The 43,954-nt window shown below is 43.1% G+C and carries 49 protein-coding genes, 1 tRNA gene, 1 rRNA gene and 1 pseudogene; 27 read left to right on the top strand and 25 right to left on the bottom strand.

Annotated features, from left to right (window positions below; all coding sequences use genetic code 11):
* Positions 1-385: 385 nt before the first annotated feature.
* Positions 386-1,135, top strand: a complete 750-nt coding sequence (locus Q0C29_RS03205) for a TrmB family transcriptional regulator (RefSeq protein WP_291999219.1) — start codon at positions 386-388, stop codon at positions 1,133-1,135.
* A 22-nt stretch (positions 1,136-1,157) separates the two neighbouring features.
* Here Q0C29_RS03205 and Q0C29_RS03200 read toward each other — a convergent pair whose 3' ends face one another.
* The 3 genes from Q0C29_RS03200 to Q0C29_RS03190 all read right to left on the bottom strand — a co-directional run bounded on the left by Q0C29_RS03200 (position 1,158) and on the right by Q0C29_RS03190 (position 3,642).
* Complete coding sequence (locus tag Q0C29_RS03200) at positions 1,158-2,030, bottom strand: RimK family alpha-L-glutamate ligase (protein WP_291999218.1); 873 nt, start codon at positions 2,028-2,030, stop codon at positions 1,158-1,160.
* A 159-nt stretch (positions 2,031-2,189) separates the two neighbouring features.
* Positions 2,190-3,155, bottom strand: a complete 966-nt coding sequence (locus Q0C29_RS03195) for an Lrp/AsnC family transcriptional regulator (RefSeq protein ID WP_291999217.1) — start codon at positions 3,153-3,155, stop codon at positions 2,190-2,192.
* A 136-nt stretch (positions 3,156-3,291) separates the two neighbouring features.
* The gene (locus Q0C29_RS03190) at positions 3,292-3,642 is read right to left on the bottom strand and encodes a hypothetical protein (protein ID WP_291999216.1); all 351 of its coding nucleotides are present in this window, start codon (positions 3,640-3,642) and stop codon (positions 3,292-3,294) included.
* A 234-nt stretch (positions 3,643-3,876) separates the two neighbouring features.
* Here Q0C29_RS03190 and Q0C29_RS03185 point away from each other — a divergent pair, with 234 nt between their 5' ends.
* Positions 3,877-5,052, top strand: a complete 1,176-nt coding sequence (locus tag Q0C29_RS03185) for an MFS transporter (protein ID WP_291999215.1) — start codon at positions 3,877-3,879, stop codon at positions 5,050-5,052.
* On the opposite strand, the gene Q0C29_RS03180 is transcribed toward Q0C29_RS03185, so the two are convergent.
* Positions 5,017-5,976 carry a carbohydrate kinase family protein gene (locus tag Q0C29_RS03180; protein WP_291999214.1) on the bottom strand — a complete coding sequence of 320 codons (960 nt, stop codon included), beginning with the start codon at positions 5,974-5,976 and terminating at the stop codon, positions 5,017-5,019. The two genes, Q0C29_RS03185 and Q0C29_RS03180, sit on opposite strands and share 36 nt — an antisense overlap.
* A gap of 185 nt (positions 5,977-6,161) precedes the next feature.
* On the opposite strand from Q0C29_RS03180, the gene Q0C29_RS03175 reads away from it, so the two are divergent.
* Positions 6,162-6,503 (top strand): helix-turn-helix domain-containing protein, encoded by a 342-nt coding sequence (locus Q0C29_RS03175; RefSeq protein ID WP_367173606.1) that lies wholly within the window; start codon positions 6,162-6,164, stop codon positions 6,501-6,503.
* Positions 6,504-6,525: 22 nt separating this feature from the next.
* Here Q0C29_RS03175 and Q0C29_RS03170 read toward each other — a convergent pair whose 3' ends face one another.
* Entirely contained in the window at positions 6,526-7,878 is a 1,353-nt protein-coding gene (locus Q0C29_RS03170; protein WP_291999212.1) for an ABC transporter permease, read from the bottom strand.
* A gap of 162 nt (positions 7,879-8,040) precedes the next feature.
* On the opposite strand from Q0C29_RS03170, the gene Q0C29_RS03165 reads away from it, so the two are divergent.
* Both Q0C29_RS03165 and Q0C29_RS03160 read left to right on the top strand, forming a co-directional pair.
* A complete protein-coding gene (locus Q0C29_RS03165) occupies positions 8,041-10,662 on the top strand; it encodes a DNA-directed DNA polymerase I (protein WP_291999211.1) in 2,622 nt (873 codons plus the stop codon).
* Between the two features lie 42 nt (positions 10,663-10,704).
* Positions 10,705-11,652, top strand: a complete 948-nt coding sequence (locus Q0C29_RS03160) for an aldo/keto reductase (protein ID WP_291999210.1) — start codon at positions 10,705-10,707, stop codon at positions 11,650-11,652.
* Positions 11,653-12,051: 399 nt separating this feature from the next.
* Here the strand turns inward: Q0C29_RS03160 and Q0C29_RS03155 are convergent, their stop codons facing one another.
* On the bottom strand, positions 12,052-12,870 hold the full coding sequence (locus tag Q0C29_RS03155; protein WP_291999209.1) for an aldo/keto reductase: 819 nt from the start codon (positions 12,868-12,870) through the stop codon (positions 12,052-12,054).
* 85 nt (positions 12,871-12,955) lie between these two features.
* On the opposite strand from Q0C29_RS03155, the gene Q0C29_RS03150 reads away from it, so the two are divergent.
* Both Q0C29_RS03150 and Q0C29_RS03145 read left to right on the top strand, forming a co-directional pair.
* Positions 12,956-13,945: a hypothetical protein gene (locus Q0C29_RS03150; protein ID WP_291999208.1), complete on the top strand. Its 990-nt coding sequence runs from the start codon at positions 12,956-12,958 to the stop codon at positions 13,943-13,945.
* Positions 13,932-14,195: a KEOPS complex subunit Pcc1 gene (locus Q0C29_RS03145; protein WP_291999207.1), complete on the top strand. Its 264-nt coding sequence runs from the start codon at positions 13,932-13,934 to the stop codon at positions 14,193-14,195. The genes Q0C29_RS03150 and Q0C29_RS03145 overlap by 14 nt, the downstream gene beginning before the upstream one ends.
* On the opposite strand, the gene hflX is transcribed toward Q0C29_RS03145, so the two are convergent.
* Genes hflX through Q0C29_RS03130 form a run of 3 tightly spaced genes read right to left on the bottom strand, consistent with a single transcriptional unit; the run spans position 14,173 to position 17,554 of the window.
* Positions 14,173-15,423: a GTPase HflX gene (gene hflX, locus Q0C29_RS03140; protein ID WP_291999206.1), complete on the bottom strand. Its 1,251-nt coding sequence runs from the start codon at positions 15,421-15,423 to the stop codon at positions 14,173-14,175. The genes Q0C29_RS03145 and hflX overlap by 23 nt on opposite strands.
* 37 nt (positions 15,424-15,460) lie before the next feature.
* Complete coding sequence (locus Q0C29_RS03135) at positions 15,461-16,087, bottom strand: winged helix-turn-helix domain-containing protein (protein ID WP_291999205.1); 627 nt, start codon at positions 16,085-16,087, stop codon at positions 15,461-15,463.
* 51 nt (positions 16,088-16,138) lie between these two features.
* Positions 16,139-17,554, bottom strand: coding sequence for a PQQ-binding-like beta-propeller repeat protein (locus tag Q0C29_RS03130; RefSeq protein WP_291999204.1), 1,416 nt, complete (start codon positions 17,552-17,554; stop codon positions 16,139-16,141).
* Between the two features lie 130 nt (positions 17,555-17,684).
* Here Q0C29_RS03130 and metG point away from each other — a divergent pair, with 130 nt between their 5' ends.
* The 3 genes from metG to Q0C29_RS03115 all read left to right on the top strand — a co-directional run bounded on the left by metG (position 17,685) and on the right by Q0C29_RS03115 (position 20,585).
* Positions 17,685-19,418: a methionine--tRNA ligase gene (gene metG / locus Q0C29_RS03125; RefSeq protein ID WP_291999220.1), complete on the top strand. Its 1,734-nt coding sequence runs from the start codon at positions 17,685-17,687 to the stop codon at positions 19,416-19,418.
* A 172-nt stretch (positions 19,419-19,590) separates the two neighbouring features.
* A complete protein-coding gene (locus Q0C29_RS03120) occupies positions 19,591-20,028 on the top strand; it encodes a MarR family winged helix-turn-helix transcriptional regulator (RefSeq protein WP_291999203.1) in 438 nt (145 codons plus the stop codon).
* Between the two features lie 107 nt (positions 20,029-20,135).
* Positions 20,136-20,585 carry a 30S ribosomal protein S6e gene (locus tag Q0C29_RS03115; protein ID WP_291999202.1) on the top strand — a complete coding sequence of 150 codons (450 nt, stop codon included), beginning with the start codon at positions 20,136-20,138 and terminating at the stop codon, positions 20,583-20,585.
* Positions 20,586-20,701: 116 nt separating this feature from the next.
* Here Q0C29_RS03115 and Q0C29_RS03110 read toward each other — a convergent pair whose 3' ends face one another.
* The 3 genes from Q0C29_RS03110 to Q0C29_RS03100 form a co-directional block, all read right to left on the bottom strand.
* A complete protein-coding gene (locus tag Q0C29_RS03110) occupies positions 20,702-21,394 on the bottom strand; it encodes a hypothetical protein (protein ID WP_291999201.1) in 693 nt (230 codons plus the stop codon).
* Positions 21,395-21,457: 63 nt separating this feature from the next.
* A complete protein-coding gene (locus tag Q0C29_RS03105; protein WP_291999200.1) occupies positions 21,458-21,835 on the bottom strand; it encodes a hypothetical protein in 378 nt (125 codons plus the stop codon).
* 34 nt (positions 21,836-21,869) lie between these two features.
* Positions 21,870-22,649, bottom strand: coding sequence for an indole-3-glycerol-phosphate synthase (locus Q0C29_RS03100; protein ID WP_291999199.1), 780 nt, complete (start codon positions 22,647-22,649; stop codon positions 21,870-21,872).
* A gap of 120 nt (positions 22,650-22,769) precedes the next feature.
* Between Q0C29_RS03100 and Q0C29_RS03095 the strand changes: the two genes are divergently transcribed.
* From Q0C29_RS03095 to Q0C29_RS03085, 3 genes are all read left to right on the top strand, one after another.
* Positions 22,770-22,847, top strand: a tRNA-Glu gene (locus Q0C29_RS03095).
* A gap of 36 nt (positions 22,848-22,883) precedes the next feature.
* Positions 22,884-23,084: a HEPN domain-containing protein gene (locus Q0C29_RS03090; RefSeq protein WP_291999198.1), complete on the top strand. Its 201-nt coding sequence runs from the start codon at positions 22,884-22,886 to the stop codon at positions 23,082-23,084.
* Positions 23,062-23,397, top strand: a complete 336-nt coding sequence (locus Q0C29_RS03085; RefSeq protein ID WP_291999197.1) for a nucleotidyltransferase domain-containing protein — start codon at positions 23,062-23,064, stop codon at positions 23,395-23,397. Before Q0C29_RS03090 ends, Q0C29_RS03085 begins: the two co-directional genes overlap by 23 nt.
* 122 nt (positions 23,398-23,519) lie before the next feature.
* On the opposite strand, the gene Q0C29_RS03080 is transcribed toward Q0C29_RS03085, so the two are convergent.
* The 7 genes from Q0C29_RS03080 to Q0C29_RS03050 form a co-directional block, all read right to left on the bottom strand.
* Positions 23,520-23,780 carry a hypothetical protein gene (locus Q0C29_RS03080; RefSeq protein WP_291999196.1) on the bottom strand — a complete coding sequence of 87 codons (261 nt, stop codon included), beginning with the start codon at positions 23,778-23,780 and terminating at the stop codon, positions 23,520-23,522.
* An 11-nt stretch (positions 23,781-23,791) separates the two neighbouring features.
* A complete protein-coding gene (locus tag Q0C29_RS03075) occupies positions 23,792-24,418 on the bottom strand; it encodes a M48 family metalloprotease (RefSeq protein ID WP_291999195.1) in 627 nt (208 codons plus the stop codon).
* Positions 24,419-24,439: 21 nt separating this feature from the next.
* Positions 24,440-24,958, bottom strand: coding sequence for a hypothetical protein (locus Q0C29_RS03070; protein WP_291999194.1), 519 nt, complete (start codon positions 24,956-24,958; stop codon positions 24,440-24,442).
* 224 nt (positions 24,959-25,182) lie between these two features.
* On the bottom strand, positions 25,183-25,659 hold the full coding sequence (locus Q0C29_RS03065; protein ID WP_367173605.1) for a PaREP1 family protein: 477 nt from the start codon (positions 25,657-25,659) through the stop codon (positions 25,183-25,185).
* A gap of 694 nt (positions 25,660-26,353) precedes the next feature.
* Complete coding sequence (locus Q0C29_RS03060; RefSeq protein ID WP_291999192.1) at positions 26,354-26,527, bottom strand: nucleotidyltransferase domain-containing protein; 174 nt, start codon at positions 26,525-26,527, stop codon at positions 26,354-26,356.
* Entirely contained in the window at positions 26,484-26,606 is a 123-nt protein-coding gene (locus Q0C29_RS03055) for a hypothetical protein (protein ID WP_291999191.1), read from the bottom strand. The genes Q0C29_RS03060 and Q0C29_RS03055 overlap by 44 nt, the downstream gene beginning before the upstream one ends.
* Positions 26,591-26,845 (bottom strand): HEPN domain-containing protein, encoded by a 255-nt coding sequence (locus Q0C29_RS03050; RefSeq protein WP_291999190.1) that lies wholly within the window; start codon positions 26,843-26,845, stop codon positions 26,591-26,593. The genes Q0C29_RS03055 and Q0C29_RS03050 overlap by 16 nt, the downstream gene beginning before the upstream one ends.
* A gap of 432 nt (positions 26,846-27,277) precedes the next feature.
* Here Q0C29_RS03050 and Q0C29_RS03045 point away from each other — a divergent pair, with 432 nt between their 5' ends.
* Positions 27,278-27,634 carry an aspartyl protease gene (locus tag Q0C29_RS03045; protein ID WP_291999189.1) on the top strand — a complete coding sequence of 119 codons (357 nt, stop codon included), beginning with the start codon at positions 27,278-27,280 and terminating at the stop codon, positions 27,632-27,634.
* Positions 27,635-28,155: 521 nt separating this feature from the next.
* Here the strand turns inward: Q0C29_RS03045 and Q0C29_RS03040 are convergent.
* Positions 28,156-28,992 (bottom strand): alpha/beta hydrolase, encoded by an 837-nt coding sequence (locus Q0C29_RS03040; RefSeq protein ID WP_291999188.1) that lies wholly within the window; start codon positions 28,990-28,992, stop codon positions 28,156-28,158.
* Positions 28,993-29,126: 134 nt separating this feature from the next.
* Here Q0C29_RS03040 and Q0C29_RS03035 point away from each other — a divergent pair, with 134 nt between their 5' ends.
* The 3 genes from Q0C29_RS03035 to Q0C29_RS03025 are packed head-to-tail and all read left to right on the top strand — an operon-like array spanning position 29,127 to position 31,899.
* Positions 29,127-30,512 (top strand): glycoside hydrolase family 28 protein, encoded by a 1,386-nt coding sequence (locus Q0C29_RS03035; protein WP_291999187.1) that lies wholly within the window; start codon positions 29,127-29,129, stop codon positions 30,510-30,512.
* Between the two features lie 55 nt (positions 30,513-30,567).
* On the top strand, positions 30,568-31,113 hold the full coding sequence (locus Q0C29_RS03030) for an inosine/xanthosine triphosphatase (RefSeq protein WP_291999186.1): 546 nt from the start codon (positions 30,568-30,570) through the stop codon (positions 31,111-31,113).
* Positions 31,114-31,161: 48 nt separating this feature from the next.
* Positions 31,162-31,899 carry a creatininase family protein gene (locus Q0C29_RS03025; RefSeq protein ID WP_291999185.1) on the top strand — a complete coding sequence of 246 codons (738 nt, stop codon included), beginning with the start codon at positions 31,162-31,164 and terminating at the stop codon, positions 31,897-31,899.
* Positions 31,900-31,906: 7 nt separating this feature from the next.
* On the opposite strand, the gene Q0C29_RS03020 is transcribed toward Q0C29_RS03025, so the two are convergent.
* Positions 31,907-33,148, bottom strand: coding sequence for a M20 family metallo-hydrolase (locus tag Q0C29_RS03020; protein WP_291999184.1), 1,242 nt, complete (start codon positions 33,146-33,148; stop codon positions 31,907-31,909).
* 121 nt (positions 33,149-33,269) lie between these two features.
* On the opposite strand from Q0C29_RS03020, the gene Q0C29_RS03015 reads away from it, so the two are divergent.
* Positions 33,270-33,815, top strand: coding sequence for a multiprotein bridging factor aMBF1 (locus Q0C29_RS03015; protein WP_291999183.1), 546 nt, complete (start codon positions 33,270-33,272; stop codon positions 33,813-33,815).
* A gap of 1 nt (position 33,816) precedes the next feature.
* Here Q0C29_RS03015 and Q0C29_RS03010 read toward each other — a convergent pair whose 3' ends face one another.
* Complete coding sequence (locus Q0C29_RS03010) at positions 33,817-34,518, bottom strand: winged helix-turn-helix domain-containing protein (RefSeq protein WP_291999182.1); 702 nt, start codon at positions 34,516-34,518, stop codon at positions 33,817-33,819.
* Between the two features lie 593 nt (positions 34,519-35,111).
* Here Q0C29_RS03010 and Q0C29_RS03005 point away from each other — a divergent pair.
* The 6 genes and pseudogenes from Q0C29_RS03005 to Q0C29_RS02985 all read left to right on the top strand — a co-directional run bounded on the left by Q0C29_RS03005 (position 35,112) and on the right by Q0C29_RS02985 (position 38,014).
* Entirely contained in the window at positions 35,112-35,273 is a 162-nt protein-coding gene (locus Q0C29_RS03005; RefSeq protein WP_291999181.1) for a hypothetical protein, read from the top strand.
* Complete coding sequence (locus tag Q0C29_RS03000) at positions 35,257-36,384, top strand: zinc ribbon domain-containing protein (protein WP_291999180.1); 1,128 nt, start codon at positions 35,257-35,259, stop codon at positions 36,382-36,384. Before Q0C29_RS03005 ends, Q0C29_RS03000 begins: the two co-directional genes overlap by 17 nt.
* Positions 36,385-36,499: 115 nt before the next feature.
* A pseudogene (locus Q0C29_RS10830) lies at positions 36,500-36,804 on the top strand (acid phosphatase); the annotation flags it as partial.
* A 105-nt stretch (positions 36,805-36,909) separates the two neighbouring features.
* A complete protein-coding gene (locus Q0C29_RS02995; protein ID WP_291999179.1) occupies positions 36,910-37,074 on the top strand; it encodes a hypothetical protein in 165 nt (54 codons plus the stop codon).
* Positions 37,075-37,093: 19 nt separating this feature from the next.
* Complete coding sequence (locus tag Q0C29_RS02990) at positions 37,094-37,483, top strand: hypothetical protein (RefSeq protein ID WP_291999178.1); 390 nt, start codon at positions 37,094-37,096, stop codon at positions 37,481-37,483.
* Between the two features lie 120 nt (positions 37,484-37,603).
* Positions 37,604-38,014 carry a hypothetical protein gene (locus tag Q0C29_RS02985; RefSeq protein WP_291999177.1) on the top strand — a complete coding sequence of 137 codons (411 nt, stop codon included), beginning with the start codon at positions 37,604-37,606 and terminating at the stop codon, positions 38,012-38,014.
* A 121-nt stretch (positions 38,015-38,135) separates the two neighbouring features.
* Here Q0C29_RS02985 and Q0C29_RS02980 read toward each other — a convergent pair whose 3' ends face one another.
* The gene (locus tag Q0C29_RS02980; protein ID WP_291999176.1) at positions 38,136-38,954 is read right to left on the bottom strand and encodes a hypothetical protein; all 819 of its coding nucleotides are present in this window, start codon (positions 38,952-38,954) and stop codon (positions 38,136-38,138) included.
* Between the two features lie 58 nt (positions 38,955-39,012).
* Between Q0C29_RS02980 and Q0C29_RS02975 the strand changes: the two genes are divergently transcribed.
* Positions 39,013-40,845, top strand: coding sequence for a DNA topoisomerase (locus Q0C29_RS02975; RefSeq protein ID WP_291999175.1), 1,833 nt, complete (start codon positions 39,013-39,015; stop codon positions 40,843-40,845).
* Here Q0C29_RS02975 and Q0C29_RS02970 read toward each other — a convergent pair.
* Positions 40,842-41,969 carry a hypothetical protein gene (locus tag Q0C29_RS02970; protein ID WP_291999174.1) on the bottom strand — a complete coding sequence of 376 codons (1,128 nt, stop codon included), beginning with the start codon at positions 41,967-41,969 and terminating at the stop codon, positions 40,842-40,844. The two genes, Q0C29_RS02975 and Q0C29_RS02970, sit on opposite strands and share 4 nt — an antisense overlap.
* Before the next feature lie 107 nt (positions 41,970-42,076).
* Between Q0C29_RS02970 and Q0C29_RS02965 the strand changes: the two genes are divergently transcribed.
* The gene (locus Q0C29_RS02965) at positions 42,077-42,574 is read left to right on the top strand and encodes a hypothetical protein (RefSeq protein WP_291999173.1); all 498 of its coding nucleotides are present in this window, start codon (positions 42,077-42,079) and stop codon (positions 42,572-42,574) included.
* A gap of 2 nt (positions 42,575-42,576) precedes the next feature.
* Here Q0C29_RS02965 and Q0C29_RS02960 read toward each other — a convergent pair whose 3' ends face one another.
* On the bottom strand, positions 42,577-43,569 hold the full coding sequence (locus tag Q0C29_RS02960; protein WP_291999172.1) for a cyclic pyranopterin monophosphate synthase MoaC: 993 nt from the start codon (positions 43,567-43,569) through the stop codon (positions 42,577-42,579).
* Between the two features lie 258 nt (positions 43,570-43,827).
* Between Q0C29_RS02960 and Q0C29_RS02955 the strand changes: the two genes are divergently transcribed.
* Positions 43,828-43,954 (top strand): 16S ribosomal RNA (locus Q0C29_RS02955); the annotation flags it as partial.

The following is a 43,954-nucleotide window of genomic DNA, read 5'->3' as shown; positions in this document are numbered from 1 at the left end:
TCGTGGGTTTTTGGTGGGTGCTTCTTCGAAACCGGGACTGGCCTCATCAACCCCACATTACACCTTCGAAGAAAAAGAATTTAACCAACAATAATAAACAACACCAACAAAAGACAATAAACAATAAGACATGACTTTGAATTAATGATTAGCTAGGAATATATATAATTTAGCATTGATGTATTGCAATAATTAGGAATACTTAAATTAAGGAAAAATATCATAGAAACCTAAATGATTATATTACATAGATTAAAATGTAGTATCATTTGTTATATATCTATGGATAAGTATTGAATGGTGTTTTTATCATGTGTGATATTGTGTTTCAGTCTTAACGTAGATTTAAATAGAAGAACCCTTTCATAGTGTGTGGTGTTTAAGTATGATGGATGACTATGTTAACTCATTGTTAAGAATGATTGGTTTATCTAGGTATCAGCTTAAGGTTTATTTGACTCTGGTTGAGAGGGGTCCGTTAACTGCTAGTTCAATAGTTAAGTATGCCGGTGTACCATCATCTAAGGTTTACAGTGTGTTGAAGGGTATGGTTAAGTTAGGTATAATTGATGTTGATTCAAGTAAGAGGCCTGAGGTTTTTGCGGCTAAGCCGCCTAAGGAGGTTTTCAGTATTACTGTTTCTAGGGTTAATGATATTATTGAGAAGGCTAAGCCCGTAATCAATACTCTTCAAATGATTTATGAAGCTTCAAACCAGAGGACAATTAAGGCTAGAAGTGAAACCCTCTTCACAATTAAGGGGCTTCAAAACGCTAAGAACTTAGCTAGGGTAATCATGATGGGGAATGCGAAGGAGGTTAGTATTGCAATACCCTATGGCCAACTCCTTGACGATGAAATAACCTCAATGATCATTGAGGCGGCAGGGAAGTCTGAAGTTAAACTACTTGTCACAAAGGACCTAGTCAATAATGCCAAGACCCTGCCACCTAGGGTTAGCCTCAGGGTTAGGGATATGATGTTTGGTGCAGGTTTCATTGGGGATGGGGTATTATTAACAATTCAATACGGCGCAGACTATTTATCACTATACTCAACGCAGGAGTACATTATTGAGATAGCTAAGACCTACTTTGAAACATTATGGAGGGAATCAGAACCAGTTAATAGGTAGGGCATCATTGAGGCTATGGCGCTTATTTCTTAATCATGTTCTCCATTACCTCAACAAGCCTAGGTGCTGGGTTATTCATTGTGACTGATGCTAATTCCTGCCAGTCAGGGCTACCGTTGACTTCGAAAATCACGTACCCATTAGGCCCCTCACCAACGTCAACACCAGCGTAGGTTAATCCAAGAACCTCAGTGGATTTGATGGATAATTCCTTAAGCTCCTCGTCAACCCTATCACATGGCTTACCGTAGGCCCCCTGGGCAATGTTGGTTTTCCACTGGCCATCAGTTGCAACCCTAATCATGCATCCGAATACCTCACCATCAATAACCATGACCCTAATGTCCCTATTAGGCTTCTTCACGTACTCCTGAACATATATAGGCTTCCTAACAACAAGCAGTGACTTAGCCACCTGAAAGGCTACATCCGGGTCAGTAATCATGACTGAGCCAAACCCCCTGGAGCCTTGAACAGGCTTAATCACCACCTGGCCCATGCTCTTAGCCGCAGTGTAAGCCGTCAATAGGCTCTCCGTTGAGACCGTTGATGGTACCGGTATCTTATTCTTAGCCAATAGGGTCAGGGTCTCTATCTTATTCCTAGTCCTTAATAGGCCATCAACAGTATTCACTAATACGGTTCCTGAATCCTCAAGAGTCCTTAACACACTGACCCTGTGAAAGAACTGCTCAACATCTATTAGGAAGCCCATGCTCCTAAGGAAGGCCCCATCAATGGTAACCTTATTATCACCAACCACCACACTAACGTCACTACCATTAAGTTTAATTGATAATCGTGAGATTGAAATGTACCTAGCCACATGACCCTTAGCCCTAATACTGTAGTAAAGATCCCTATTACTCCTACTCGGTATAGGTGCATCCGCCACTACGGCTATGGTGAAAGGTATATTAAACCACCATGAGATCGCCTATGAAATGGCTTTTAAACTTTTAACCAATCGTTCAAGGTGAGGAAGCCCCTTCAGTAAATGATACTATTGTAAAACAGATAATTTACGCATGTTGAGACTAACTTACACCTAAGTCTACTGCTCAATCCTCCTAGCCATATTAGGCAGTAGGTTACGAACACTTGGTAAAACCTCGTACTCATTAACCCCCAGTTTACTTAACCTATCCCTCACAACCTCGTTAATTATGCTATAATTAAGCGCATGTATCATAAAGTAGCAGTTATGGTTCCACTTACCTGGAACAGTAATCCTCTTCACCACGTGGGTTGCCTCATCAATATTAGCTACCTCCTCACAGTCGCTTATACTGAAGGTTACCATTGCATTAGCCTTAAAGCCCGCTAAGTCAGGGTCAATCATTGCGTAGAAGTCCCTTATGACGCCCTTATCCCTCAACTCCCCTATTAAGTCAATAAACCTACTCATGGGCATTTTAAACCTAGCCGTAACCTCATTGAAGGGTTCCTTAATCACCTTAATTGACTTAATCATGTCGTAGAAATCCATAGGCAACCCCACATCCGTCAATTTAAGGCTGTTTTCAGGTAATCTACGTATCTTAGCCCTAGAAACCCCAATGTTTAGGTCAAACTTAACATCAATCTTATAGGTCTTTTCCGCGTAAAGTATAACGTAGTCCTCTGAGCTTAGGTTAAACTTATCCACTACCTCCTTTACCTTACGTTCCAGCTCCTCCTTATTAATGGCCTTAGTAACGTACCATACGTTGTACTTGTTGTGAAGCCTGAGGAAATTATGAGTCACATGCTCATCTTTATTAATCTCCATTGCAACCTCATCAATCGCAGTATCATTAACCCGCATAGCAACTAAAGCCGACACCATACCCCTAGCCCTATAGTTAACTAATGCCCCAATCCTCCTCACCAAGCCAATTTCCCTGAACCTCCTCAGGGTCTCAATAACCCAATCCTCTGTGGTTCCAATTCTTCCCGCTAATTCCAGGAATGGCCTGTCCACTATTGGGAAATCATATTGGGCCTCCATTAGTAATTCCCTCGACTTATCATTAAGCATTGGGGGTTTGGGTTACTTGGCTCATATAAATAAATTATGCGACTGCTACATGCGGTTGAATCAATACATCATAGTGAAGAGGGTTTCATCCTCATCATTGTTCATCAGCGCTAGGGCCCATGATCACTTAATCTCCTTAATGCCTAGCGGTCGTGGTTTTTAAGCTTAAGGGAGCTTCAGTCTCAGGCCTAATACTCATCATTCTCTTAATCATTAGTAATTGATATATCCTGCAGATTATGTAGTTTAATGAATCCTCGAATTCATCATCCTTAAAACTTTGGGCAAAAACAGGCGCGGCGCTGATTCCATGATCCCAAATCTCCACGCAAATGTTATTGCCCTCACTTATTACGTGAAGTTCAATGAACATGTTGCTTGGTTTTATAACATACCTAGCACCGCTCTTGAAGGTGTGCTTCTCCACGTAGCCATCTACACAGCCACCTACAATCCCATCAACAATGGCGCTAACGCCGCTTCCCACGCACTTAAGTGCAGTACATCTGTTTATAAACATAAGCCTCACGTTACTTGGTGTATTAAATTGCCTTGACTGAGTAGGGTTCAATAACTATATATTATAACATTATCTATGTAGGTTTAAAGTAAATCTATATAACTGTCCGGGTAAGTTTTATAAAAGGTGCTGGGTTTAGGCCTTTAGAAAATGAAAATGAGTAGATTAGGTTCCTTAAGTAGCTCAGAGGGGGGAGACTTAATGTGGACCGTGATTATCCTACTAGCATTCACATTCATGGCTAGGGCAAGCAACAATATGATACAGACCACTGTACCATTAATAGCCAGGGAGTACTTCAATGCCACGGAGGCTGAAATTGGTTTATTAAGCAGCGTCATCTCCGTTTCATCATTCATAGCCACAATGTGGGTTAACGCAAGATTGGACTCAGTTAAGAGGAGGATACTTTTTGAGGCGTCAACACTCCTCTACTTCCTCATATTCATAATATACCCCTTCGTCAACTACATTGGCCTCTGGTTAACCTCAGTTGCGGTTGGTTTCCTGCTTGGTATAATAATGCCTAATGTTGCAACATCATCAAGCATAATAGGGAAGGATCAGGGGACAAGGGAGAGGGTAATAGCCTTATACACGTTTGCCCTCAGCCTAAGTTTAACAATAGGTCCAATCATTGAGTCAATTATACTACGCTACTTCACGCTTAGGGATGCCTTCCTGTTCTTCTCAGTATTCTCAGCAGTAATGGTAGCGTTATCCCCCAAGCTACCCTTCCCAGCGGAGAAGCCTGGTGGGGTTAGGTTTAAGTTAAGTTCAATATGGGGTAAGGCTAGTTTCAGGATTGCAATATATAATAATGCCATGTATAGCCTACCCTTCGCAATGCTGACAGCCTTCGGTGGTATCTACGCCATAGAGTACTTCCACGCTGATAACTCGCTAGTGTATTTACTTTTCGCGGCGTTCTTTACAACATCCTTCGCTACAAGGCTTTACATTTCAATAAGGCCCATTAGGGATGTTAAGTACGCTTCTATTTCAATGTCAATACTAACCATAGTGGGTATGGTGGTTATGACACTTTCACCGAACATGTATGCGTACGCCGTTGCCTTAGCAATACTTGGCATACCTCATGGTTTAACGTACCCCCTCTCCCTAATAGTAATCTCAAGGGATTCAAGGGATGATGAGAGGAACATTATGAACTCCGCCTTCTCATCAATAATGACGATAATCGGCATACTATCCCCCATAGCCCTAGGCATATCAGCTGAGTTACTGGGCTTAAGGTACATGACCATTATTGTTGAGGCTTCAGTAGTGTTTTTCACGTGGCTTCTCTACAGGTCCTTAAGGGAATTGAACCCCAACGTACTATTGGCTAAGAACACCCCTAATCTCGCCCGCTAAACCACCGTAACCCACAGCCTTAAGGAACTCTAGTACTTCATCAATCCTAGGCCCAGCCCTTGCGCCTCTTCTAGTAACCTTTATTGATGCCGCTGCATTAGCGAAGATTAATCTACTAACCCTCTCCAAGCCTATTAACTTAGCGAAAACATATGAAGCAGCGAAGACATCGCCAGCCCCAGTGGTGTCTATGGGCGCTACCTTAAAGGCCTCAACTAGTTTAGCCCCATCTTCAGTAAATGACACTGCACCCCCTGGGCCAAGGGTGACTACTAGTTCCTCAACATTAATATTCTCGAATATCCTTAACCCAGCTGAAATGGGGTCATTAATGTTAGCTAGTCTCCTTGCCTCAAGACTATTCATGAACCAAGTGTTAACGCCATCCATTAATGGTTTAAGTATGTTTATGTCATATGAGGACAACCCAGCACCTCCATCAATTGAGACTGTTAGGCCTAGTTCCCTAGCCCTTCTAACCCCAGCCTCAATTATGTTTAACCTACTTAATGCTAAATGTAGGTGATTAATTTCACTGAGTGACTCAGTGCTTATGTCACTTGGCGTTAAGCCTAAGTTAGCGCCCCTGTATTCAATCATCCTTTTACCGTTCTCAGGGCCTATTAAAACTACAACAAGACCACTCCTCTCAACATTAATCCTCTTAACCCACCTAACATCAACCCCAGCCTCCTTAAGATCATCCAGAAGCGCATCACTAATCATGTCAGAGCCAACGGCACCAATGAATCTTACGTAGGCTCCAAGCCTTGAGACTTGTACTGCGAAGTTAGCTGCGGATCCGCCTCCCCCTATGTACGCCTCATAGGCTTCGACAGCTCCATCATTCTCGGGTAGTGACTGTACCCTGAAGTACACGTCTAGGTTAAGGTTACCTACTGATGCTATCAGCGGCTTCTTCACACTGAAGATTAAGTATTGAAGTAATTAAGCTTGACTCATATGGTTCCATTAGAGAATGGTTTATAAAGAGTCGCTAGCTAACCCTCTTAGGTGATTAGATGTATCTAAATACATTGAAAGAAGTTGATGTGGAAAATCTAGTTAAGAACATCGATTTGAAATATATACTTAGATGTATCTTGAAATTGTCAATAACAGATGTTACCGTATATCACACGTTACTAAGCAATGGCGGTAATGACCCATTAACAGTATCAGAAATATCAGCAGTAGTCAAGAAATCCAGAAGCACAGTGGAGAAGTCACTCATGAAGCTTATTCAACTTGGATTAGTGGCCAGGAGGGCAGTATTAACTAGGAGGGGAGGATACACCTACGTTTACTACGCATTACCAATTGATCACGTTAAGCAACGGTTACTTCAACTCGTTAACTCATACTATGAAATAGCCAAGGACTTAATAGAGTCAACAACGTCATCAGTAATGGTAAAGTCAATAGAGGAGTCAAGCCTAAGTGGGGAATGAATACAGGCCTACAATAGGCCTCTCAAATAACCCCCCTTATCCTTGGGTCCACTAGCCCATACGTTAAATCAGCTATGAAGTTACCTATTATTACTGATATTATTATGACCATGAAAGCCCCCACAGTAGTCATATAGTCTGAGGTGCCTGCGGTTACATTAATTAAGTAGCCTAATCCAGGTATTGAGAACATTGACTCAATGAATATGCTATTACCGAAGAGTAAGCCATAGGAGTAGGCTAGTAGCGTTAATTGAGGTAGTATTGAGTTCTTACCAATGTATGAATTCAACACTCTCCTTTCACGCAACCCCCTGGCCCTAGCTGTTAAGACATAATCCTCAGTAAGGGTCATGGTTGCTAGGCTCCTCGTTATGAAGACCCAGTTTGGGAATAGTATTATGTAGTATGAGAATATTGGTAGAATCAAGTGTTTAATCACGTCGATGAGGTAGAAAATGTTTAATCCAGGCTTAATACCCATGGAGTTGATGCCGGCTATGGGCAGTATCTTAAGTATTACCCCGAAGACAACTATTAGCGTTAACGCTATTACATAGGATGGGACCGATTGAGCGAAGGCAGCTAACCCATTTATAAATGAGTCAATAATCCCCGTCCTAGATGCACTAATGAGACCAAGCGTGTAGCCTGTTATGAAGGCGAGGGTTAAGGATATGGTTGCTATGGTTATCGTCCAGGGAGCAGCTAGGGCTATTATCTCAGCCACTGGGGCTCCATAAGTCCTTGACCAGCCTAGGTTACCGTGAAGAACCATTAGTAGGAACCTTAGGAAATTATTAACGGGATCAATCAATGGACCTGCACCAGGCACTGCATGTATTATGAAGAAGGCTATGGCTAATGCAAATACTAGTTCAGCGAAGAGCATTAGTACCGTTCTAATGGACCATAGGATTACACCAATGGTTTTCTCAGGTAGTTTCCTCTCGAGCTTCGCCATGGTCAATGCAATGTCAGGTAACTTATACTTAACGTAACCCAACCCACTGACCGCAACCTCATTACTCTTCACTTTCTCCTCCCCAAACGCTCTATTAACAGCCTCGAGAAGCATCTTCCTATAAGCCTCATCCCTCTTAGCCCTACTAATCACCATGATTAAATCATCCTCGGTAGCCATCCTAGGTACGTAACCTATAACGTGGTTTAACTCATCAAGGTCCATGAATCTTAATGCAGCGCAGAGAAGCATATTATTCACCTCAGCATTACCCTTCAGCACTGATTCAATGTATTTCTCCGAGAACCCTAGGTCCTGCGGATCAATACCCTTATCAACTATGTACTGTATAATCCTTCGCCTAGCATTAGAATCCACGAACGCCATGTCTATTAAGTCACATTCAACCATTACTCCTAAAGTAAGTCAGTACCTTGTATTTAAGTCTTAACTCATTCCAGTAACTTTAAAATTCCACAACTAATCATTGCTGAATCAAGTGGGTTTAATTTAAGTTCATTAATGGTTAACCTGAGCTGAAACCCTTATTAACTTTCCAGTAACCGTAGACTTGTGCCTAAGGATAAGGATGAATTAGATAAAGTTGAGGAGCAGGAGGAACAGGAGATTGAGGAGTCCAGTGAGGAGTATATTCAGGAAAGCACTATTACTGCGGAAACCCCTACGAACACTCCCCCCAGTATACTAATTGATGTGACTTACGATGGTAAGGTTGGTAAGGCATTGGTGAAGCTTTACGACTTCATGAATGATAGGATCTACTTCTGGTATGATAACACTGGTCATAAGCCGTATTTAATAACTGATATACCGCCTAGTGAGCTTGCAACCAACTATAAGTCAATATTTAGGGTTAAGGGTTTCGACCACATTGATACTGAAGTTAAGTTTAACCCCCTTGAAATGACTAGTAGAGTCTACACTGTGGTTTACGCTAAGGATCCATTAACAATAGGTGGTGGTAGGGAATCGATTAGGGACATTATTCCTAAGGCTTGGGAGGCTAGGATTAAGTATCATTTATCCTACATATATGATAATGGCCTAGTGCCAGGCATGTTCTATAAGGTTGAGAACGGTAAATTAACCCCAGTTAACGTTGATGTCCCAGGTGAAATTCAGAAGCTGGGGGAGGAACTGTACGCTAGTGATGAGGATTACCTGAGGGCCTTCAGGGAATGGCTACCCCTATTTCAAGCACCTGTACCACCCCTAAAGAGGGTGGCTTTAGATATTGAGGTCTACACCCCACAGGAGAATAAGATACCTAACCCTAAGGAGGCCATGTATGAGATAATTGCAGTTGGATTAGCAGGGAGTGATGGGCTTAAGAGGGTTCTACTCCTTAGGAGACCTGAAATACCAATGAATGTTGATGACCAAGGCATGCTCCTAAGCGATGATGTTGAGATCATGTTTTTCGATAATGAGAGGGACCTCTTAAGGGAATTCTTCAAGACCATTATGGCCTACCCAATACTAGTCACCTTCAACGGTGACTCATTTGACCTAACTTATATTTACAATAGAGCCCTTAAACTAGGCTTCAGAAAGGAGGAATTACCCATAATCCTAACGAGGGATGGTGAAGCAAGGTACGTACTCGGCGTTCACATTGACTTATATAAGTTCTTCAGTATTAGGGCTGTTGAAGTCTACGCCTTTGGCGGCAAGTACTCAGGTGGCGAAAAGACTCTGGATGCAATAGCGGGCGCATTACTCGGTATTTCTAAGGTTGAGAGGGAGAAGCCGATTAGTGAAATGAATTACGTTGAACTGGTTAACTACAACTTCAGGGACGCATTACTGACGCTTTACCTAACTACATTCAATAATGAATTAGTCATGAGGTTAATAGTATTGTTGGCTAGGATATCTAAGACCCCGCTTAATGATGTTTCAAGGTACCAGGTCTCAGCGTGGATAAGGAACATGGTTTACTTTGAACATAGGAAGAGGGGTTGGTTAATACCTAATAAGGAGGATGTAATAAACGCTAAGGGTTCAGTGGCCACTAAGGCTATAATAAAGAATAAGAAGTACGCAGGCGCCATTGTGATAGAGCCTATTGCAGGCATATACCCAAACGTGTACGTGCTTGACTTCGCAAGCCTATACCCATCAATAATAAAGAGGTGGAACCTATCCTATGAAACCGTTAGGTGCCCTGATGAGAAGCAGGCTAATGATCCAAAGAATAGGCCTGTCCCAAACCTACCCCACTGGGTTTGTACAAACACGAGGGGTTTAACATCCCTGTTGGTTGGATTATTGAGGGACATGAGGGTTTACGTGTATAAGAAGTTGGCTAAGGGTGATAAGGATCCAAGGCAGAGGGACTACTACAATGTTGTTCAAGCAGCGTTAAAGGTTTTCATAAACGCATCCTACGGAGTCTTCGGAGCTGAAATATTCCCACTGTATTGTCCCCCATTAGCTGAACTAGTAACCGCCCTAGGTAGGCTGGCAATAACTAGGACTATAATTAAGGCACTTGACCTAGGCTTAACACCAATATACGGTGACACAGATAGTCTATTCCTCTATAATCCTAGTAGGGATAAACTTGAGGAGATGATAAATTGGGTTAAGGATGAAATGGGTATTGATATTGAGTTGGATAAGGCTTACAGGATACTTGCCTTAAGCGGCAGGAAGAAGAATTACGCAGGCATACTACAGGATGGCTCAGTGGACATGAAGGGGCTTGTAGGTAAGAAGAGGAACACACCCGATATAGCTAAGGACGCTGTTAAGGATGTAATACACCTCTTCAGTACTATAAATGGCATTAATGATGTTGAGAAGGTTACTGAGGCAATTAAGGAGCGTGTGAAGGAGTACTACGTCATGATTAGGAACAAGGATGTACCGTTGGATAAGCTTGCCATTAAAATGGCCATAAATAAACCAATAAATGAATACACTAAGAACACGCCACAGCACGTTAAGGCGGCGGAGCTACTGGGTAAGTATGGTGTTAAGCCTGGCCCCGGTGACATAATATTCTTCGTTAAGACTAACACTAGGGAGGGTGTTAAGCCTGTTCAATTAGCTAGAATTGATGAGATTGACTCAGATAAGTACATTGAGTACTTAAGAACATCACTGGAGCAGATACTCGACGCCTTGGGCATACCCTTCGAGAACGTGGTTGGATCAAAACTAATGTAGCATGGACGTAACCTTTAATTAGGCCCCCAGGGAATGCTAGTAATGGAATACGTGTCCTTAGGTAAAACAGGCCTAAAAGTATCCATCATTGGTTTAGGCGCATGGCAATTCGGTGGGGATGCTTGGGGACCATACGAGTATCAGACTGCTAAGGCAGTAATAGGTAAAGCCATTGAGGTCGGCATCAACTTCATAGACACTGCCGCCGTTTACGGTAGAGGTAGAAGTGAGGAATTCGTCGGTAGGGCTATTAAGGAGCTTGGCATTAGGGATCAAGTCATTGTAGCCACTAAGGTGCCTGGTGACTGGCATAGGTACGATGACGTGATTAAGGCTGCTCATAGGAGTAGGGAACGCCTTGGTGTTGATGTAATAGACCTGCTTCAGCTTCATTGGCCAGCAGCATGGTTAAACACGCCTGTTTGCGAAACAATGAAGGCTATGGAGAAGTTGGTTAATGATGGGGTAATAAGATACATAGGTGTCAGTAATTACCTACCACCACTACTTGACCATGCTAGAAAATGCCTATCTAAGGCCGACATAGTGAGCACCCAGAATAGGTATAGTATAGTTGAAAGGGAAGTCGAGAAAGAGATTCTACCATATGTTCAGAAGGAGGGCTTAACCTTAATCGCATGGAGTCCATTAGCTAAAGGTGTCGTCACAGGTAAGTATAGTCCCGATAATAGGCCTAAGGGTGATTTGAGGGCTGGTGATCCATTATTCATGGATGATAATATTAGGGAAATAAGCAGTAAACTTGTACCCATTATTAAGGAGGTGGCTGCCAAGTACGGTAAAACCCCAGCGCAGGTGGCGTTAAACTGGCTAATAATGCACCCCAATGTTGTCCCAATACCTGGAGCTAGAAGCGCAGAGCAGGTTGAGGAGAATGCAGGAGCAGCAGGGTGGAGAATGAGTGAGGAGGACTTCAGTAGATTAACTAAAGCCAGTGACTCACTTAAAATAAGCTACGTAACATTCTAAGTTAAATCAGAGCAGGTCAGTTTCATCAACCTCAGTTATTTCACTTTCCTCACCAAGAACCAAGAAGCCTCTCTTCTAAGGAATGCGAAACTTTATAACGCTTTTGCCTCCTTATGTTTGGGAAGCCTATCTACTGAATGGACTTTTATTCCGGGTCGTTTTATCTTAATGTCGAGTAGGTTATTGGGCTATACCATACTGGTGTTAAAAAGATTCAATCCCTTAAGATTGACGGTTGTGTTGAGTATCGTGTTATCCCCACGAGGTCATAAATTTGTTCATTGTAAGTAATCACCCTCTAATTTACTCTATCTGGCTCTTGGGGTAGTGCCTTGAATTATGTTATTTTGTTCTTAGAATAAGGAAATGTAAATCTGTGTTTAAAGTGGAGTTAGTGAATTAGCCTATTGGGTATGCTTGTTCTAGTTGTTTTTGGTCTTCTTGGTTTATTCTCCATCCTAATGCTCCTAGGTTCTCCCTTAAATGCTCCTCTCTTGTTGCCTTTGGTATTGCTACTGTGTTTGGTTTGCTTATTAGCCAGTTTAATGCTACTTGGGCTGGTGTTTTACCGTACTTGGCTGCAATCCTCCTTAATACTTCATAACCTGGGTTACTTGGGTTTAGTAGTGAGCCAGTGCCAAGTGGACTGTAGGCTATTATGGCTATGTTCTCCTTAATTGCCATTGGCATTAAATCCCTCTCAATGAACCTATCAGCCAAATTATACTTAACCTCATTAGCAACAATCTCATACTTCCTAGCAGCACCCATAGCCTCCATTAAGGCCTTAGCATCAAAATTACTAACACCCATAAACCTAATCAAACCATCATCAATAAGCCTCTCAAAAGCCCTAATAGTCTCAGAAATAGGAACATCACGACTAGGCCAATGAAGAAGATAAAGATCAATAAAAGTACCAAGCCTCCTAACACTAGCCCTAGCACTCCTCAAAACATCATCAAAAGAAGCATGAGTAGGCCAAACCTTACTAACAATAAACAAATCACCACGAGAAAAACCAGAAATAGCATTACCGATAACTTCCTCTGAACAGTTATACGCCTCAGCGGTGTCAAACATTCTATATCCTACCTCAAGCGCCTTCTTGAATACGGCAATGTAATGATCCCTCCTCATGCATTCCGACACTGATAAGTATGAGCCTAGGCCAATGACTGGCATTTTTAACCCTCCCCTAAATTCCCTATACTCCATCAAGTATTAGGTTAGGTTACTTGGATTTAAATTTTTAATTAATTCCTTGGATAAAGCTTATATATTGGGTTGGTAAGGGTTGCTTGTGTCATTGCTTAATGTTGAGGAGCTTGAGAAGAAGATAGAAGAGTTAAGCGCTAAGCTGAATGATATCAACGGTGAGTTAGATAAGGCGTATAAAGAGTTGAATGAACTTAAGGGCAAGTTAAATGAGAAGAGGAGTCAGTTAACCTCAATAATAAACCAGTTAAACAGTAAGAGGAGTGAGTTAAGTGAATTAAAGAATAGGATAAATGAAATCATTAGTAAGAGAAACAGCCTTGTTGAATACCTTAAGAAGAATAAGGCTGAGAAGGATGAGGTAAGCAAGAGGATCACCCAATTGAGGGATAGGGTGAAGAACCTTAGGGAGCTTTTAAAGGAACTTGAGGCATCGGGTGGTAGGGTTCAGGATAAGGATAAGTTAAGGGTTTTAATTGAGAGACTGGAGTTCGAGCATGATACATCCCCTTCAGATTTAAAGAGGGAGATGGAGTTCTACAAGACGATTACTGAGCTTGGGAAGAACCTTGAGAAGGCTGAAACCCTGGATGAGCTTAGGAACCACATAGCCAACACGATTAAGGAGATTAATGAGTTAAGTAAGAGGCGTGAGGAATTAGTTAATAATCTGAAGTCAACCTACGAGGGTAGTTATAAGCCCCTTAAGGATGAGTTAATGGGGCTTAGGAATAAGGTGAATGAGGTTAGGAATAGCATAGGTGAACTTAAGAAGAGGAGGGATGAATTAAAGTCGGAGAGGGATGAAATTAAGAAACAGATGCTGAGCCTTTACGCAAGAATCAAGGAGCTTAAGGAAGTTAAGAGGCAGGTTATTGATGAGATTAATAAGAATAGGCTACTCCTAGTAGCCGCTAGGAAATCCGCAGCCACTGCTGAGAGAAGGAAGAGTGAGGAGTTGGTTAAGGATGAGTTGAGGAAGAAGGCGATGGAGGCCCTTCAGAAGCTTGAGAAGGGTGAAAGGGTTAGCCTTGATGAGTTAATAGGACTGGAGGACACTGATGACCAGCAGTAGCGTAGGTAAGCCTGAATACGTAGAGGTTGAGGTTAGGCTTAGGTTAAGCGTGGACAGTGAGGTAGTTTATAGGGTTTTTAAGGCTATGGAGCCTGAGTTCAAGTTTAAGAGGGGCATGGTGACCACGCGTTTAAGCAATGGTGATGTTGTAATAACTATTAATGCAAGTGACGTTAATAGTGCAAGGAGCCTAGTTAATGGTGTTCTTAAGCACATTTACCTAGTCCTCAGCCTTCAATCCAGTAACTAATCCCCCTCTCGTCAAGGATTGTAAGATCCTCTCTCCTGACGTTAACTAACGCTGAGTCATCATTAATAACCATTATTGAAGCCCTATGTTTAAGCAGGTGATTAACCTCATCAAGATCCTCCACCGCTAATCTTACAGTGGCATAATCCTTCAACTCTGAGGCTATCCTACCTTTCAATGACTCTAGGCCAATACCAGCCTTAGCTGATATGAATAGTGGATTACTTAGCTTAAACTCAAGAGCCATTTTCATTAATGGGCTAGTGTCCTTAACCTGGTCAATCTTGTTGAAGACCGGAATAACCTTACCCATTGGTACTGCTATATCGTTCAGTATGCTTATTGAACTATTAACCTTCCTACGCACCTCCTCTATTGGGTCACTTGAATCAATTATGAGGAGTATAAGGTCAGCGTACGTGATCTCCCTTATTGTTGAGTAGAAGGACTCCACAAGTATTGGCGGTAAATCATCAATGAACCCCACAGTGTCTGTGATAACAGCGTACTTACCATTGAAGTTAACTAACCTGGAGTACGTTGATAAGGTTGCGAACGCCTTACCATCAATGTACTTGCCCTCACCCGTTAATCTATTAAAGAGCGTTGTCTTACCAGCCATAGTGTAGCCTGTCAATGCAACCTCAGGTATACCCTTATCCTTCCTCTTAATTATGTGAGTATCCCTCATGGATTTTATTGTACTTAACCTCCTCTTCACTGAGGCTATCTGCCTTAATGCATGCTTATAGTAGGTCTCAGCACCATACTCACCTAAGCCGTGAAAGCCAATCTGCTCTCCCTTCTTACTTAACCTAATGTACTCCCTGATTAACGGTAATGAGTACTTCAACTCAGCTAATCTTATCTGTAGTTTAGCCTCAGCATCACCAGCCCTCTTATCGAATATTTCTAGGATTAACTTAACCCTATCCATCACGTTTATCCTTAACTCCCTGGATAAGTTGAAGGATTGGTTAGGCTTAAGCTGATGATAGGTTATTAGGTAGTTAACGCCATCTTCAATAAGTTTCTTAACATCCCCAAGCTTACCACTACCCATATAGTACCTGGAGTCCGGAACCCTCCTCTGCACTACGAGTCCTTTAACTTCGTAACCAGCTACTTCAGCAAGCATCCTAAACTCATTAATCTTACTATCCATGGGGTTTGGATCCACGTAAACCAGTAACGCTTCCTTACCCATGCTAACTACTATCACTATCATGCGTGCGTTTTTATTACTTTTCCACAATAGAGTTAAGTCACCTAATGCTTAAATCCAAGTATATTGAGTTAAGTATCTTAGCCAAGTTCTTAGACGTTACCCAGGTTAAAACCTCTATGTAGGCTTCGGCGGGAGTTTTACTTCTTAAGGTTACGTTAAATTCATGAGCCAACAACTTAACATGCTCCGTACACTGCCTAAGCATTGGGCACTTTAGGCAGTTTTGAATAGGCCTAACACCGTTAATTATTATGAAGCCCGTCTTCTCATCTATGAAGGCCCCCTTCCCATTAAGAAGCCTTATGCTTAATGAACCAGGCTTCCCGCTTTCAACCTCGTAGGCTAGGTATATGGGGGCCGAGAACACTAACCCGTAACTGCTTCTTTCAATCCAACCATACCTCATTAACACTGATAGGTGCCTATATAACGTAGACTTAGGCATCTTAAGCTTCACGCCAATTACAGAAGGCTTCGATACGCCGAACGCTATCAACTTAAGTATGCTTAACCTACTTGGATCAATAGCCTTCTCAAAGGCATCAATGCTCATTAACCTAACTTTCCCCTTCTTAAACGTATGAGGCCTTATGGGAAACCTTATCACCATGTCCTCATCAAACTCATTCAACCTGCTTACATCAATTAGGGACATTTCACCCACTTGAAATATTACAATTTATTACGGCTTTTAAACACTACCTAAGTTACCGCACTAAGAATGAAGCAGCGTAAATAACGGTAATGACTCAACAATACCATTCACCCCAACTAGAATTAATGAATCACCAGTAGCTAAGAGATTCCCAGGACCAGGCACCACAGGTGTGTAAACCTCCTTAACTAGGTTACCGTTTAATGTAAGAATGAAAAGTTCACCGCTCCTATTCTGTATAACTATGAACTTCTTAAGTACAATAACCGCATTACTTAATGTTAACCCAGTCTTAAAGGTCCATAAGACCTTACCATTAGTAAAATTAACAACATAAAGCACACCCACTGGGGAATCGTGAATCACTAAGCCGTCATAAATAACGACAGGAGGCGCCTCTAGATTAGGTGTAATTTTAGATAAGCCCTCATTAAGAATCCATAGGACTCGCCCATTACTAGCATTGAACGCTACCAACATGACGCTCATGGTGTCGTTAGGGTTATGTAGAGTAAATGACGTAACCACGATTCCATTGTAGTAGGCTGGTGAGGAATCATCCAAACCACCAATGTTTTGGTAATTACCATACAGGTAATCACTCCAAATAACACTACCTGTAGTGGCGTTAATAGCCCAGAAGGTTGTTGATGTACCGAAGTAAACTATGTTATTAACTAGGAGTAACGATGACATGCTATCATAAGTACCTAACTCATCAACCCAAAGAGGCTTACCCGTGGTTGCGTTTAATGCAAAGGCTTCACCACTACCATCAGCCTCTATTACGAGACCCCTATAGAATACGGGTGTAGGCATGTCTTCACCAAGCGTAGTGTAGTTCCATAATACTTCACCGTTAGTAACATTGACTGCGGCTAGGTAATTAGTCCCAGTACCCCTATATGTTGGTGTTAGCACACTATTGCCTAGGCCAACAATCATTATACCGTTGAACACTATTGGTTGGGTCATTATTTGATTAGGGAAGACCCTGAACCAAACGATAGCGCCATTGGTTAAGTTTATGGCGTAAACACTACCTATGTTGAGTGGGAAGCTTGAGCTTGATGAATTGAACGGACCTGAAGTAGTTACGAGCAGTAGGTCACCGTAAATAGCAGGTGGTACAACCACACCCCAAGTCACGTTAACCATGAAGAACCCTGTTCTAGTAGGTATAACGTAATTGTGTTGTGGATTCTCCTCAAACATTACTGTACTACGCCAGTACCCATTAGACTCCTCAGGTATTGATTGAATCACGTAAGGTAGCATGAATTGGTACTCAAATTGACTACTGTTACTGCTTGAAGTATTAACATACCGTGGAGTATATGTTATGGTCTTAGTAATAACACTTGTAACAGTAATGCTGTTTTTAGATGAGATTGAAGTAATGTTAATTATTAAGATAGCCAATGATACTGCTAACGCTATTGAAACAACCGTTATCGTTAACTGATATCTATTCATGAACAGTGTTGGAGGCTTCGATTTAAAAGCCAGACTCACTATTTCTTTAGGTTCACGTCAATTAAATTATGTTTAACTTTATTTTTGATTATTGTAATGGAAAAGCTTATTAAGGGTACTTGACAAGCGAATCTCCAGTGACCCCAATGGAAATGGAGTAAGGTGGGTTGTGGGCTCCGCATGGCCGTACATTTACGCCGTCCCACACTTAGGTAACCTGATAGGTTCACTGTTATCCGCCGACGTATTCACCAGATACCTTAAGTTGAAGGGTTACGATGTTGTCTTCGTCACCGGTAGTGATGAGCATGGTACACCAATAGAGGTTGAGGCTATTAAGCTGGGTGTTGAACCAAGGCAATTAACTGATAGAATGCATGAGGTCATTGTTAGAATACTTAAACTCTGGGGCATTGAACCCGATAACTACACTAGGACTGAGTCGGATGTTCATAAGTGGTATGTTAGGGATACATTCACTAAAATCTACAATAATGGCTACATATTCACCAAAGATGATGAATTACCCTACTGCCCAAAGGATAAGATATTCCTACCGGACAGGTTCGTGATAGGTACATGCCCCTACTGCGGCTACCCCTACGCCAGGGGTGACCAGTGCGAGAACTGCGGTAAGTTACTTGAACCAAGGATGTTAATTAACCCCAAGTGCGCAATATGTGGTTCAACCCCCGAGTGGAGGTTAACTAGGCACTGGTACCTTGACTTAAGGAGGCTTGAGGATAGGATTAGGAGCTACATTGAGGGGAATAATGCGCTTCCGGATAATGCAAGGCAAATGAGCCTAGGGATGCTTAAGGAGGGTTTAAGGCCCAGGGCAATAACTAGGGATAATAAGTGGGGTATCCCAGCCCCATTCCCAGGCTCTGAGGGTAAGACTATTTACGTTTGGTTTGAGGCAGTTTTAGGCTATGTCTCAGCAACCATAGAGTACTTTAGAAGGCTTGGTAGGGAGGATGAGTGGAGGAGGTTCTGGTTCAATAAGGGGACTAGGGTCGTGTTCTTCATAGGTAAGGATAACATACCGTTCCATACAATAATATTCCCGGCACTACTCATGGCAACTGGGGAAGATTATGTAATGCCATGGACAACCTCATCCACGGAGTACTTGATTTTCGAGGGTAGGAAATTCTCAAAGAGCCAGAGGGTCGGAATCTGGGCTGATGAGGCTATAGCCCTACTCCCAGCAGACTACTGGAGGTTCTACCTCATTTATAATAGGCCTGAGCAGAGGGATAGTAACTTCACGTGGGATTCATTCCTAGACGTAGTTAACTCAGTTATGAATGACACGGTGGGTAACTTCATACACAGGGTATTAACACTGGCGAAAAGGAGATGGGGTACTGTGCCCAGTGACGTTAAGATGACTGAGCAGGACCAGGAGGTTTACGGCAAGGTTCTTGAAATCCTCAACACTGTTGAGGAGAATTATGAGAAAATAATGCTGAAGGATGCTGTATCCCAGTCAATTGAAATGGCAAGGATAGGTAATAGGTACCTGAATGAGAAGCAACCATGGAGGTTAAGTGGCTTTGAGTTCGACAGCGCACTGTACATGCTCATGAGTATTGTTAAGACATTATCAGTAGCACTTGCACCAGTAATACCCTTCAGTGTTAGTGAATTATGGAGAATGATGGGTTACAGTAATGGCTTAAGATGGAGGGATGCTGGGAAGCCTATTGAACAGGGATTACAGTTAAGTGAACCAAAGCCATTATTCAGAAAGATAAGTAGGGAGGAGTTGAATGTAATGCTTAAGAAGCTTGATGAAATAAGGGACATCAAGGATAAGGGTAAGTACCCATGGGAGCAAGCCTACCTACCAACCCCCTAGCGGGGCATAAACCCTAACCTTAGGCAGTAGATCAAGTAGCCACATTAAGAAGGTGATTAACCAATAACTCGCAGTAAATCTTAAGGAGGAAAACCCTCATTTATGAACCATGGCTATAAGGCTAATAGGCTTCTGCGGTAAATATTTATAACCTAGGGGTAGCCCAATGGTTGTGTCTAATCAGCAGAATGATGATGAGATAGGACCTGTTGAGGTTAATATACTATTAACATTGATTAGGCTTAATGGTAAGTGCCTTCAGAAGGATTTATGGAAGATGGCTGGAACGAACAGTAAGGTTGGTATACCCGCGTTAAATAAATTAATTAGAATGGGGCTTGTGACTAGGAGGAAGGTTAATGAGAAGGTTTATGAAATTAAGCTAACAAGGAAGGGGCTTAGGGAGGCTAGGAAACTGGAGGCTAAGGCAAGTATAATACCTGAAGTTGACTTAAACCTCATCGCCACAATACCCTGCTTCTACTGTCCCTACATATCGTCATGCGGGGTCGGCCATGAGAATTCCCCTGAAACCTGCGAATTATTAGGCAACTGGCTGTATAATTTAATCAAATTGAGGAGTGTGCTTGGCCAGGAAAACACAACTTAACCGTTAATTCCCTTCGCATTTAAGCGCTTCATGCGTTAATTAAGGAGGAACTAGGATTATTAATCTTATTGAGTAAAGTTTAAAAAATAAGCATGTAACGTTGCGTAATGCCGACCTTTAAGCTAGTGTTAAGTGACCCAAGGAGCGGTAAGTCTAGGCAACTTGAGGTTAAAGATGAAGTGGCTCAGAGACTAATAGGGTTAAGGATAGGGGAGGTGTTTGATGCTCAACTAATTAAGGAGGTTATTGACCTACCACAGGGCTTCAAGGTTAAGATAACGGGAGGCACTGGTTACGATGGAGCACCAATGCACCCAGGCATAGAGGGGCCTGTGAAGAAGTACATTCTCCTCTCTGGTAGGCCAGGCCTAAGACCAGGGAAGAAGGGGTTAAGGAGGAGGAAGCTCATTAGGGGTAATACTATAAGTGACCAGGTTGTTCAAGTTAACGCAGTTCTCATTTACCCAGAGAATTGGGATAAGGAACCTGTAATACAGGTTAGTGAGGAGAGTAAGGGGGAAAGCAAAGCTGAGGAGAAGGCTGAGGCAGCTCAATAGAATTCAATGCGCAGCATCATTAATTTAATAATTTAAGGCGTAATCTGTATTGTGTAAGGAATTGCTTGAAATCACGCCCTTCCAGGAGAGTTCTAGATTATAAGGGGAACTGAGTGTCAACTGCCTAAGGCCTTATTAACTAGCATTATTATTTTACTATAGTTTAACGCGTTGAAGCCTGTTAAGTAGCCTGCTATTGTGCCATTACCGTAAGCCACTATGACGATCGGTAACACTGCACCTATTGAATTACTTCTTAGGGCATTAAGCACTAGGGATGCATTAATTATGTTGAGAGCCTGTGTTGCGTTAAACAACCCCACCGGTATTTGGGAACCGGTGCTGATCCATGACGCCGTAGCCAAGTAGACGTTGGGTGGGGCAGTGCAGTTCAATACCTGCATACTGTAGTAAACGTTAGTCCACTGGGGTGGAGTTATGAATTGTAGACCTGTTGTTGGTGCGTTCAGAAGGACCAGTATTACGTTTGATGAGTCTGTTAAGTTGCTCAGTAGGCTGTAGGGTATGGTGCATTGAGATGCTGGTGCTATGGTTACAAATATGGTTACTGGTTTAGTGCCGTTGAAAACAAGGGGGTTCATTAATGAGGGGGTGGTGGCGTATGATGATATGTTAACAAGAGACACGCCTATTAGTGAGAATAAGTTAGGCTTAGCGTTAGGTTGCTTATAGAGGAGGGTTGGCCCAATGTAAGCAACTATGAAGCCTACCTCAGCTATTGCGATCGCTATTATTGCAACTATGAATAGCCTCCTCTTCTTCTTACTTCCCCTACTCTTCCTGGACATTAGGCGAACGGTAGACTAGGAATTAATAAGCATTATTCACACAGGGTTAACATAATCCCGGCATTAAAACCTCCAATAGGATGAATAGGATAATTCATGGTTATATAGGCTTCTAAGTTCCTCAGCAAGCGCCTTAAGTTCGCTGCAGTCATTAATGCAACCATAAGCCACCTCACCAGTCCTCCTCAGAACACTAATGACCCTATCAAGGCAGTTAGACGTTAGGCAATTCTCCTCAGCCAGTTGAAGTATAGCTAACGCTAAGTGAAGCACGTACTGGAAGTTGTAAACCTCCTCATTATTAAGCTCAGACTCATCATCAGCAACAGCGTAGGTTAAGTTAAGCAAGCTGCCGATCAGTTCCTTAAGCCTATGGGCATCAACACCATTATTAAGGTTCATTAAGTACCTGGATAAGGTAAGAGTCTTCGCCTTAACCACTACGTGATTTTAATCAACTGAGCTTTTAAGTATTTCAACCAACCCTCACTTCATGGAGCTCCTTAGCTAATGTTGGGTTTCTCATTAGGGCTGTACCAACCAGGATAGCGTTAACCCCCTCCTTAGCCAACACCTCAGCGTCACTCCTACCTCTAACACCACTTTCAGCAATAACCAAGACCCCCTTCCCCCTAATAGCCCTAATTATGTCAATACTCCTTTCAAGAGATATTGATAAGTCCCCTAGATCCCTTGAGTTAACCCCAATCATTAATTCTGGGTAATCCTTAGCAGCATCAGCGGCATCCTTCACATTATCAACCTCTATTAGTGGTTCAAGCCCCCTACGCCTAGCAGCATCAACAAGCCACCCAATGTTACCGTTAAGTAGCCTATATATTATGAGTATTGCACTCGCGCCATTACTATACGCCTCCTCCACTTGGGACTCATGGATTACGAAATCCTTGTAGAGTATTGGCTTATTGAACATTGACGCAATCCTAATGAATAATGGATGCCCAGTGAAGAAGAATGGTTCTGTTAACACGCTGAAACCCGTGGCATAGGGTGATACTTGACTGAAGTAACCATATGCATCTAAATCAAGCCTAATAACACCACTTGGACTAACCCTCTTATACTCGGCAATTAACCCAACATAACCCTCACTATTCCTACCCTCAATGGCCTTAATTAAGCTAGGAGCCCTATTCACTGCCTCATTCATTAATCTAACCCTAAGCTCAGTAAGTCTCTTAACATCATCAAGGAATCCCATGAGTGAGAATGTTGATTCAGGGTTTAAATACATTCGTAGGCATTAGGTTTAATTAATAAAATATTACCGTTAATTAATCGTGATGACTAACCCATTAAATACGCTAAATGCGTGGGAAAAAGCTAAAAAGGCCAAAGCGTAGGCGAGTCATAAGCCCCGGTCGTATAGCCCGGACAAGTATGCGGGCCTCTCGAGCCCGTGACCCGGGTTCAAATCCCGGCCGGGGCACCAATAATAGCCTTAAAATTTACCCAGACGCAGCTTTGCATGATACCCCAGAGAACCCTCGCCCCTCAAAGGCGGGGAGGAGGTCAGAGGCTCCCCACATTATCGCAATACTACGTAACTTCAAGATACCCTAACGCTGGGCTTGAAGTACCATCTGAAGGCATCTCTAGAACCCAGGCGGAGGAGGCCTTAAATGTGGCTGAGGTGATTATTAGTTATGCTTCCAAGCTACTTACCTAAGAATATTAGGGAGACCCTTGGGGAATTCCTCAGAAACCTATGTAGTAGCCTGGGTAATGATTCTGAGGTCTATTTATTCGGTAGTTTTGCCAGAGGGGATTGGCTCATGGACAGCGACGTGGATTTAATAGTCGTTTCAGGAAGACTCAAAGGCATTTCATGGTACGAGCGCTACCCTATGCTTAGGAGAATGGCTCCACCTAACATTGCAATAGACGTATTTGCATATACCCCTGAGGAGTTTGAGGCCATGAAATCCAGGGCTTTTATGATTGACATAGAGAGGTACTGGGTTAAGATAGGGTGCGCTTAATGCTGATAATCACCTATCCGAAAAGCGGCGAAGACTCCATGTTAAATATCAATTAGCAGGGCATGATGTAGGTAAGCTTCTAGGCATGTTAAGGCTGAGTGCAGGCTTATACTGTAGGGCACTTATGCTCTGTTGAATAATTTAAGTGTCTCGTCCTTAGGTGTACTGTACTTCTCAGCGATCTTCAATATCCTCTTCACGGGGGTTGGGTGTGTGAGATATGAGCTTTCCAAACGCCCTAATTCAGGCGGCATCATGTTAGCCCTAGTGATCTTACCCAGAGCCCTTATGAAGTCCCCTGGATCGAAGCCAGCCTTAGCCGCATCTAAATCAGCCTCAAGCCTCCTTTGGATAAATGCACCAACAATCGATAATAGCCCCACTGGTGGAATTACTAGTAGAGTAATAGGGATAGTAGCGAGTTGAGGTGTGTAAACGCGTACGTTATCCATAAGCCCAGTAATGCCATTAATATGGTACCGGCTACTAAGCCCACGCTAACGTGCCTATGCCTAATATGGTTAACTTCATGAGCCAGCAGTGAGTATAATTCCCCAGGCGTTAATATGTTTATTAACTGCCTAGCCGCATATATTCTATCACTTGACACAGCCATGGCATTGTACCTCATGCCAAGTACGTGGTCTGAAACATACACCTTAGGGGGTTCGCCGGGGCGCCCCATTTTAAGCCAAATATCATTCACCATGTTTTGAACCATGGGATCCTCATGCACGTTGCCGTACATGTTGATGAACCTGGAGCCTAGGCGATTCACGTAGGTGTCTAATGCAGACACCATTAGTGCTAATATTGCTGAGGATATAATGCCCCTAACCACCCATGAAGCATTCAGCCTAGTTACGACTAATGTTAAGGCTCCAATGTAGGCACCTATTACGGCTAGTATGGAGAGTCCATATAGGCAGGAATACCTGCCCCTAACCACAGTCCTCTCATCATGCATCCTCCTCCACCTCTCCTCACCAATAATGCCCCTTAAGATCCTATAGTGATGCACATATATAGTGTAGAATAATTGCTAAAGTAATGATAAAGGGTCAAATATTCTTAAAATTACGTTAACCGAATCGCTGCCTATAATGGGTCTTAGGGAGAATCGAATAGGTATAACGTAGATTACCCCATTCTCAATCATACCAATTATAAATCTAACTATTATGGATATAAACCATATGAGGGGTATTGAGTAGTTGAACTTCAATGCATATGAGTATATTTGGGCAACTATCGGCCATATTAAAGGTACTATTGATAATACCGTTAAGGGCCAGTTAAGGCCTAGGTAAACCACCCTTAATACACCTTCACTTAAGGTTACGGTGATTAAGGTTGTTGCAGATGCAAGTAGTTTAATCCTAGGTGAGCTTTGGAGGACATTAAGCACACTGGATATGTTGCATGCGAACTCGCCATTCCACGGCGCCGTGAGCTTAATAGACATTACGCCGTTAGTAACGTTTGTTAAGACTGTAAATGCCGTGCAGTTAAGGCCCTTCAATGCACTTGAAGCATTAACACCAGAGGCAACCTGCCCCATTATGTGAATAGTGAGTTCATATGGGTTAAAGGTATTAACGCTTATTACTGGCTAATTCACTGAGGCATGGCTTACAATCGCAGGTAGTGTTAATGTAAGTAATATGAATAGTAGTAATGCACCAAGTTAGCCACATAAATACGCCCAATGATTCCTTTTTAAATATACCGACTAACTGCATATGGGGTATCCTATTGTGAAGCTAGACGAGATAATCTGCATGTCTATTTTACATTTTTAAGGATCTTTGAAGCCTCCTCCACTAGTTTCCTAACATCCCTAAGCCTAATGTTGACTATGTGTGCATCTACTTTACCTTCATGAAATCCCCACACGTGTAGGTAGTATGCCGAGTCCCAGCCTTCCTTAATCCAGTCACCTAGGCTCTCCGATAACCTAGTAGCCACGCTCGCCAGCCAGTAAACGTACCACCTACCCTCCTTTAGGGCGTTTTGGTACTCGGGCATGTTGTACTTCTCGGCTAGGGCCTTAACAACTTCCTCAGCAGCCTTATACGCCTTCTCACTGGCCTGTGTAATATCGCCCCTTTCTAAATATTCACCAGCCTCCGTTAAATACTTACCCGCAGTCTCAAGCCTTAACCTAATAGCCTCTCCAGGATCAACCCTTGATACTGCCGAAATTAGCAAATCCTCAACATCTATACCAAGCTCCTGTACCCTTTTAATAAGCTCCTCCACAGTTAGCATACCTGTGAGAAGGGAATTTAAACACTATGACGATGCTGCTCATCTATAAGTAGTTAGTCTAATGGTTAGTATTAAATTTAGTAACCATTATCTCTAGGTTACATGGTTGACGGATAGGCACTTGCATTTATTGCTTAAGAGGCAGGCATTGCCCTACGTAGATTTCCGAGGAAGAATAATACCGTCATTATAAGGGTATAGGTAATGGTGATAAAGACAACTAATAATGTAATCAGAAACATGCACTTGAAGATTTTTTAGATTGCCATATACCTTGGATAAATCATGCATGGCTATTAGTAGCCTTATTAAGCCTATCAGTGTTGGCAAAAGTAATACAAGTAATATTGAGCTAAAAAGGCTAGAATGTTCTTATTCCTTCCACGCTTATCAATAAACAAATTTACGAGTGCTTAAAACTATACATGTGAACTTGTATAATGTTAACATAAAAACACACTATACTAGTCTCAGTAATGCCAGCAGTTATATAGAGTATCTGCAACAATATTAAAATGCCCTTAAGCAATGTTAATTAATGTTGATACCATCTAACCTTGCTGATTAATTTTTATATGTTTAAAGGACAATGTATGTATCTATGAATTTACTGTACCATCACCATCCCATATAGCTTCTTCTAGTAGCTACATGGAATTCGAAGACTTCAAGAACATCATCAGCATTATTTAATATTTGATACGGGCTTCACATACCCATGTGGGTTATCTCCATATATGTCTGATATTATTAGGATGTCAATATCACTGTCAGGTCTAAAGTTGCCTCTTATGTAGCTGCCAAATAAGAGAATTTCAGCATTTTGGGTCCAGTGAATGTACAGCAGCCTTAATCTCATTTAAATAGTCTTTAATACTACCTAATATCCTTCTCCTAGTCTCGGCATGCTCCTTAAGTAGGTCTATGAACGTATACATTTAATCACCTTACCGAACTCTTCAGCTAGCTTTAATGCCTTTTCCGCATCATCATTACTGAAGCTTGATGCCATGTATCGGCTAGCCACATACGAATACTCAAGCATCAATGGAGAGTCTCTATTCAATTTATAGAAATCCTCAACGCCACACTTATTATTAATTAATTTAACTAAGTCGGTAAAGAGTTGCGTTAATCTATAGGTTTTGGGATAATCACCTAGTATCTCGTAAAGCACTGCCTTTAGCATTAATTGAGTATATTTGCTTAACTGAACATTACCAAGTCGTAGTATCCACGGCTGTAGGCAAATCTTGCCTGGTCTAGGAATTCCAGTGCCCTGACTTTAAGGAAGCTCACGAGTAGGTATTATGTTTATTTCTTTATTATTCTTAATCTATGCATGAATATAGGGTTTTAAGGTTCCAGGGTTTATGATATTGTTAGGAATCCAGCTGGGATCAAGGGTGTTAACGTTGATGAAATTAATAATGGATGCTACAGCTAACTATTCCCTTCTTAGGGTTAACCTATATTTAAGTTCAAAGGATTACCTCAAATCTGCTAATGAGTTCTATGATAAAGATGACTTGGTTAAGGTTCAATGAGGGGCCTTCCTTATGCTTAACGTTAAGTTAAAAATTTAAATGCAAGGTATTATTAATTCCTAATGGGTTTTGTGAGGGTTAGAGTCGGTGTGTTTAACCCTGCAGTGCCCGATAAGGCTATGGAGATAGATGGCATAGTAGACACTGGCGCCATCTATACCGTAATACGTAGGGATATTTTGGAAGGATTAAGCATAAAGCCAAGCGGTAGAAGGAGGTTCAAGGCTTTTGGCGGTTATGTAGAACGTGACATCGGTGAAGCCGGCTTAATGATAATGGGTGAAAGGAGGATTGTTCCCGTGATCTTCGGTGAGACAGAAGATACGATGGTTATTGGCATAACTGCACTCGAGATTTTTGGCCTTGAGGTAGATCCAGTAAGGGGATCACTTAAGGAGGCTGAACTACTACTCTTATAAACAAATCTTCTAGTATTCATGTAAGTTGTTAGTTTATATGTAAGGACTTAAGCCCTCAAGTGTTTCTCAGAGGTGAAAGGAATAATCATAAAGTCTTCAATGTTAGGTTGCGCTAATGAATGTTACTGGACACATGAGTAAGACTATGATAAATGTAAACCTATAGTAATAAGTAGAGTCTAAAGGGCTGTAATAAGTTACGCTTAAGTAACAAGCTTCTTGAGGTTAAGTAATATATAGGATAAATCTTTTATAATTAAGGATAAAGCTTAGCTTAATAGATTAATATAATTATGGCAAATTATTCAATAAAATTATAATAGCGAAATATAAGATATATTATCATTATCAAATGGTATACAACAATATCATATAGATTATTACTGTACGCTGACTATGCTTAAGTAGCCTTAACTCCTTCGGTTTATCATGAATTATATGTGGTTAAGAATTAATGATAACTTAGTTTGAATGAAGCTTTTTATTCTCAGTAGGTTGCACATCCATGTATTGATTATAATTCACTTAATGTGTGACTGCAGCCAGTTAAGTATATCTTTGTATACTATGTCCTTATCTAACTCATTAAGGATCTCATGGAACATGCCTTCATATATCTTAATCGTCTTATCATTAACCTTCAACCTATTGTAAACCTCCTGTGTCGCCTTCGGGGGAACTACCTTATCTTCCCCACCATGCAGCATCATTAATGGTACCGATATGTTACCTACGTAATTCCACACTTCTTTCGATGCCTTAGTTAATTCATAAAGCATCCTAACCGTAGGTCTCTTGTAAACTAATGGATCATTCACATACTCCTCAACGATTCTCTTATCGTGAGTAAGGTACTCTGGGTTTATTGGGAGATTAAGCCTAATCCTCGGTACTAATGAATTCATTATGGTTAATAAAAGCCATGTACCGTAATTCACGTTAACAATAGTTGCGGCGCCACTAGTGATGGCTGCATGAATCCCTCTACCCACCCTGCCTAGGTAGTGTAGTACTATTAACCCACCCATTGAGTGGCCTAGTAGGAAGGCTGAATCAACGTTAGTTTTCTTAAGCATCAGCTCCACGAAGTCGCCTAGGTCGCTTATGAATGAGTTGAAGCTATCTACGTAGCCGAGGTCCTTAGGATCAGTGGTTAATCCATGTCCCCTTAAGTCATGCATACAGAAGGAGAACCCGTTATTCGCCATGAATGTGCCAAAGGTGGAGTACCTTCCACTATGCTCAGCAAATCCGTGGACACCAATAATGGTGCCTAATTGTTTATCCGCTAGCCAACACCTATAGTAGACACTTACGCCAGTGCTTAGTGGGATTTTGCCCTCAATATTCTGCACCATGCAGTGAAGTTTAGGATTATGCTTATAAAGAATATGCGGCGTTTTTAGAATTGACCCTTAAATGAAATAGCACTGAGGATTAAGCTCATTGAGGTAATAGTAATGTTTTTTACCAACCCTCAAGGGTTCAATTCATGGTTGAATTAGGGGGCAAGGTCTATAACGTGCTGAACTTCGGTGCTGATCCTAAGGGTTTAAACGACAGCACTGATGCAATTAATGCTGCAATAACCTCAGCTAATGAATCAGGTGGAGGGATTGTTTATATTCCACCAGGTAGGTACGTGTCTAGGAACATAATTCTTAAGAGTAATGTTACATTATTCCTTGATCATGACGCCATTTGGAGTTTCTCAACGGACTACAAATCGTACCCTATTATTGAGACTAGGAGGGAGGGTATTCATCATTGTGGTATCATGCCCCTAATATTCGGTAAGGACGTTAAGAACGTTAAAATAATGGGTGAAGGTGTTTTCAATGGACAGGGGCATGCTTGGTGGCCAATAAGGAGATCCCGCGTTAATGAGGATCAGTGGAAGAAACTCATTGAGTCAGGGGGTGTTGTTGATGAGGAGAGAGGGGTTTGGTGGCCTACTCGGAATGCGCTTGAGGGTGAGAGGGTCTTTAGGAGGTTAATTAGTGAAGGTAAGAAGCCGAGTGGTGAAGATTGTGAGAGCTATAGGGAGTTCTTTAGGCCGCAGCTTCTTCAACTCTACAATGCGTATAACGTGACTATAAAGGGGGTTACCTTCAGTGATTCACCCATGTGGACTATTCATGTTCTTTACTCAAGACACGTGGACATAATTAATACCTCAAGCATAGCTCCAGATTACTCACCTAACACTGATGGTATAGTTATTGATTCCTCAAGTGATGTTGAATTAAGGGGATGCCTAGTTGATGTTGGGGATGATTGCCTAGTAATAAAGTCAGGTAGGGATGAGGAAGGTAGGAGAATTGGTATTCCCTCAGAGAATATACATGCATTAAACTGCATTATGAAGAGGGGACACGGTGGATTCGTTATTGGGAGTGAAATGTCTGGTGGCGTTAGGAATGTATTAATGAGGAACAGTGTTTTCGATGGCACCGAAAGGGGTGTTAGGATTAAGACAACTAGGGGTAGAGGTGGGGTTGTGGAGAATATTGAAGTTACTAATATACGCATGATTAATATAAAGTATGAGGCAGTAACAATAGATATGTTCTATGAGAAGCATCCACCTGAACCAGCATCAGAGAGGACGCCTAAGGTAAGGGGAGTGAGCATAAGGAACATTACATGCGATGGAGCTGGACAAGCAATACTAATTAATGGATTACCTGAAATGCCTATTGAGGATCTAGTAATGGAAAACATTAGGGTAAACTCAAGTAAAGGCATATTCATTGAGAATGCGGTAAATGTTAAGTTAAGTAAAGTTAGGGTACTGGCTAAGGAGAAGCCAGTATTATCACTTAATAATGTTAGAAACCTAATCCTGGAGGATGCAGACTACTTAAGTGAACGGTAACCCTATAGCGTGGATTAAACTTAAAGAGGCAAGGTAAAGCACTGGTGTTAAGCTTATGAAGGTGGCCTTGGCTTCAAGGAATCCAAGTAAGGTTAAGGCTGTTGAGGAGGCTTTAAGGATCCTTAATATTAACGGTACCGTTGAGGCAGTGGATCCACCACCTGGCTTACCCCCAGAGCCAATGGGCCTTGAGGCCATTGTTAATGGTGCAGTGATTAGGGCTAGGCATGCCCTTAACTTAATTAAGGACTCAATCTACGGCATCGGTATTGAGGCTGGCGTATTGACATTAAGCGCCTTCAACGTGAATCTTGATGCAACAGTGGCTGTGGTGATTGATAGAAAGAGCTTGATTACAATAGGCCTAAGTCCAGCATTCATGATACCGCCAGCATTCATGAGGGAACTAATGACCGGTAAAGAACTTAATGATGTTGTTGAGAAGTATTATGGGGTTCCCAATGCAGGTAAGGGAATTGGGTTCATTGGCCTACTGAGCAAGGGATTAACCAAGAGGATTAACTTAAATACTGAAGCAGTGTACATGGCTCTCCTACCCAGGATGCCTTGGAATAGGGAACTTTACGAAGCGGATGGTTGAGGTTCATCCTTAACTAATACCTTTAAACCCCACGTGCGTGACTTAATAATGCGTTGGTGGGAATTAACTTGGCCCATCTTCAAGGAGACTGATAAGTCAGTAGCTATACTGCCTACAGGCATTGTTGAAGCCCATGGCCCCCACTTACCCCTCGGTACGGATGCATTAATGGCAACCTACATAGCTGAAAAGGCTGCAGAGAAAACTAATGTACTTCTACTACCCACTGTCTGGTACGGTAATACGTATGTTCTTGATAAGTTCCCCGGAACAATATCTGTAAGCAATGAGACGCTTTATAGGCTGTATAAGGATATTTTCAGGGAGGTGGCCAGAAATGAGGTGAAGTATTTGATTGTCGTTAATGGTCATGGTGGTAATACTGATGCCTTAAGCATGGCTGCTAAGGATGTAGTTAAGGAAACTAACCTAGTAATCATAGTGATTAATTGGTGGATTGACTTAGCTAAGGAGACTAGGAGAAAGGTCCTAGAAACACCTGAAGGACACGCTGCGGAGGATGAAACAAGCGAAGTCTGGGCTGCATACCCTAACCTTGTTAAGTTGATTCCTAGGGATGGTTCAGCGGATGAGTGGGTTGAGGCTAGGTTTAGGATTTATGGTAAGGATGTTTACGCAATGGAGTACACTAAGGCCGTTCAAGGTTACCCATCTAGGGCCAGTAGGGATAAGGGTGAGGCAATACTTAATGCTGCTGTTGAGGAATTGGTTCAATTAATAAATGATTTAAGGAATGGGAAGTTACCCATAATTAAGGTTAAGTAGGAGTTGATTAAGTCATCATTGATGCTAAAACTACCTTAATGTCACTTAATATGTCATTCACGTTAACGTGCTCATCAGGTGAATGACCAGTGCCCTTAGATGTCATCCAGACTGCAACAGGTATATTCATCATCCTAATGTACTTGGCGTATGTACCACCCCCAATACCCATGTACTTAGCATCAATACCCTTAACAACCTTAATCGCCTTAGCCAACCTCTGAACAACCTCACTATTTGGGTCCGTTGGGGGTGCTGGGTCATCCCTATTAACAACCTCAACCACCGACCTGCATCCATGCTCTCTGCAGAAGTCTTCCGCAACCTTATTTACTGTGGTTAACACCTCATCAAGGCTATACTTAGGCAGTACCCTACAGTCCATGTAGAATACGTGCTTGCCCGGTATAGTGTTTACGTTATCTACATTCCTCTCAACCTTAGTTGGCTCAAATGTTGATTCAGGCGGAGCGAATAATGGATCCTCGGCACCATAGCTACCATGCAACGTTTCGTCAAGCCTAAGTGCAAGCATCATGCCTAGCCTATGCGCGTTTAAGGCTGATTTAGGCATGCTTGCGTGACCCTGCTTACCGATAACCGTGACCTTAAGCCATAGTATTGCCTTCTCAGCAACCTCAATCATGGATCCATCATCATTACCTGCATCCGGCACAAGTATAAGATCCCCCTCCTTAAACAACCCCCTCTCGGTACCTATTAGATACCTTATCCCATACTTACTGCCAACCTCCTCATCACTAGCTAGTATTAGGCCATAGTTGAACGGTGGCTTAACCCCCAGGTCCCTTAGAAGCTTACCTATGGCTATGCCCATGACTATGCCTTGACCATTATCCTCAACACCCCTACCATACACTAAGTCACCCTTAACGGTTACCTCATAAGGCTCAACACTCCACATTCCCCTATCACCCTCAGGTACAGTATCCATATGCGCTATCACCCAGAATGTCCTGGACTCATCAATTCCATTAATAGTAGCCACTATGTTAGGTCTTGAACCCTTACTCACCCTGGGGTCAGGCGCCTCAATAACCTTAATATTATCGAAGTACTGCCTAACGACACTAATCAAGTACTGTGCCCTATCCCACTCCCCATCACCCCCATTCTCAGGGGCAAGCGCCCTTATTGGTATGAAGCCCTTGTATAAGTTAATGATGAATTCCCTTAATTCGCTTACCTTATTCATTAGTTTACTTAACTCAGGCTTATTCTGCATCATGGTTAAGAGGATGCGGGTGATGAATTTAAAGTTGAGTGCTGCTCACCATGACTTAATTCAATGAACTAATATCCTACATTTGCGGCAAAAGATTAATATACTGCGTTACGTTATTAAGAATATGGTAGTTACGTGTGACATATGCGGGAGGGAAATAAACGGTGAACCCATAGTTGTTGAAATAGATGGGGCGGTCCTAACACTATGTCAACGCTGCGCCTCCCGCTACGCGAACGTTAAGGGTGTTAGGGTGGTTTCAGGCGTTATTCAGCAAACCCCAAGTGGCCAGGCTACGATTAAACCTAGGCAGAGGTACATAACCCCAGTTAGGCAAGTTAAGAGGCGTAGTGAGGTTAATGTTAATCAGGCGGAGAGGCTTGAAGTAATTGATAATTATGGTGAAGTGATTAAGGACGCGAGGAGTAGGCTAGGGATGAGTAGGGATGTTTTAGCAAGCATGCTTGGTATAAAGGAGAGTACGCTTAGGAATATTGAGGATGGTAAGCTCATCCCAGACATCAACCTAGCTAGGAGAATGGAGAAGGTCCTTGGGGTAAAGCTACTTGTTGAGAGGGAGGAGGCTGAGATGGAGTTTGGTGAATCAGGGGGTAGTGAGGTGACTTTAGGTGATGTTGTTGAGATTAGGAGGAAGGATAAGGAGCAGTAGCTCACTGCCCACCGTTACGGTGATTAATGCTATTAACCTTAATGGGGTTACCTAACCACTGCCTATACATGTTGTCAATCTTCAAGTCAATTATTTTTATTAGAGGTAACTTAGCCTTCGGTGATGTGAACCCCTTAATCAGTATGCCGTGGAATAATTGAACCAAAGCATCATCAACACTACTGCTTGGCGCCTCAATCTGAACCTTAAACTTCCTTGAAACCCTCAACGCCCAGTTAAAGCACTCACTACTGTTCCCACAGGACTTAACACAACCATAGGTGGCCGTGGGGGTTTTAACAATGAGAACACCCTTCCTTGAGTCTATGAAGGCAGCGTACTTACCGTCAATCTTAAGTTGAACCTCGCATCCGTTAACAACAACACTATAGCCGAAGTATATTAGTGAGGATAACATGTAATAAACCCTGTTGGCCTCCTTAGGCAGGTTAAGTATCCTAAGTACCTCGTCACTGACCACAGTAACCCAACCGAGTTTCTCAAGAACCTTCAAGTGCCTATGCACTATACCCTTAGCTAACCTCAACCTACTTGAGACGTCGGTGACCGTTAATGGCCCATTTATCAACGCGTTCACTATACTTAGCCTCACAGGGTAAGTTACTAAGGCATCAAATGCCTTAACGGGTAATAGCAGTAGAGTGTTAATGGGTTCATTATCCTTAAACGAATTATCAGGCACTGTATTCACTATTAAGCCTAATTGAAGAAGGGGGTTATAAACCGATCGCCAGAGCTGACTCCTACTTGCTCAAGGGTAAGGCTCCTCACCTGTGTTGCGGATTAACACGAAGAAGAGTTTTTAGATTTTAAATAATAACCATGTAATGGATAGGAGGGATGTCATAAAACTACTGGGGCACTGGGCCTTGGTGCAGTCGGTGGTTTTATTGCAGGTGACTTAGTAAGCAAGTTTTCCCTTACAAGTAAGGTTCCACTAAGTATCTTACCTAATTATTCAGTGCTGGTTCAACAGCCTCAAGGCCCTAATGGACCTAGGCCCATGGTTATTTCAGCCGACGGTGAGGTTATAGTTGATGAGAACGGTAGAATATGCCCCGTTTCCCCGCATCCCTGTGACTCTCTTCACCCTTCTGCCTTCGTCGGGCATTGCCCCCATCCTCGGGGTGTCATCTTATCACGTGCCCACGGGGCTGGGCACCAGCGGGTTCACGGCATACACTCCCACCGCTGGCTCACTAGGGGTAATGGTTTGCTAATTTATAAACTTTTTATTAGCAAAAAATTCAAATAAGAGTTTAGCTGACCTCTATTGTGGCTAGGGTGTATGCGGTCTTTGGTACCGTGATGCTTGACCAGAGGAGGCACGGCTACGAGTACTTCAAGATATGGGTTGGGAATAAGCCAGTGTTGAAGGAGTTGGTTGGTAGGAGGGTTATTGTGATTGTGGTGGTTCCAGATGACGAAATCCCATAGAACACTGCTAATCAAGAGACCATTAAGGATATTCACCACTGAGGAGCGTGGTGCGTTGGTTAGGGTGCTTAATAGAGCTGATGCTTTAGGTAATTTGTGGGCTAGGGGATTCGAGATATGGTCAATAGACATAGACTCAAGGTTTGCATATGAATTCGATTACTTTAAGAATGAGTTAAGACTTATCAATGCTAAAAAATGGCTGGCTAAAGTCCATGCAATATTCAATGTCGGCGTGAGGCTCACTAATGAACGTGATATGGGTCAAGGCGTATTTATTGATTTAACTGAAAACATTCTGAGGCTTAGGTGGGTTATTAAGAGGAGAGCCATTATTATCAGCCTCACCCCCAGTGAGGTTGGGTATATCCGTGATAGGCTTAATGAGAGTGGCAAGCCTAAGTTGGCTAGGGCCTGGGTTGATGATGGGCATCTATACATAGCCATAACTTTCGAGCGTGAAGTTGAGCCAATTAAGCCGAGCAACTATAGGTTGGTTATTGACGTTAACTCGTGGAGGCACGGCATAGCTTGGGCTCTAGTAGATGGCAAAATAAGCTCAATGGGTAGGGAGAGGCCTAACCTAGGTTACATTGAAACGCTCTACAACCACGTGACTATGCTTGAGCATAAATACGGCACCTTAAGGAGGCTTGGCTTTCATAAGACACCATACGGTAGAAAGCTATGGAGGGAGATTAAGGCCACTAGGTGTAGGCTATATGCCTACCTGAGGGATTATACTCAAAAGCTGGTCCATAAACTGGCTCAGAAGGCTTTGAAATACGGAGCCATGGTTATTATTGATGATGTGCTTGAAGAGTCTAGGCGCGAGTTAATGGAGGAGAAGCTACCCAACGGATTGGCTAAGGCCTATATGCTCTACCTGAGGAGATTCATATATCTCTTAACTAATCAACTAGCCTGGTACGGTGTACCTTACGAGTTCAAAAGATTGCCAAGCACAAAATGCCCAGTTTGTGGTAACGAATTGACGCAATTACCAGGCAGGGTAATGCAATGCCCAAAATGCGGACTCAAGGCAAACAGAGACGAAATACCAATAAAATGGGCGCTCCTACATCAACGTATAGGCTCAAGGCAACCGTGAGGCTAGGCTTGAAGAAGAGATACTCCAAGCCAAACTACAGACCACTCACTCAATGACACCACGAGCAAGGACAGGAACCAAATGAACCACCCCTACAGGGTGGAGAGGAGGTCAGAGCATTTCAGGATACACATTACTGGCCTTCATAGACTATAATTAGCACCTACCCTACCTAACCCCAATAGTGGCCAACTCAAACCTAAATGGACTACTGGTAGCGTTTAACTTTAATCAAACCCCAAGACTAAGTGAATAATAACACCAGTGAATTGGACATACCCAATACCACTACAATATCCAGTACACTATGGCTATGTAGCTATAGTTAAAGGCAATTATACCGGTTATGAACCACTATACATGATGAGGATTACTAGCGTTAAGGTATATAAGCATATGATGGGATTTAATGGTACCTAGATTTATTTTAAGGTAATGCCATACCATTGTAGTTTAAACCTGGGATTAACCAAGCTAGTTGAGTTTTTATACTTCCACCGTGGAAGTAACTTTCGGTGTGGAAGTATGCTTTTTGACCCAAAGCCTAAGACCCGTAAAGTGGATTTATTTAATTTTGAGAAGGAGTTTAACAGGTTATCCTACTTAATTAATGATCCATTGACCAGGCTCATAGTAGTTAAGGGTTTAAGGAGAACTGGTAAAACATCCTTAAGTACTAACATCGCTTAACGAATTATGTGTCCCATACATGTTCATTGATGTTAGGGAGTTTGTTAGGTCCAGGAGAGGCCTATATAGCATCTTATCGAGATCCTTAAATAGTTTCACCAGAAGGTACCTACCCTCTAAAGCATTAATTAACAGTGTCATGAAGGCGCTAAGTAACATTAGGGGTGTTGGAATTTCGGGCTTAGAGATTTCACTTAGTTGGGGTAAGAATAGGCCACTGCTCACCGAGCTGTTTAGGGAACTTGATAGAGCCTCTCATGATGCTGGAGTTAGACTTATTATTGCAATTGATGAGGCCCAAAGACTTGGTGGACCCTTGGGTATTGAGGTTTGGGACGCAATAGCGCATGCTTACGACTTCCTAGATAACCTAGATTCATACTATCTGGCTCTGAAATGGGTGCATTAAGTTTAATACTTGGTAATCCAAGGTTACCACTGTTTGGTAGGGCTTATGCCAAGGTTACCACTCAGAGGTTAAGCCACAAGAGGTCTTTAGAATTCCGTTGATGAAGATGAGCTCGAGAATGTGGTAGGTAGGTTAGATGGTATTATTGGCTGGTTAACATACTATGGGTATTCAAGGAGCATTGGCAGCGGGGACCTGGGAACAATCATAAACGATGCCGTGGATATGGCTAAACAGGAACTCGAGAACTTCCTAAGTCTTAGAGCTAGTAGGAGATATAGAGTAATACTCAAGCTATTAGCCTCTGGAATCAGGGAATGGGGCTTACTAAAGAGGACTCTTGAGGGTTATGAAGGCTCACAGGTAAGTGATAGGGTGCTTCATGACGTGTTAACGACATTAAAGAGGCATTCAATAATAGATGATAGCCTAGAATTCACAGATCCGATAATTAAGGAGGCATCTAAAAACTTTACTAACTCCTTTCTGCTTCTTTTGTCTTTAACCGAGTCTTCAATTGTTAATACTTAGAATGCGCAGAGGGAAGTCATTAATATTAAATAGACCCTAAGGTGGTAGGTTACTTGCTATCTATCACTGCTGATCCAATGCAGGAATCATAGTGTTTAACCAAGGTTTCATGCTGATGTGGTCACTGGGTGTAGTCATTACTATTGGATGCTTCTGAAGTACCCTGAGGCTGCTGTTGCATGTAGGGTGGTGGGAGAGGTGGCATTGGGTACCTCTGTTGCATTTGCGGTGGAAGAGGAATCATAGGTTGAGTCTGCATGGGTGGTGCCCTAGCTTGCTGCAGGTTGGATAAGCGTTGATTTATCCTACCTATCTCACCCTCAAGTATCCTAAGGGACCTAAACCAAGAATAACTAGTTATTATTAAGGCAATGGACAGTAACACTACTGAAACCCCCATGACTAGGTAAACGTAAGCAGGTATGCTAATAGCCAGTGATGCAAGTAAGGCAACCACAATGCCACCTATGGCTAACGGCACACCAATTATCATCGCGTACCTGAAGGCTCTATGCACATCACCACTAACTGAAAGCTGCTCCTCAGGCCTAATGAACTGCTGTGGTGGGGGTTGAGGAGGGTACTGTTGCATCATTGGGGGTAAGGCGGGTGGATACTGAGGATACTGGTTAGGCTGTGGTGGGTATTGAACCGGTGCCTGCTGGGGAACCCGCTGATATGGTGGTGGTGAAGGTGAGGGGTATGGCGCTTGAGTAGGCGGCATCATTGGCCTCTGGGGTTGTTGAGTAGGCAATGGCGGGTACTGTGGAGGCATCTGCGGTAGCGGTGGAACCTGCTGGGTAGGTGGCTTGGCAATTGGGTTAACCTGCTCACCTTGTTGGGCCTGTTGACCTTGAGTGATTGGTTGAGGCGTCAATATGGGTGGAGGTGGTACTTGAGGCGTCTGCTTCTTCTCATCAGGCTTCTTCTCACTGGACATTTCAATCAACCTAAATTTAGTGAAGGATTTATTAAATGTTTCGCCCAGATACTGCTGAATGGATAAGCTAATTGTAGCTGAAAAGAATAGTGTTGCCAAGGCAATAGCCCAATACTTAGCTGAGGGTGGGTACACGTTAAGGAGGGTGGGTAGTGTACCAGTCTACTTCTTTAAGGTTAATGGGGAGTATTGGGCATCCATGGGCTTAAGGGGGCACATTCTTGACTTCGACTTTGAGCACTCCTACAATAATTGGAACAGCGTGGAGCCTGGTAAGCTCCTTGACCTTGAACCAGTCATGGTGATTAGAGGGTGGGATAGGCCGTATGTAATGGCTTTAATTGAATTATCGAAGCAGGCTAAGGAGGTTATACTTGCCCTTGACTCAGATGTTGAGGGTGAGGCCATAGCATACGAGGTAATGCTTGTGGCTAGGCTTAGGAAAAGCACGTTAAGGTTTAGGAGGGCCTTATTCTCAGCGGTAACCAGGGATGATATTAGGAGGGCCTTCAGCAGGTTAACGACGCTTAACGTGAACCTAGCTAAGAAGGTCTTCACCAGGATGGTGCTTGACCTTAAGTATGGTGCAACCTTCACTCGGTTATTAACCCTAAGCGCCAAGTCAAGTAAGGCACCGTTAAATAGGGGGGAGTTCTTAAGCTATGGTCCCTGTCAAACACCAGTGCTTAATCTTGTTGTTCAAAGAGCCCTGGAGAGGGAGAACTTTAAGCCTGAGATTTACTACAAGATTAAACTAACAATTGAAGTCAACGGTGAATTAATTGAGCTTGAATCCATTGATAAGTTCAAGGGCCTTAAGGAGGCTCAGGAAGCATTAAGTAGGGTTAAGGCAGGTAAGGCTGTTGTTAAGGATGTTGAGGCTAAGAGGGTTCACGTTAATCCCCCTAAGCCCCTTGACACTATTGAGCTTGAGAGGAGGTCCAGTAGGTTCCTGAACATTAGGAGTAAGCAAACCCTGGATATTGCTGAGGAGCTTTACAGGCAGGGTTACATATCCTACCCTAGAACCGAGACTAACGTCTACCCACCTACCCTGGATTTAAGGGGTATCTTAAGGAACCTATCATCAACGTCAACCTACGGTCAATACGCAAGGCAGTTGATGGCTGGTGAATTAAGGCCCACTGCAGGTAAGGACAATGATAACGCCCATCCACCAATACACCCAGTTAAGGCTGCTGATAAGGCTGAGCTAATGGCCAGGTTCAGGGACTTCAAGTACTGGATCATATACGACCTAGTGGTTAGGCACTTCCTAGCAACCCTAAGCCCCCCAGCATTAGTTGAGGAGCAGAGGCTTGTTGTTGACGCTGGTGGAGTGTTATTTGAGGCTTCAGGACTCAGGATAATTAACGATGGCTACTTCGTGATTTACCCCTTTGAGAAGCCTAAGGCTAATCCACTGCCGTTAACCGCCTTAAGGGTTGGTATGCAGGTTACCGTTAAGGATTCTAAGATTGTTAAGAGGAAAACCACACCTCCCCCATACTTGAGTGAGTCGGAGTTGCTTAGGTTAATGAGGAAGTACGGTATAGGTACTGACGCTACCATGCAGGATCACATACATACTAATGTTAAGAGGAGGTACTTTAAGATAATTAAGGGGCAATGTGTACCGACGCCGCTTGGTAAGGCGTTGATTACATCATTATCTAAATACGCCCCAACCCTAATAGACCCAGGCTTCAGGAGTAGGATGGAGTCAATGCTTTCACTTATTGGCTCAGGGAAGGAGCTGCCCAGTTCAGTGAGGAGGAGGCTTGAGGAGGAGGCTGTTAAAGTCTACGCCTCAATGAAGCCTAACGCTCATCAGCTTGGGGAGGAGTTGGCTAAGGCTTTGAGGAGCATGGTTAATGAGAATAATAATTAGCCACTGTACCTACCCTCCACGGTTCTTGAACGCCTAATGAAGACCCTGTAAACACCCACGGAGGCTAAGGGTATTGTGAATAACGCTAGGAAGGCGTAGGATAAGTAAGTGTAACCAATAGCCACTATGTAGTAGAGCCCACTGGTGGCTATCACTGCAGCCATGGTTAACATTATGACTGTGACAATTGGCCTCACGCTCCTCCTCCTTAACGCTACCTCAGCCCTATACGTTATTGAATTCACGTTACCCACCAAGGCCGTTAAGAGGGCTATGTAGAGGAAAACCACGTATAGTATGACTAACCCGTAGGGCGCCTTGGAGTATAGTAATGCGTAGTACAGCGGTAAGTCGGCGAACCGGTAACTTGGATTAGTGGCTAAGTCGTAGTAGCCTATTGTGGCTAAGTACTCTAGGGCAATCATGGAGCTTAACGTTAATCCACCAATCAGGGACGCTTCAACAACATCCCTCCTGCTCCTTAAATCCTGGGCAACACTGGCCATTGCCGGTAAGCCAACTAGATTATAGCTTACGTAGAGTATGGGCGACTCCAGGAAGCCTAGTGGGTTGTTAAGCCAACCAGATGAATCAATTACGTGCAGTATAGAGTAAGTTACCCTACTCCACGATAAGGTTACTATGGTTACTGTGGCTAATGTTATTATTGAAACCTTGATCATTGTTAAGGAAGCCTCAGCCCCAAGGACAGTCCTCCTACCGAGTGTTATCACTACGATTGATATAGCGTACATTACGGCTAGACCGTAATACTGGTTAATGCCTAATATTGATTGAAGCAGTTGCCCGCCAGCAGCCATAACTGCACTTATGAATAGCATTACTAAGGCCACGTACACAACCTCAAAGGCTATGAAGGGCCCCTTACCTATTAATGACTTAACGAACCTCCCGTAATCATAGAACCCAGTTAACCTAGCGTACTCTAAACCTACCACTGGGAGCAGCGTGAAGAGTAATGCGGCTAAGAGCACACTGAAGATGCCTAATGAGCCGAAGTACGTGAAGAAGTGTACAACCTCAACACCTGTTGAGAAGGCTCCTGCCGCAATGGATCCAACGTAGGTTAGGCCCACGGAGACCTTCACCGTCCTACTTGCCATTAAGCCCACTGAACCTCAATCAACACTGCCTATTTAACTTATGAGGTTCCGGTTGAGGTACTTTTCAACCGTAGTAAATGTTTTAAGCCCCAGTTTGCGTAATAATTATGCTTAGCGGCGTGCCCTTGTTCGCCAAGAGGATTGAGTCCATGGAGAACATTAGGAGTATTGTAAGTAATGAAGTTGCTAAGTATTTGAAGAGGGGTGTTAATGTTGAGGTTAATTACATTGATGATAAGCCTGTTATTCATGTTTCTGGGCAGTTACCAATGAGTGATGGTAAAGTTAAGGTAATTGAGACTCTTTACCTAGGGAGTTCAAATGACGGCTCAGAGGAGCATTCAACAGTCATGGTTCAGTACGAGTATGGCTCCCTAAAGGTGGTTGGTCAAGTGATGGTTATTAACGTCTACGAGGGTGTATTATTGAGTAGGGAGTACGTGGTTGACCTCAGTAGTGAATTAAAGGTGCTTAATGACGTTGTTAAGGTAACTGTGGTTGGTAAGGATTACGTTAAGGTTAAGGACGCTGTTGAGGCAGCTAGGCAACAGGGCGCGCAGCAGGCTAAGGCATCTTCAACACAACAAACCTACTACGCAATATAACTCTACTGTATTGGCGTCTTAACAGCCTTCTCAAGCCTAATAAAGCTCACCTCAGTGTTAGGGTATTGGCCGTTCTCATCCTTCTCATACCTCTTAACCATATCCCACACAGTCAGTAAGGCGGCTCCAGTGGCCATAAGGGCCTCCATGGCTGAACCAGTCCTTGAAACATTCCTAGTGGTCACCCTAACGTACACACCCTCATCCTTAACCTCAGTTCCAACAGCCACGTGGGTTAAGTAATTCTGGTGAATGAGGGGTAGGAGTTCCCAAGCCCTCTTAGCCATTGAGACTGCTGCTAATTGAGCAGTTGACAACACATCCCCCTTCTCCACACTCCCACTCCTAATTAACTCCACTGTGCTTGGCTTAAGTTTAATGAAGCCGCTTGCCACGGCCTCCCCACTATACGTGGGTTCATTAGATGCATCGAAGAGCGTCACCACAGGTGGGGCGTTCCTAATGCTGGGTAAGCCAGCGTTAACGCCATTACCAGTCTCACCCTTAATCTTCCTAATAACCCTCAACCCCTCAATACCCCTTATCTCCCCCACTCCACTGAAGGATACGTCACCCCCTTCACCCTCTTCAATAATCCTACAGTCACCGTTAGGTCCACAGACGCAGTGCCTAGCCTTAATAACGTTCCAGGCAGTCACAAGGCCCGTTAAGGCCCCGAATAAGGCATCCATCTCAACCCCAGTCTGGGCAATAGTCTTAGCCCCAACCTTCAACCCAACGTAATCATCACCGTGGGTTAACTCAACCTCAACATTAGTTATGGGTATTGGGTGAAGTAGCGGTATGAATTCCCAAGCCCTCTTAACCGCAACCACAGCCGCAACGGAGACTGATGAGGCTAGGTTACCTAAGCCAATGAACCAAGAATCCCCAATCGCCTTAGCTAAATCACGCTTAAGCCTAATTAAACCCTCAACCCAAGCCTCCCTATAGACAGGCTCCTTAGCTGAAACATCAACCATCCTAACGCCCATAAAGTTTAATACCCAGCACCCAATATAAACACTACCACACCCACAGCCCCCCTTAACCAGAATCAAGGGATAAAGCTTAAATAAGGGTCCTTCGAAGAACCTACTGCACGCTCAATAAATTCATGAGCCCCCCAGAAACACCACCGGGGAAAACCCGGGGCGAATCTGAGGGGTGATCCAACCCAAGCCACCAGGAAAAAGGAAAGAAGCCACGAACAAATCCCAACCCCCCAGGAGCGGCCTTGCGGCCGCATCCTGAAACCGGTTGATCCTGCCGGACCCGACCGCTATCGGGGTGGGGCTTAGCCATGCGAGTCAAGCGCCCCAGGGACCCGCTGGGGTGCGGCGCACGGCTCAGTAACACGTGGCCAACCTACCCTCGGGA

It is taken from the genome of Caldivirga sp., from assembly GCF_023256255.1.
Lineage (GTDB): Archaea > Thermoproteota > Thermoprotei > Thermoproteales > Thermocladiaceae > Caldivirga.
This window is presented reverse-complemented; position numbering and strand designations above follow the sequence as displayed.

Coding starts and splice junctions, on each gene's coding strand:
- Q0C29_RS03205 (WP_291999219.1), top strand. CDS start 386: ATGATGGATGACTATGTTAACTCATTGTTAAGAATGATTGGTTTATCT.
- Q0C29_RS03195 (WP_291999217.1), bottom strand. CDS start 3,155: ATGCTTAATGATAAGTCGAGGGAATTACTAATGGAGGCCCAATATGAT.
- Q0C29_RS03185 (WP_291999215.1), top strand. CDS start 3,877: ATGTGGACCGTGATTATCCTACTAGCATTCACATTCATGGCTAGGGCA.
- Q0C29_RS03170 (WP_291999212.1), bottom strand. CDS start 7,878: ATGGTTGAATGTGACTTAATAGACATGGCGTTCGTGGATTCTAATGCT.
- Q0C29_RS03160 (WP_291999210.1), top strand. CDS start 10,705: ATGGAATACGTGTCCTTAGGTAAAACAGGCCTAAAAGTATCCATCATT.
- Q0C29_RS03155 (WP_291999209.1), bottom strand. CDS start 12,870: ATGGAGTATAGGGAATTTAGGGGAGGGTTAAAAATGCCAGTCATTGGC.
- Q0C29_RS03145 (WP_291999207.1), top strand. CDS start 13,932: ATGACCAGCAGTAGCGTAGGTAAGCCTGAATACGTAGAGGTTGAGGTT.
- hflX (WP_291999206.1), bottom strand. CDS start 15,423: ATGATAGTGATAGTAGTTAGCATGGGTAAGGAAGCGTTACTGGTTTAC.
- Q0C29_RS03130 (WP_291999204.1), bottom strand. CDS start 17,554: ATGAATAGATATCAGTTAACGATAACGGTTGTTTCAATAGCGTTAGCA.
- Q0C29_RS03115 (WP_291999202.1), top strand. CDS start 20,136: ATGCCGACCTTTAAGCTAGTGTTAAGTGACCCAAGGAGCGGTAAGTCT.
- Q0C29_RS03110 (WP_291999201.1), bottom strand. CDS start 21,394: ATGTCCAGGAAGAGTAGGGGAAGTAAGAAGAAGAGGAGGCTATTCATA.
- Q0C29_RS03100 (WP_291999199.1), bottom strand. CDS start 22,649: ATGTATTTAAACCCTGAATCAACATTCTCACTCATGGGATTCCTTGAT.
- Q0C29_RS03090 (WP_291999198.1), top strand. CDS start 22,884: ATGATACCCCAGAGAACCCTCGCCCCTCAAAGGCGGGGAGGAGGTCAG.
- Q0C29_RS03085 (WP_291999197.1), top strand. CDS start 23,062: ATGCTTCCAAGCTACTTACCTAAGAATATTAGGGAGACCCTTGGGGAA.
- Q0C29_RS03070 (WP_291999194.1), bottom strand. CDS start 24,958: ATGGGGCAGGTTGCCTCTGGTGTTAATGCTTCAAGTGCATTGAAGGGC.
- Q0C29_RS03060 (WP_291999192.1), bottom strand. CDS start 26,527: ATGAGATTAAGGCTGCTGTACATTCACTGGACCCAAAATGCTGAAATT.
- Q0C29_RS03055 (WP_291999191.1), bottom strand. CDS start 26,606: ATGTATACGTTCATAGACCTACTTAAGGAGCATGCCGAGACTAGGAGA.
- Q0C29_RS03045 (WP_291999189.1), top strand. CDS start 27,278: ATGGGTTTTGTGAGGGTTAGAGTCGGTGTGTTTAACCCTGCAGTGCCC.
- Q0C29_RS03040 (WP_291999188.1), bottom strand. CDS start 28,992: ATGGTGCAGAATATTGAGGGCAAAATCCCACTAAGCACTGGCGTAAGT.
- Q0C29_RS03035 (WP_291999187.1), top strand. CDS start 29,127: ATGGTTGAATTAGGGGGCAAGGTCTATAACGTGCTGAACTTCGGTGCT.
- Q0C29_RS03030 (WP_291999186.1), top strand. CDS start 30,568: ATGAAGGTGGCCTTGGCTTCAAGGAATCCAAGTAAGGTTAAGGCTGTT.
- Q0C29_RS03025 (WP_291999185.1), top strand. CDS start 31,162: ATGCGTTGGTGGGAATTAACTTGGCCCATCTTCAAGGAGACTGATAAG.
- Q0C29_RS03020 (WP_291999184.1), bottom strand. CDS start 33,148: ATGATGCAGAATAAGCCTGAGTTAAGTAAACTAATGAATAAGGTAAGC.
- Q0C29_RS03015 (WP_291999183.1), top strand. CDS start 33,270: ATGGTAGTTACGTGTGACATATGCGGGAGGGAAATAAACGGTGAACCC.
- Q0C29_RS03000 (WP_291999180.1), top strand. CDS start 35,257: ATGACGAAATCCCATAGAACACTGCTAATCAAGAGACCATTAAGGATA.
- Q0C29_RS02995 (WP_291999179.1), top strand. CDS start 36,910: ATGCTTTTTGACCCAAAGCCTAAGACCCGTAAAGTGGATTTATTTAAT.
- Q0C29_RS02990 (WP_291999178.1), top strand. CDS start 37,094: ATGTTCATTGATGTTAGGGAGTTTGTTAGGTCCAGGAGAGGCCTATAT.
- Q0C29_RS02980 (WP_291999176.1), bottom strand. CDS start 38,954: ATGTCCAGTGAGAAGAAGCCTGATGAGAAGAAGCAGACGCCTCAAGTA.
- Q0C29_RS02975 (WP_291999175.1), top strand. CDS start 39,013: ATGGATAAGCTAATTGTAGCTGAAAAGAATAGTGTTGCCAAGGCAATA.
- Q0C29_RS02970 (WP_291999174.1), bottom strand. CDS start 41,969: ATGGCAAGTAGGACGGTGAAGGTCTCCGTGGGCCTAACCTACGTTGGA.
- Q0C29_RS02965 (WP_291999173.1), top strand. CDS start 42,077: ATGCTTAGCGGCGTGCCCTTGTTCGCCAAGAGGATTGAGTCCATGGAG.
- Q0C29_RS02960 (WP_291999172.1), bottom strand. CDS start 43,569: ATGGGCGTTAGGATGGTTGATGTTTCAGCTAAGGAGCCTGTCTATAGG.